Annotated in this window: 34 protein-coding genes; 21 read left to right on the top strand and 13 right to left on the bottom strand. The window is 70.3% G+C overall.

Annotation, left to right across the window (positions count from 1 at the left end):
* Positions 1-171: 171 nt before the first annotated feature.
* Both DDV73_RS17895 and DDV73_RS17890 read right to left on the bottom strand, forming a co-directional pair.
* Complete coding sequence (locus DDV73_RS17895; RefSeq protein ID WP_109508629.1) at positions 172-693, bottom strand: cupin domain-containing protein; 522 nt, start codon at positions 691-693, stop codon at positions 172-174.
* Positions 694-698: 5 nt separating this feature from the next.
* The gene (locus tag DDV73_RS17890) at positions 699-1220 is read right to left on the bottom strand and encodes a cupin domain-containing protein (RefSeq protein ID WP_109508622.1); all 522 of its coding nucleotides are present in this window, start codon (positions 1218-1220) and stop codon (positions 699-701) included.
* 181 nt (positions 1221-1401) lie between these two features.
* Here DDV73_RS17890 and DDV73_RS17885 point away from each other — a divergent pair, with 181 nt between their 5' ends.
* Positions 1402-1665 carry a hypothetical protein gene (locus DDV73_RS17885; RefSeq protein WP_240617345.1) on the top strand — a complete coding sequence of 88 codons (264 nt, stop codon included), beginning with the start codon at positions 1402-1404 and terminating at the stop codon, positions 1663-1665.
* 13 nt (positions 1666-1678) lie between these two features.
* Positions 1679-3499 (top strand): glutamine--fructose-6-phosphate transaminase (isomerizing), encoded by a 1821-nt coding sequence (gene glmS, locus DDV73_RS17880; RefSeq protein ID WP_109508620.1) that lies wholly within the window; start codon positions 1679-1681, stop codon positions 3497-3499.
* Positions 3500-3505: 6 nt separating this feature from the next.
* Here the strand turns inward: glmS and DDV73_RS17875 are convergent, their stop codons facing one another.
* Both DDV73_RS17875 and DDV73_RS17870 read right to left on the bottom strand, forming a co-directional pair.
* Positions 3506-3988 (bottom strand): type II toxin-antitoxin system VapC family toxin, encoded by a 483-nt coding sequence (locus DDV73_RS17875; RefSeq protein WP_109508619.1) that lies wholly within the window; start codon positions 3986-3988, stop codon positions 3506-3508.
* A complete protein-coding gene (locus tag DDV73_RS17870; protein WP_109508618.1) occupies positions 3985-4737 on the bottom strand; it encodes a hypothetical protein in 753 nt (250 codons plus the stop codon). The genes DDV73_RS17875 and DDV73_RS17870 overlap by 4 nt, the downstream gene beginning before the upstream one ends.
* Before the next feature lie 400 nt (positions 4738-5137).
* Here DDV73_RS17870 and DDV73_RS29505 point away from each other — a divergent pair, with 400 nt between their 5' ends.
* From DDV73_RS29505 to DDV73_RS29500, 5 genes are all read left to right on the top strand, one after another.
* Positions 5138-7705, top strand: coding sequence for a M4 family metallopeptidase (locus tag DDV73_RS29505; protein WP_161962447.1), 2568 nt, complete (start codon positions 5138-5140; stop codon positions 7703-7705).
* Positions 7706-8050: 345 nt separating this feature from the next.
* Positions 8051-11566, top strand: a complete 3516-nt coding sequence (locus tag DDV73_RS28835; protein ID WP_206050939.1) for a pre-peptidase C-terminal domain-containing protein — start codon at positions 8051-8053, stop codon at positions 11564-11566.
* A gap of 84 nt (positions 11567-11650) precedes the next feature.
* Positions 11651-13348 (top strand): M28 family metallopeptidase, encoded by a 1698-nt coding sequence (locus DDV73_RS29225; protein ID WP_109508616.1) that lies wholly within the window; start codon positions 11651-11653, stop codon positions 13346-13348.
* Between the two features lie 151 nt (positions 13349-13499).
* Positions 13500-14324, top strand: coding sequence for a S1 family peptidase (locus DDV73_RS17830; RefSeq protein ID WP_240617344.1), 825 nt, complete (start codon positions 13500-13502; stop codon positions 14322-14324).
* Between the two features lie 87 nt (positions 14325-14411).
* On the top strand, positions 14412-16103 hold the full coding sequence (locus DDV73_RS29500) for a TerD family protein (RefSeq protein WP_109508615.1): 1692 nt from the start codon (positions 14412-14414) through the stop codon (positions 16101-16103).
* Positions 16104-16190: 87 nt separating this feature from the next.
* On the opposite strand, the gene DDV73_RS17820 is transcribed toward DDV73_RS29500, so the two are convergent.
* The gene (locus tag DDV73_RS17820) at positions 16191-16493 is read right to left on the bottom strand and encodes a TFIIB-type zinc ribbon-containing protein (protein WP_240617343.1); all 303 of its coding nucleotides are present in this window, start codon (positions 16491-16493) and stop codon (positions 16191-16193) included.
* A gap of 41 nt (positions 16494-16534) precedes the next feature.
* Entirely contained in the window at positions 16535-17482 is a 948-nt protein-coding gene (locus DDV73_RS17815; RefSeq protein WP_109508614.1) for a phosphotransferase family protein, read from the bottom strand.
* Positions 17483-17547: 65 nt separating this feature from the next.
* Between DDV73_RS17815 and DDV73_RS17810 the strand changes: the two genes are divergently transcribed.
* From DDV73_RS17810 to DDV73_RS17795, 4 genes are all read left to right on the top strand, one after another.
* Positions 17548-18903, top strand: a complete 1356-nt coding sequence (locus DDV73_RS17810; RefSeq protein WP_240617342.1) for a DUF2252 domain-containing protein — start codon at positions 17548-17550, stop codon at positions 18901-18903.
* A 137-nt stretch (positions 18904-19040) separates the two neighbouring features.
* Complete coding sequence (locus tag DDV73_RS17805; RefSeq protein WP_109508612.1) at positions 19041-22199, top strand: choice-of-anchor U domain-containing protein; 3159 nt, start codon at positions 19041-19043, stop codon at positions 22197-22199.
* 68 nt (positions 22200-22267) lie between these two features.
* A complete protein-coding gene (locus tag DDV73_RS17800; protein ID WP_109508611.1) occupies positions 22268-24073 on the top strand; it encodes a DEAD/DEAH box helicase in 1806 nt (601 codons plus the stop codon).
* Between the two features lie 123 nt (positions 24074-24196).
* Positions 24197-24598, top strand: coding sequence for a DoxX family protein (locus tag DDV73_RS17795; RefSeq protein WP_109508625.1), 402 nt, complete (start codon positions 24197-24199; stop codon positions 24596-24598).
* 8 nt (positions 24599-24606) lie between these two features.
* On the opposite strand, the gene DDV73_RS17790 is transcribed toward DDV73_RS17795, so the two are convergent.
* From DDV73_RS17790 to DDV73_RS17780, 3 genes are read right to left on the bottom strand one after another with little or no spacing between them, the layout of a single operon-like run.
* Positions 24607-25614 carry a hypothetical protein gene (locus tag DDV73_RS17790; protein WP_109508610.1) on the bottom strand — a complete coding sequence of 336 codons (1008 nt, stop codon included), beginning with the start codon at positions 25612-25614 and terminating at the stop codon, positions 24607-24609.
* Between the two features lie 36 nt (positions 25615-25650).
* On the bottom strand, positions 25651-26460 hold the full coding sequence (locus DDV73_RS17785; protein WP_109508609.1) for an SDR family oxidoreductase: 810 nt from the start codon (positions 26458-26460) through the stop codon (positions 25651-25653).
* Positions 26457-28145: an FAD-binding dehydrogenase gene (locus DDV73_RS17780; RefSeq protein WP_109508608.1), complete on the bottom strand. Its 1689-nt coding sequence runs from the start codon at positions 28143-28145 to the stop codon at positions 26457-26459. Before DDV73_RS17780 ends, DDV73_RS17785 begins: the two co-directional genes overlap by 4 nt.
* A 202-nt stretch (positions 28146-28347) precedes the next feature.
* Here DDV73_RS17780 and DDV73_RS17775 point away from each other — a divergent pair, with 202 nt between their 5' ends.
* The gene (locus tag DDV73_RS17775) at positions 28348-29322 is read left to right on the top strand and encodes an SGNH/GDSL hydrolase family protein (RefSeq protein WP_109508607.1); all 975 of its coding nucleotides are present in this window, start codon (positions 28348-28350) and stop codon (positions 29320-29322) included.
* A 69-nt stretch (positions 29323-29391) separates the two neighbouring features.
* On the opposite strand, the gene DDV73_RS17770 is transcribed toward DDV73_RS17775, so the two are convergent.
* On the bottom strand, positions 29392-30141 hold the full coding sequence (locus DDV73_RS17770) for a putative protein N(5)-glutamine methyltransferase (RefSeq protein WP_109508624.1): 750 nt from the start codon (positions 30139-30141) through the stop codon (positions 29392-29394).
* Positions 30142-30326: 185 nt separating this feature from the next.
* Here DDV73_RS17770 and DDV73_RS17765 point away from each other — a divergent pair, with 185 nt between their 5' ends.
* The 6 genes from DDV73_RS17765 (at position 30327) to zwf (ending at position 41579) form a co-directional block, all read left to right on the top strand.
* On the top strand, positions 30327-31109 hold the full coding sequence (locus DDV73_RS17765) for an ion transporter (protein WP_206050938.1): 783 nt from the start codon (positions 30327-30329) through the stop codon (positions 31107-31109).
* A gap of 13 nt (positions 31110-31122) precedes the next feature.
* Complete coding sequence (locus DDV73_RS17760; RefSeq protein ID WP_109508606.1) at positions 31123-33006, top strand: glycoside hydrolase family 15 protein; 1884 nt, start codon at positions 31123-31125, stop codon at positions 33004-33006.
* Between the two features lie 14 nt (positions 33007-33020).
* The gene (locus DDV73_RS17755; protein ID WP_240617341.1) at positions 33021-36935 is read left to right on the top strand and encodes a Pls/PosA family non-ribosomal peptide synthetase; all 3915 of its coding nucleotides are present in this window, start codon (positions 33021-33023) and stop codon (positions 36933-36935) included.
* Positions 36932-38227, top strand: coding sequence for a M1 family metallopeptidase (locus DDV73_RS17750; protein ID WP_109508605.1), 1296 nt, complete (start codon positions 36932-36934; stop codon positions 38225-38227). The genes DDV73_RS17755 and DDV73_RS17750 overlap by 4 nt, the downstream gene beginning before the upstream one ends.
* 282 nt (positions 38228-38509) lie before the next feature.
* Positions 38510-39967, top strand: coding sequence for an NAD-dependent succinate-semialdehyde dehydrogenase (locus tag DDV73_RS17745; protein ID WP_109508604.1), 1458 nt, complete (start codon positions 38510-38512; stop codon positions 39965-39967).
* Positions 39968-40130: 163 nt separating this feature from the next.
* Positions 40131-41579 (top strand): glucose-6-phosphate dehydrogenase, encoded by a 1449-nt coding sequence (gene zwf / locus DDV73_RS17740; RefSeq protein WP_109508603.1) that lies wholly within the window; start codon positions 40131-40133, stop codon positions 41577-41579.
* 113 nt (positions 41580-41692) lie between these two features.
* Here zwf and DDV73_RS17735 read toward each other — a convergent pair whose 3' ends face one another.
* Both DDV73_RS17735 and DDV73_RS17730 read right to left on the bottom strand, forming a co-directional pair.
* Positions 41693-42673 carry a hypothetical protein gene (locus DDV73_RS17735; RefSeq protein WP_109508602.1) on the bottom strand — a complete coding sequence of 327 codons (981 nt, stop codon included), beginning with the start codon at positions 42671-42673 and terminating at the stop codon, positions 41693-41695.
* Between the two features lie 8 nt (positions 42674-42681).
* On the bottom strand, positions 42682-44298 hold the full coding sequence (locus tag DDV73_RS17730; RefSeq protein WP_109508601.1) for a S8 family peptidase: 1617 nt from the start codon (positions 44296-44298) through the stop codon (positions 42682-42684).
* A gap of 30 nt (positions 44299-44328) precedes the next feature.
* Here DDV73_RS17730 and DDV73_RS17725 point away from each other — a divergent pair, with 30 nt between their 5' ends.
* On the top strand, positions 44329-45297 hold the full coding sequence (locus tag DDV73_RS17725) for a DUF2332 domain-containing protein (RefSeq protein WP_109508600.1): 969 nt from the start codon (positions 44329-44331) through the stop codon (positions 45295-45297).
* A 134-nt stretch (positions 45298-45431) separates the two neighbouring features.
* Here the strand turns inward: DDV73_RS17725 and DDV73_RS17720 are convergent, their stop codons facing one another.
* The gene (locus DDV73_RS17720; RefSeq protein WP_109508599.1) at positions 45432-46496 is read right to left on the bottom strand and encodes an alkene reductase; all 1065 of its coding nucleotides are present in this window, start codon (positions 46494-46496) and stop codon (positions 45432-45434) included.
* Positions 46497-46595: 99 nt separating this feature from the next.
* Between DDV73_RS17720 and DDV73_RS17715 the strand changes: the two genes are divergently transcribed.
* Both DDV73_RS17715 and DDV73_RS28460 read left to right on the top strand, forming a co-directional pair.
* The gene (locus DDV73_RS17715) at positions 46596-47129 is read left to right on the top strand and encodes a MarR family winged helix-turn-helix transcriptional regulator (protein WP_109508598.1); all 534 of its coding nucleotides are present in this window, start codon (positions 46596-46598) and stop codon (positions 47127-47129) included.
* A 106-nt stretch (positions 47130-47235) separates the two neighbouring features.
* Positions 47236-47481, top strand: coding sequence for a hypothetical protein (locus tag DDV73_RS28460; RefSeq protein WP_109508597.1), 246 nt, complete (start codon positions 47236-47238; stop codon positions 47479-47481).
* The last annotated feature ends 17 nt before the right edge of the window (positions 47482-47498 follow it).

Below are 47498 nucleotides of genomic sequence, written 5' to 3'. Positions count from 1 at the left end.
CGAACTCAACGACAGGCCCCGCAAACGCCTCGACTACGCTCGCCCCTCAGAGGCCATCCAAGACCTCTTGTTGCGTTGACCGCCCGAACTCGCCCTAGGTACCTAGTGAAACCGTCCCTCCCCGTCGGAAACATCCAGCGGGCTGGGACAGGAACGGACGGGGAAACCCGCTCAGACGAAGACGTTGTCGTGGGCGATGAAGAACGACGCCTTCTCGTCGTCGGTCAGGGCCAGGGAGCCCTCGGCCATCGCTCGGAGCGACTCGAAGTAGGCCTCGCGGGGGGCGCCGGGGGTGAACAGCACCAGCATCGAGGCGGGGGCGCCGGAGACGTTCTGGTAGCCGTGGACGCCGCCGGGCGGGACGTGGACGAAGTCGCCGGGCGCGGCGTCGCTCCACGACGTGCCGTCGAAGAACTGGATCGACCCGGACAGCAGGAAGAAGGACTCCGAGAAGGTCCGGTGCAGGTGGGGCTCGGACTGGCCGGGAGCGCCGCCGAAGTTCCACTTCAGCAGCCCGAAGTGGCCGCCGGTGTCCTCGCCGCGCGCGAGGTACTCGCACGAGTTGCCGCTCGGGTAGACGACCTCGGGCGGCGTCGAAGCGCGGCGGATGGTGGCGGTCGCCTCGCCGGTCGAACCGGTGTAGATCGCCGCTGGGTACGGCCGCGGCGGGAGTACGTCGTCGAGTCCGGTCATCGGCATCACAGCCAGTAGTTGTCGTGTGCGAGGTAGAAGGCGTCCTTCTCCTCATCGGTCAGGTTGAGCCCGGCGAGCTTCGGCAGCCCCTCGAAGTAGGCCTCGCGCGGCGCGCCCGGCGTGAACATCAGCAGCATCGACGCCGGCGCCTCCTCCTCGTGCTTGAACCCGTGGATGCCGCCCGGCGGCACATGCGCGAAGTCGCCGGCGTGCGTGTCCACCCAGTCGTTGCCGTCGTAGATCTTGACCGTGCCGCTGAGGATGTAGAACGACTCCGAGATCGTCTTGTGGAAGTGCGGGCCCGGCCCGGAGACGCCTTCGCCGAACGTCCAGCGGTAGAGGCCGAAGCCGACCCCCGATGCACCTCCGGTCTGGTCCCCCGTGGCGAGGTAGTCGACTCGGCCGCCGTTGCTGTAGCTGAGGTCGGCCCGGCTGTCGGTACGGCGGATGGTCGCGGACTTCTCGCCGGGACCGTCGTACAGCGTGGGTGGGTAGGCCGGCTGTGCCGGCTTAACTGGGAACGACATGGGCCCAGCCTGCCGTACCTTGCCAACATGCGCCCGCCGACCCCGCCAAGCACGTCTTCGTCACCGAAGCCTCTGGCCGCATCCTCAAAGTGACTATCTCGGCTAGGTAGTTCGGGCGGTTCCTGCCCGATTCCGGGCAGGAAGTTGCGGTTCGGGTTGCAAGAGGCCCATCCTCGATCGCGTGGCTGTTGATCCTGCACTGGTCGAGCGCGTCGTCGCGAGCACCGGCCTGACCGCGCAGGAGGCAGTCCGGCTGATCGAGGACGTCGTCGCCTTCCATGCCGAGAGCGTGGAGGAGTTCGTACGGCGCCGGCACGCGCAGCTGAAGACGTACGGCGCGAAGAACGACGAGATCTTCGCCCGGATCGCCGAGGAGCTGGCCGACCGGGTGGTCGCTCCGCCGGTGCTGAGCGAGCGGCAGTTACGGCGCATCATCTACGGATAAAGGGGAGCGGGACATGTGCGGGATCGTGGGGTACGTCGGAGGGCAGCAGGCGGCACCGCTGGTGCTGGAGGGGCTGACCCGGCTGGAGCACAGGGGCTACGACTCGGCCGGCGTGGCCGTGCTCGGGACCAGCGGAATCAAGATCGCCAAGCAGAAGGGCCGGGTGCGTGACCTGGGCGGGACCCTGCCCAAGCGGTTCCAGGGCAGGACCGGCATCGGCCACACCCGCTGGGCCACCCACGGCCCGGCCAACGACGTCAACGCGCACCCGCACACCGACGCCAAGGGCCTGGTGGCCGTCGTCCACAACGGCATCATCGACAACGCCGCCGCGCTCCGGCAGCAGCTCACCGACGACGGCCTCGACCTGGCCAGCGACACCGACACCGAGGTGATCGCGCACCTGGTCGCCGGCAGCGAACAGGACACCCTCGAGGGCAAGCTGATCGACGCGCTCGGCCGGATCGAGGGCACGTACGGCGTCGCGGTGATGCACGCCGACTTCCCGGACCGGATCGTGGTCGCCCGCAACGGCAGCCCGCTGATCATCGGCGTCGGCGAGAAGGAGATGCACGTCGCCTCCGACCTGGCCGCGCTGGTCCGCTACACCACCACCGTCGCCCACCTCGACGACGGCGAGATGGCCACCATCACCGCCGCCGGCTTCACCACCTTCACCGCCGACCGCAGCAGCACCCACAAGGCGGCGACCACTGTCGACATCGACCCGGCGGCGTACGACGCGGGCGAGCACGACTCGTTCATGCACAAGGAGATGCTGGAGCAGCCCACCGTGGCGGCGCGCGTCCTCCGCGGAAGGCTCGACGAGCGCTTCGGTACGGCGCACCTGGGCGGCCTCAACATGGGCGCCCGCGAGACCCGGGCGATCAAGCGGGTCAAGATCCTCGGCTGCGGCTCGGCGTACTACGTCGGCCAGATGGGCGCCTCGCTGATCGAGGAGCTGGCCCGGATCCCCGCGGACGCGGAGGCGGCCAGCGAGTTCCGCTACCGCAACCCGATCATCGAGCCGGACACCCTGTACGTCGCGGTCAGCCAGTCCGGCGAGACCATCGACACCCTGCTCGCCGTCCAGGAGATCCAGCGCAAGGGCGGCCGCTGCGTGGGCCTGATCAACGTGGTCGGCAGCGCGATCGCGCGCGAGTGCGACGGCGGCATCTACCTGCACGCCGGCCCCGAGGTGGCGGTGGCCAGCACCAAGGCGCTGACCAACATGTTCCTCGGCTTCGCGCTGCTCGCCCTCCAGCTGGGCCGGGTGCGCGACCTGTCCATCGCCGACGGCAAGCGGCTGATCGCCGGCCTCAACGCGCTGCCCGGCCAGATCGAGGAGATCCTGGCCAAGGAGGATGAGCTGTCCGAGATCGCCATCGGGCTCGCCGGCGCCGAGAGCCTGTTCTTCATCGGCCGGGTGCGTGGCTTCCCGGTGGCCCGGGAGGGCGCGCAGAAGTTCAAGGAGATCAGCTACCGACACGCCGAGGCCTACCAGACCTCGGAGCTCAAGCATGGCCCGCTGGCGCTGATCAGCGACGAGGTCCCGACGATCGCGATCGTGCCGAACGACGAGCTCGCCGACCGCAACGTCGCCGCCATGCACGAGATCGCCGCCCGCCGCGGCCCGCTGCTCGCGGTCACCCATGAAGGCGTCGACTTCGGGGAGCTGGACGCGGTGCGGATCGACGTACCCGCCAACGAGCCGGAGCTCGACCCGATCCTGCTGACCATCCCCCTGCAGCTGCTCGCCTACCACGCGGCGCGGCACCTCGGCCACGACATCGACAAGCCGCGCAACCTCGCGAAGTCGGTGACGGTGGAGTGACCCACCCTATGCGAATGGCAGGGTGGGCTGATCCGACCCCTCCGGGCGCTGGATTTTGAGGCCGTCGATCTGGTCAGTGACCTTCAGTTGGTCGTTGTCCAGCGAGTAGAGGGCCTTGCATCCGGAGAGTTCGGCGATAGCGACATGAAGGGCATCGGCTCCCTTCATGTCGTGGTCTCTCGCGATCTCGGCCGCCCGGAGGCCCTCTCTGCGGCCAACCTCGATGTAGACAAACGACGACGCTGCAAAGAAGCTGACGGCCTTCGGCATACGATCTAACGCCACGGAGCGAGGTAGGCCCTGAGGTGCCCTGACTGGCGGCGCACCAACGACCTCCGCGATGACCAAGGCAGAGATCAGTACCTCAATCTCTCCGCGTTCCGCCTGTTCTAGCGTGGAAACGCAGACCTCGGAATGCACAGCCTCCGGGGCCAGCATGGCAGCCACGTAGACGGACGTGTCGAGGTAGACCCGAGGTGGCGAGGTCACTCACGCTCCCTCAGAAAGTCCTCGACAGTGACGCCCTGCGCGCCGAGGTCGGCGTAGAGGCCGACGATGGTCGAGACCGGAGTTGGGATGGTTGCAGGCACGACTGTGAAGTCGTCGATGCGGATGCGAAGACGCTGGCCCGCGCCGTTGCGCTCGATCTCGCCCCAGAGCTCAACCCGCTCGCCGACTGCCTCATGACGAACTCGCTCCGCGAGATGCGCTGGGTACAACGCAGCCATCGTCGACCCATCGTCGAGCGTGAGGCCGACTTCCCGCCCCTTGCGTTCCTTCCAGATGTCTACCTTGCCGGTGACCCGGCCCAGAGCGACCTCCTTCGCGGCAAGTGCTGCCTCTGCGTTGGTCGTCACCGCAGAGTCCACCGGTAGGAGGGTGGAGTCGGCCGGGCCGACTGAGATGCCACGCACGCCGTGGGAGCCGACCACCCGACCGATGGTACGAACTCGCTGGACCATGTCCTGGGTCCATCGTGTTGGAACAGCAGGGGAGTTCGCGAGGCTTTCGAGTCCGCTTGCAATAAGGGTGGTGACGCCCAGTGCCGCTGGGTTGGCGATGACGACTGTGGCCGAGCCGACCCGGAGTTCGGCGACTGTCCACTGGCCCGCCGAGGTCCCCAGCGCATCGCCGGCCGCCTTGACAAGCTCAAGCGTTCCTCCGAGCGTGCGATGGAACGCCTTGGCACTGATCTCGCCGTGCGCGCCGTCCAGTGTCACGCGGAGCTCGTCTGTCATCTCATCACCTCGCTGCCCTTCACTCTATGGTGGCCCACCGACGGATCTGGCCGCTAGCAGAGCGTGCCCGCCTGTGGATGAGGCCGCAGCACGCCACCTCCGACACGACATCGCGGAACCTCGCGAAGTCGGTCACGGTCGAGTAGCCCGCTCGGCAAGAGCGCAACCCCAGGTCTCTTCACAGTGTGAACGGCGTCACACGCTCAGCGCGTTGACGCTATCCGGCAATGCCGGATTCTGACAGCAACTTCTCGTTGACCTGCGCCCGAACGCGGATAAAAGTACGCGCCAGGTCGCTCCGGCGAAGTATCGCCGGAGCGGCCATTCCACCAGGCCTCCCAGGGGGACGGATGCCGCCGCTGAGCACGGCATGACGTGCTCACACCTTGAGGGAGTGTGCGTGAACAGAAAACTACTCGGAGGCTTGGCTGCTGCCGGGCTCACCATGGCCACACTGGGCGCGCTGCCGCTCAGTGCTGAGGCTGGCACCACCGCCAAGACCAGTCCGGTCACCGCCGTCGCGGCCGCACAGGACTCGGGCCGCAACCTGATCAAGAGCCAGGCGCCGCAGCTGAAGATCAGCAAGGGCGAGTCCTTCAAGCTCGCCCAGCCGGTGATGTCCGGCGCCCGCGGCCTGAAGTACGCGTCGTACGAGCGCACCTTCAAGGGCCTGCCCGTGTTCGGCGGCGACTTCGTGGTCGCGAGCAACAAGAAGGGCCAGATCGTCGGGCTCTCGGTCGCCCAGACCCGGAAGATCGGTGCCCTTTCGACCACGCCGGCGCTCAAGCCGGCGGCCGCCACCCGTGCCGCGCGGTCCACCGTCGACAAGGTCACCCGCACCGGGCAGCCGTCGAAGGTCGTCTACGCACTCGGCAAGCCGGCGCTGGCCTGGGAGGTCCGGGTCAACGGCCTGCACGAGGACGGCGACCGTGAGATCAAGGACGTCTACATCGACGCCAAGACCGGCAAGGTTCTCGGCGAGCGGATCAGGGTCCACTTCGGCACCGGCGACAGCTTCTTCAACGGCCCGGGCCCGCTGAGCATCGACACCACCCAGGTCTCGAGCTCGTCGTACAGCATGAAGGACCCGAACATCTCGGGCCTGGACTGCCGCAACTCGGCGAACAGCGCCGGCCTCGGCACCCTGATCACCGGCCCCGACGACTCGTGGGGCAACGGCGCCTACAACAACGAGACCGGCTGCGTCGACCTGCTGTTCGCGGTCCAGACCCAGCAGGACATGCTCGTCAACTGGCTCGGCGGCACCTCGATGAAGGGCGGCTCGACGCCGGCCGCCTGGCCGGCCCACCTGGGTCGCAACGAGGTCAACGCCTTCTACTGCCCGCCCGGCCTCAGCGAGCCCGGCTACTGCAACGGCACCGAGAAGGTCGAGATCGGCCACAACCAGGCCAACAACAAGAGCCTGAGCAACCTGGATGTGGTGGCGCACGAGTACGGCCACGGCATCGACCAGAACACCCCGGGCGGCCACTCCGGCGGCCAGAGCAGCGAGTTCGTCGCCGACGTCTTCGGCGCGCTGACCGAGCACTACGCCAACCAGTCGACGGCGTACGACGAGCCCGACTACACCGTCGGCGAAGAGGTCGACCTGGTCGGAGATGGCCCGATCCGCAACATGTACAACCCGTCGCTGAAGGGCGACCCGAACTGCTACTCGTCGTCGATCCCGACCACCGGGGTGCACGCGGCGGCCGGTCCGGGCAACCACTGGTTCTACCTGCTCGCCGAGGGCAACGCCCCCGCCGGCAAGCCGGCCAGCCCCACCTGTGACGGCTCGACCGGCCACGCGGGCATCGGCATCCAGAAGGCCGGAAAGATCTTCTACAACGCCATGCTGCTGAAGACCACCAGCAGCAACTACCTGAAGTACCGCACCTGGACGCTGCAGGCGGCCAAGAACCTCTACCCGGGCTCCTGCACCGAGTTCAACGCGGTCAAGGCCGCCTGGACCGCGGTGTCTGTCCCGGCGCAGACCGGCGACCCGACCTGCTCCACCTCGGGCAACACCGTCACCGTCACCAACCCGGGCAACAAGACCGGCACGGTCGGCACCGCTGCGAGCCTGCAGCTGACCGGCTCGTCCTCGGGTGGCGGCGCGCTGACCTGGTCGGCGACCGGCCTACCGACCGGCCTGTCGATCAACGCCACCACCGGTCTGATCTCCGGTACGCCGAGCGCGGCCGGCACGTTCAACGTGACGGCGACGGCCAAGGACTCCACCAACGTCACCGGCTCGACCACGTTCACGTGGACGATCGGAACCGGCGGCGGTGGCGGCGGCGGCGAGCTGCAGAACGGCGTCGCCAAGACCGGGCTGTCGGGTGCGGCAGGCTCCGGCACGGCGTACACGCTGCAGGTGCCGGCGGGCGCGACGAACCTGAAGTTCGTCACAACCGGCGGGACCGGTGACGCCGACCTGTACGTGAAGTTCGGCTCGGCGCCGACCACGTCGTCGTACGACTGCCGCAGCTGGACCTCGTCGAACGCCGAGACCTGCAACATCGCCACGGCACAGGCCGGGACCTACCACGTCCTGGTGCAGGGCTACTCGGCGTACAGCGGGCTCTCGCTGACCGGCAGCTACACCGGCGGCGGTGGCGGGACCTGCGCCGCGCAGACCAACGGCACCGACGTCGCCATCGCCGACAACGCCACGGTCGAGTCGTCGGTCACGATCGCCGGCTGCACCGGCAACGCCTCGGCCACGGCCAAGGTCGCGGTCAACATTCAGCACACCTACATCGGTGACCTGAAGGTCGACCTGGTCGCACCCGACGGCACCGTCTACGTGCTGCACAACCGCTCCGGCGGCAGCGCCGACAACATCAACACCACCTACACGGTGAACCTCTCCTCCGAGGCCGCCAACGGAACCTGGAAGCTCCGCGTCAACGACAACGCCTCCCAGGACACCGGCAAGATCGACACCTGGACGCTCACTCCGTAGCGCCCGCCAGCACAGCAGAGCGGGGCGGTCGTCACCTTCTGGTGGCGGCCGCCCCGTCGTCGTTCCCGGGCATCGCCATACAAGAGACCATCCAGAGACTGACCCAGGGGGACCCCAGCCATCCAGGACGATGTGACCCCGGTCACCCGCTGAGCGGGTGACCATTTCCGGCCATGCCGGATTTGGACAGCAACTTCTCGTTGACCCGCACTTCGCGGCTTGTCAATGTACGCGCCAGGTCGCTCCGGCGAATTATCGCCGGAGCGGCCATCCACCGGGCCTCCGCACAGGGGAATGGATGCCACCGCTGGACTCGCCGGAGTCCACATCTCGAGGGAGTGTGCGTTGAAGAAGAAGTTACTCGGTGGCGTGGTTGCCGCCGGACTTACCGTGGCCACACTGGGCGCGTTGCCGCTCGGTGCCGAGGCCGGGAACTCTGTGAAAGCAAGCACGGCGCTGACCGCGTCCGAGCGGGCCAAGGAGTCCGGCCGCAACCTGATCAAGAGCAAGGCGCCCCAGCTGAAGGTGAGCTCTCACGAGATCTTCACCGCCGGCGAGGTCACCTCCGCCAACAACGGCGCCCTCCAGTACGCGCCGTTCCAGCGCAGCTACAAGGGCCTCGAGGTCGTCGGCGGTGACTTCGTGGTCACCACCAACAGCAAGGGCCAGATCCTCTCCACCTCGGTCGCCCAGAAGACCAAGATCGGCAGCCTCTCGGTCCGCCCGGCCGTGTCCGCCGACAAGGCCGCCTCGGTCACCAAGGCCCAGGTCTCCAAGGTCGTCAAGACCACCAAGCCGAAGCTGGTCGTCTGGGCGCTCGCCGGCAGCCCGCGGCTCGCGTGGGACGTCTCGGTCAGCGGCGAGAAGGCCGGCAAGGACGCGATCAAGCAGGTGTACGTCGACGCCGCCAGCGGCAAGGTGATCCGCTCGGTCGACGTCCTCGCGCACGGCGAGGGCACCGGCTACTACAACGGCCCGAACCCGCTGCCGATCACCGTCAGCCAGTCCGGCACGACGTACTCGATGGCGCACCCGAACATCAACGGCTTCGTCTGCCAGAACGCTGCCGGCAACACCACCTTCTCCGGCCCGGACGACAAGTTCGGCGACGGCCAGCAGACCAGCCGTGAGACCGGCTGCGCGGACGCGTACTACGCGGTCGAGCAGGAGAACGCGATGCTGAGCGAGTGGCTCGGCCGCGACTCCTTCGACGGCAGCGGCGGCGCCTGGCCGCTGCGGGTCGGCCTCGACGACGTCAACGCCTACTACTGCCCGCAGAACCCGCTCTGTGGCGGCGAGCAGGTCCAGATCGGCCACAACCAGGCCGGCGCCAACAACTGGATCAGCTCGATGGACGTGGTCGGCCACGAGATGGGTCACGGCATCGACCACCACACCGGCTCCGGCGGTGTCTCCGGCGGCAAGACCCAGGAGTTCGTCGCCGACGTGATGGGCACCCTGACCGAGTTCTACGACAACCAGGGCAGCACCTTCGACCCGCCGGACTACACCATCGGCGAAGAGGTCAACCTGGTCGGCGCGGGCCCGATCCGCGTGATGTACAAGCCGGACACGGTCTCGGGTCACCCGAACTGCTACTCGGCGTCGCTGCCGTCCAGCGTGCACGCGGCGGCAGGTCCCGGTAACCACTGGTTCTACCTGGCGGCCGAGGGCTCGGCCCCGGGCGGCGGCAAGCCGAACAGCCCGACCTGCGACGGCTCCACCGTCACCGGCATCGGCATCCAGAAGGCCGGCAAGATCTTCTACAACGCGATGCTGTCGAAGGCCTCGAACGCGTCGTACCCGAACTACCGGGTGTGGACGCTGACCGCGGCCAAGAACCTGTACCCGGGTTCCTGCACCGAGTTCAACGCGATCAAGGCCGCCTGGACCGCTGTCAGCGTTCCGGCGCAGACCGGTGAGCCCACCTGCACCACCTCGGGCAACACCGTGACCGTGACCAACCCGGGCAACAAGACCGGTGTCGTCGGCACCGCGGCCACCCTGCAGATGACCGGCTCGTCCTCGGGCGGCGGCGCGCTGACCTGGTCGGCCACCGGCCTCCCGGGCGGCCTGTCGATCAACGCCACCACGGGTCTGATCTCGGGTACGCCGACCACGGCGGGCACCTACAACGTGACCGTCACCGGCAAGGACTCCACCAACGCCCAGGGCACCGCGAGCTTCACCTGGACGATCACCGGTGGCGGCAACCCGAGCCCGGTCACGCTGGCCAATGCCATCGCGCTGAACAACTGCTCGGCGGCGCTGGTCCGCTACCCGTCCTCGCAGGCTGGGGACAAGGCCCTGATGCTGACCAACGGTCACTGCTACGAGGGCGGCTTCATCGACCCGGGCGTGCACTACGTCGACCGCGCGAGCACCCGCTCGGGCACGCTGCTCAAGGCCGACGGCACCTCCGCCGGCACGGTCACCTCCGAGCGGCTGATCTACGCCACCATGACCGGCACCGACGTCGCGCTCTACCGTCTCAACGAGACGTTCTCCGCGCTGCAGACCCGGACCGGTGGCACGCCGTACACGATCGCCGACGCCAAGGCCGCGAACGGCATCGAGATCACCATCCCGTCCGGCTACCACAAGCGGATCTGGGACTGCTCGCTCAACGGGTTCACCGACCTGCGGGAGAACGGCTGGAACTGGAAGGAGTCGCTGCGGTACAACGCGGAATGCGACACCATCCCCGGCACGTCCGGCTCGCCGATCGTGGGCGACGTCAGCGGTGAGGTCGTCGGCATCAATAACACGGGCAACGAGAGTGGCGAGATGTGCACCCTCAACAACCCGTGCGAGGTGGCACCCGACGGCACCACCACGGCCCACCAGGGCCAGAGCTACGGTCAGCAGACCTACGTGATCAACACCTGCATCAACAGCAGCCGGGCGCTGGACCTGACCCTGGCCGGCTGCAAGCTGCAGGGCGCAACGCCGCCGACGAACACCGTCACCGTCACAAACCCGGGCAACCAGACCGGCACGGTGGGCACGGCCGCGAGCCTGCAGATCCAGGGCTCGTCGTCCGGTGGTGGCGCGCTGACCTACACGGCCACGGGTCTTCCGACCGGTCTGTCGATCAGCACCTCCGGCCTGATCTCCGGTACGCCGACCACCGCGGGCACGTTCAACGTGACCGTGACCGGCAAGGACTCCACCAACGCGTCCGGCTCGACCACGTTCACGTGGACGATCTCGAGCGGGCCTGGCGGTGGGACCGAGCTGCAGAACGGCGTCCCGAAGACCGGGATCTCCGGTGCGGCCGGGTCGAACCAGACCTTCACGCTGCAGGTGCCGGCCGGTGCGACGAACCTGAAGTTCGTCACCTCGGGTGGCACGGGCGACGCCGACCTGTACGTGAAGTTCGGCTCGGCGCCGACCACCTCGTCGTACGACTGCCGCAGCTGGGGCTCGTCGAACGCCGAGACCTGCAACATCGCCTCGGCGCAGGCCGGCACGTACCACGTGCTCGTCCGCGGCTACTCGGCCTTCAGCGGCCTGTCGCTGACCGGTAGCTTCACGCCGCCGGGCACTGGCAACGTCCTGCAGAACGGCGTCCCGAAGACCGGGATCTCCGGTGCGGCTGGCTCGAGCCAGACCTTCACGCTGCAGGTGCCGGCCGGTGCGACGAACCTGAAGTTCGTCACCTCGGGTGGCACGGGCGACGCCGACCTGTACGTGAAGTTCGGCTCGGCGCCGACCACCTCGTCGTACGACTGCCGCAGCTGGGGCTCGTCGAACGCCGAGACCTGCATCATCGCCTCGGCACAGGCCGGCACGTACTACGTGGTGGTCCGTGGCTACACCGCCTTCAGCGGACTCTCGCTGACAGGCAGCTTCAGCTAACAGGGAGCAACACACCGACGGGGCGGTCGTTCTGCACAGCAGGGCGGCCGCCCCGTCCCATACCCACTTCGCCAGGAGGGAAATATGCGTATCCGTTCTCGTGCCGCGGTGGCCGGTGCGGCGCTGGCCGTGGCCGGCACCGTGCTCACCGCCGGGGCTGGTCAACCGGCCGCCGGGGAGCCACAGCTCGCCGACTCGCCCGACATCTCGGTCACCAACACCAAGGCGCACCTCGATGCGCTCCAGGGCATCGCCAACGCCAACGGCGGCAACCGCGCCACCGGCCGGACGGGCTACCGCGCGTCTGTCGACTGGGTGAAGGCCAAGCTCGATGCTGCCGGGTTCACCACGACGGTCCAGGAGTTCACGACCGGCACCCTCGGCACCACCAAGTCCTGGAACGTGATCGCCGAGTGGCCGCACGGCGACGCCAACCACGTGGTCATGACCGGTGCCCACCTCGACAGCGTCAGCTCGGGGCCGGGCATCAACGACAACGGCACCGGCAGCGCCGGCGTACTCGAGACCGCGCTCGCCTTCGCGGCCAGTGGGAAGACCACGAAGAACCGGCTCAAGTTCGCGTTCTGGGGCGCGGAGGAGCAGGGCCTGGTGGGCTCGAAGTACTACTCGGCGCAGCTGCCGCAGTCGGAGAAGGACAAGATCGAGCTGTACCTCAACTTCGACATGATCGGCTCGCCCAACCCCGGCTACTTCGTGTACGACGACAACCCGGCCGGCGACGCCGCGCGTGACCAGCTCACGGCGTACTTCGACGGCAAGTCGATCCCGTGGGAGTACATCGACGTCCAGGGCCGCTCCGACCACGCGTCGTTCCGCGCCGCCGGGATCGCGACGTCCGGCACCTTCACCGGCGCCGAGGGCCGCAAGACGTCGGCGCAGGTCGCGAAGTGGGGCGGCACGGCCACGGCCTTCGACCCCTGCTACCACGCCGCGTGCGACGACATCGACAACCTGGACCTGACCGCGCTCGACCGCAACATCGACGCGATCGGGCACATGGTCTGGCTGTATGCCGACAAGGACTACGGCACCACCCCGCCGCCGACTCCGGGCTGCACGCAGACCAACGGGACCGACGTCGGGATCGGCGACAACACCACGGTCGAGTCGGCGGTGATTGTTTCCGGCTGCTCGGGCAACGCGTCCGCCACGGCCAAGGTGGCGGTGAACATCGCGCACACCTACATCGGTGACCTGAAGGTAGACCTGGTCGCTCCTGACGGGTCGGTGTACGTGCTGCACAACCGGACCGGTGGCAGTGCCGACAACATCAACACGACGTACACGGTGAACCTGTCGTCGGAGGTCGCCAACGGCACCTGGAAGCTGCGGGTCAACGACAACGCGGGTGGCGACACCGGCAAGATCGACACCTGGACGCTCACCACCGGTGGCGGTGGCACCACTCCGCCGCCGACGTGCGCGGCGCAGACCAACGGCACCGACTTCGCGATCGCGGACAACGCCACCGTGGAGTCGCCGGTGACCATCGCCGGCTGCACCGGCAACGCCACGGCAACCGCCAAGGTCGCGGTCAACATCCAGCACACCTACATCGGTGACCTCAAGGTCGACCTGGTCGCGCCGGACGGCACCGTGTACGTACTGCACAACCGTGCGGGTGGCAGCGCCGACAACATCAACACGACGTATACCGTCAACCTGTCGTCGGAGGTCGCCAACGGCACCTGGAAGCTGCGGGTCAACGACAACGCGAACCAGGACACCGGGAAGATCGACACCTGGACCCTCACTCCGTAACAAAGGACGCCGTCATTACCTGGCGGTAACCGCGTCTCTTCTGTAGGTCGGTCCGGCTCTGCGCCATGCACGGGGTGCATGCAGAGCCGGGCCGGCTTCAGTTGTCCGCGGCGGTCATTCACCACAACACGAGATCACCGAGGAGAGAACTGTGAAACCGACCCGACTCGCCGCCAGCCTGCTGGGCGTGGTCGCCGCGGCCGCGTTCGCCGTACCGACCGCCGTACCTGCCGCGGCTCAGCCTGCTTCCGACCAGGGCGCGGCCGCCGTGACCCTCGCGTCGACGATCAAGCTCAGCAACTGCTCGGCGTCGCTGGTGCGCTACCCGTCCTGGGCGATGATGCTGACCAACGGCCACTGCTACGAGAAGGGCTTCCTGGCCGCCGGCCAGGTGCTGGTCAACAAGCACAGCAGCCGGACCGGCATACTGCTCGATGCCAACGGCGGTGAGCTCGGCACGCTGCGCGCCGACAAGGTGCTGTACGCGACGATGACCGGCACCGACGCCACGCTGTACCGGCTCCGCGACACCTTCGCCTCGATCCAGACCAAGTACGGCGCCACCCCGCTCACGCTCTCGGCTTCGCGGCCCGCCGACGGCATCGCGATCACGATCCCGTCCGGCTACTGGAAGCGGATCTGGAACTGCCAGGTCGACGGCTTCACCAACCTGCGCGAGCACGTGTGGAACTGGACCGACTCGATCCGGTACGCACCCGGCTGCGACACCATCGGCGGCACGTCCGGCTCACCGGTCGTCGACAACGCCACCGGCCTGGTGGTCGGTGTCAACAACACCGGCAACGAGAACGGCGAGATGTGCACGCTGAACAACCCGTGTGAGGTCGCGCCCGACGGGACCACCACGGTCCGGCCCGGCATCTCCTACGGCCAGCAGACTTACTGGTTCATGACCTGCCTGGACGCCAGCCGCAACCTCAACCTCGACAAGCCCGGCTGCCTGCTGCCGAGCTGACAGACCTGGTCCGGCCCGGCCCTCGACCACCCCAGTGGTGGCGGGGCCGGGCCGTTCTGCTTGCGAAGGTGGAATAGGGTCCGGCGCATGGTGTTCAAGGGGCTATTGGGTGGCGGCGCGGACGTCGAGACCACCCTTCACAGTGCACAGGTCCAGCCGGGCGGCACGGTCGACGGCGTGGTCAACGTCAGGGGCGGCAAGACCGACCTCAACATCAACTTCATCGAGCTCGCGCTGATCGCGCGGGTCGAGGTTGAGACCGAGGACTCGGAGTACGACGCCAACGTCGTCACCTACAAGAACCGGATCAGCGGAGGGTTCCGGCTCGACGACGGCGCCTCGCACCAGGTGCCGTTCTCGCTGGCGCTGCCGTGGGAGACGCCGTTCAACCTGATCGGCGGCCAGCAGCTGCACGGCGTCCGGGTCGGGCTGCGCACCGAGCTCGACATCGCCCGGTCCGTCGACAAGAAGGACGTCGACCCGCTGACCGTGGTCGCGCTCCCGGCGCACGAGGCGATCCTCGGCGGCCTGCTGCAGCTCGGCTTCCGGCTGAAGGGCTCCGACCTCGAGCGCGGCCGGCTGTCCGGCTCGCCGCTGCCGTTCTACCAGGAGGTGGAGTTCGCTGCGGCGTCGCAGTACCGGTCGAAGCTGAACGAGCTCGAGGTGAAGTTCGTCGCCGGCCCGTCGTCGATGGACGTGGTCCTGGAGATCGACCGGAAGACGTTCTTCGGTGGCTCGACCGATCGCTCGAACCGGTTCCGCGTGGACTACGCGTCGGTCGGGCAGGACTGGGCCGGCATCCTCGGCCAGCACCTCAACCAGATCCTGGGCGGCGGCGTCTTCGCGGCCGTCACCGGGCACGTCGCCAGCCACGCCCAGCCCGTGATGCAGGCGCCGCCTCCGCCTCCGCCTTCGCCGCCGGCTCCCGCCGGCTATCCGCCGGCGCCACCTGCTCCGCCAGCTGCTCCTGGTGGGTACCCGCCGGCTCCGCCCGCGGCCCCGCCGGCGGCACCGCCTGCCGCACCGCCAGCTGCTCCGGGCGGCTACCCGCCCGCGCCGCCGCCGTACGACCCGACGGCTGCGCCTGCCGCTCCTCCGCCGCCCCCGCCGCCCCCGCCGCCCCCGCCGGCACCTGCCGCTCCGCCGGCGTCGCCCGCTGCCCCTGCTGCCCCAGCTGCTCCGCCGGCTGCTCCACCGGCTCCCGCGGCGCCGGCCGGTGGCGGGATCAACCTGTCGAAGGGCGGCAACGTCAACCTCAGCAAGGACGCACCCGGGCTGCAGTCGGTCTCGGTCGCACTCGGCTGGGACGTCGGCGCGCTGGGCGCCGACATGGACGCTTCCGCCGTACTCCTCGACACGAACGGCCGGGCGCTGTCCGACGCGCACTTCGTGTTCTTCAACAACCTGGCCAGCCCGGACGGCTCGGTGCGGCACATGGGCGACAGCTCCGGCGCCGGCGTGGGCATCGACGAGCAGATCCTGGTGAACCTCAGCGCCTGCCCGCCCGAGGTCGACCGGGTCGCGTTCCTGGTGTCGATCCACGACGGCCAGGCGAAGGGGATCAGCTTCGGCCACGTCGCCGCCGCGAACATCCGGGTGGTCAACCAGGCCGACGGCCGCGAGCTCGCGCGCTACGACCTGACCGAGAAGGGCGGCGAGACCGCGATGATCTTCGGCGAGCTCTACCGCAACGGCGCCGACTGGAAGTTCCGCGCCGTCGGCCAGGGGTACGCCGAAGGCCTCACCGGCGTCCTCCGCAGCTACGGCCTCGGCGTCTAACTTCGCCGACCGGGCACTAATGGTCGGCAGGAATGCAGCGACCGGGCACTTCTCGCGGATGCGAGGAGTGCCCGGTCCGCGTTCGTCTCAGGAGGAGAAGAGCATCTGGGCGAAGCTCTTGTGCTTGCGCGGGTGGCCGTAGTGCGGCTGCTGGTGGCCCCAGCCCGGCTGGGCGTAGCCCTGTGCGGGCGGCGGGGGCGCGGGGGCGGCCGGCGGAGGCGGCGGCGGGGCCGCGGCGTACTGGGTCTCCGCGCGCGAGATCGACTCGAGCTCGCCGTAGTCGAGGAAGATGCCGCGGCACGAGTCGCACTGCTCGATGTGCACGCCGGCGCGGTTGTACGTGCGCATCATGCCGGGGCACTTCGGGCACTTGATGGTCTGCTGGTTCACGGGATCAGATCCCCCTTCATTGGTGCCCTCCAACTGGTGGTTCAGGGCGTTCCCGGCAGCATAGCCACGGCGGCCATGCGCCGACACGACTCCACGAGGAGCAGCTCCACCTCGTCCGGTTCTCGCTCCTCACGCGCGGCCTTCACCAGACCCTGCGCGGCGGCCTGGACCGTGAGCGTGCGCGCCGGCAGGTCGAGCGCCGGCCACGGATCACCGGTCGGCGGTACGGCGGGACCGCCCGCCGCGCGATAGGTGTCGAGGAACTCCGCCCAGGTGTCGGGCGCCAGCAGCCCGAGTGCGAACCAGGACGCCGGCCGCGCCAGATCCCAGACCGGGTCGCCGACCCCGAGGTCGTCGACATCGATCAGCCGCCACGCCCTGTCGACCCGCAGCAGCTGCCCGAGGTGCCAGTCGCCGTGGGTGAGGTGGAGGGAAAGGCCGACAAGGTCAGGTTTCCCCGGCTGACCGGGGAAACCTGTCAACCAGTGAGGCAGGAGTGACCAGGCGTGCGTGACCGCGTCGGCATCTGCCCGGCCTATGCCCGGCGTGGTGGACAGGCGGTCGAGGGCGCGGCGGGCGCGGGCGTGGCCGCCGTGCGGCGGGAGGCCAGGCGCGGGCGAGGCGACGTGCAGGCGCGCGAGGAGCTCGGCGGCGGCAGTCCACGGGACGTCGTCGGGACGGGCCGGGTCGACCGGCGTACCGGCCGGCCAGAGTGTCGCCACCCGGTCGCCGAGCGCCGCCACCCCCGGCGCCGCCACCGCCCAGCCGGCCGGCACACCGAGCGACGCGACCATCACGTCCGGCAAGGCCGACGCCGCGGCCAGCCGCCGCGACAAGTCCGCAGGGTCGGTCCGGGTGGCGTGCTGCTTGACCACGACTTCTCCCAGCCGCAGCACCGTCCCCTCCGGACGGTCGGCCAGCACCTCGGCAGAGCCGGTGCCGCCAGCAGCGGCAGCCAGTGCCCGCAGCTGGTTTTGGTCCGGCCTCATTCGGCAAGTATCCAGCGACGCCCTCTCGGGTCCTGAGAGGATGCCGAACAGAAATACGGGGAGAGATGACGGAGGGGCTCATGGGGGAGACCGAGCGGCCGCTGGCGGCGTACTGGATAAGCGCGGACGACGCCTGGCGGCAGGGACGCGACCTGCGGAAGGTCGTCGAGCACGCCGACCAGGCCCAGTTCACCCTTGCCGACGACGACCGGCCGAGCGTCGAGGCGTTCCTGGAGCAGAGCAACCAGGGCCGGGTGCCGGAGCTGCTGCCGATGCGCCACGAGCGGATGGCGGTCGACCCGTTCGCGTTCTTCCGCGGCTCCGCCGGGCTAATGGCCTTCGACCTTGCCCAGGACCCGGCGACCGGCCTGCACGGCCAGATCTGTGGCGACGCGCACGCCGCCAACTTCGGCCTCTACGGCACTCACGACGGCCGGATCGTGATGGACATCAACGACTTCGACGAGACCGTGGTCGGTCCCTGGGAGTGGGACGTGAAGCGGCTCGCCGCCAGCCTGGTCCTCGCCGGCCGGGTGAGCGGCGCCGACGCCGACTCGCAGGAGAAGGCCGCGCGGCACGCGGTGCGCGCCTACCGCAAGGCCGCCAAGCACCTCGCCGAGATCCCGTTCCTCGACTCCTGGACCGCACTCGGCGACGAGTCCGCGATCAGCCGCGCGGCGGCCGAGGAGCTCTTCGACGACTTCGACAGGGCCGCGGCCAAGGCCCGCCGCAACACCAGCGAGAAGGTCGCCACCAAGCTGGTCAGCCGCAACGGTGACGGCCAGTGGCGCTTCGTGCCCGACCCGCCGATCCTGACCGCGGTCGACGACGCCACCAAGCAGGCGGTCATCGACGCAGCCCAGGAGTACGTCGCCACCCTGCGCGGGCCGCGCCGCCGGCTGCTGGCCCGGTTCCAGCCGTGCGACGTCGCGATGCGGATCGTCGGCACCGGCAGCGTCGGGCTCCGCGCGTACGTCGTACTCCTCCAGGGCAACGACCAGGAGGCACTGATCCTGCAGGTCAAGCAGATGACCGATTCCGCGCTCGCGCCGTACCTCTCGCTGGAGCCCGCGTACCACGAGGGCCACCGGGTGGTGCAGGGCGCGCGGCTGGTGCAGGTGGAGACCGATCTGCTGTTCGGCTGGACCACCATCCACGGGGCGCCGTACATCGTCCGCCAGTTCCGCAACCGCAAGGGCGAGATCGACCCGACCGTGCTGACCGACGACCACCTCGACGACTACGGCCGGCTGGCCGGCTCGCTGCTCGCGCGCGCCCACACCCGCTCGATCGACCCACGCGTGCTCGCCGGGTACTGCGAGGACGGCAAGGAGCTGGACCACGCGATCGCGGCGTACGCCGTCGCCTACGCCGACCAGGTCGAGCGCGACCACGCCGCCCTGCTCGACCTCCTCGCCTGACCCGACTCGCCTGACCCGACGACCCCGGGCAAGTTTTCGGCAAAGTCGCCACGGCCGGTCTCGGGGGTCGCTACATTCGAGGGGCTCGGCCCTCGGGAAACGGATGGCCGAGCTTTCTGCGTCATGGGGAGATTGCGATGTGGGGACTGGCTCTCGCAAGACGGTTCGTGGTCGGAGTGGGAGTGACGGTGCTGGCGGTCGCCGTGGTCGTCGTACCCACCCAGCAGGCAGTGGCCGCCGGGTTCGCGGTGAACAGCACCGAGGACCTGCCGGATGCCAATCCCGGCAACGGCGTCTGCGCGGCGGCCGGCGGGGCGTGCACGCTCCGCGCCGCCATCGAGGAGACCAACGCGCTCGCCGGTAGCGACACGATCACCGTCCCGGCGGGCACCTACCCGCTGGCCGAGCAGCTGGTCATCGAGGACTCCGTCCAGGTCACCGGTGCGGGCATGACCGCCACCGTCCTCGACGGGCAGGACGCCGCCGAGGTGCTGCGGATCCGCACGACCGAGGCACTGGTGTGCGACTCGGTCAACGACCGGGTGCGCAGCTTCGACCGCCACGGCGTACTCAACAGCACCCTCATCCCGTCCGGGAGCGGCGGCATCGACAACCCGATCGACCTCACCACGCGCAACGACGGCGAGCTCTACCTGACCGGGTTCACCTCGGGCGTCCACCGGTACCCCGCGGACGGCCCGCCCGGCGCGCTGTTCACCAACCCGGCGCCGCTCGGCCCGACCTCGGCGGCATTCGGCGGCGAGCCGGTGGGCTTCGACCTCTTCGCCACCGAGTTCCAGCCGGGTGGCGGCATCAAGCGGTACGACCGCGCGACCGGCAACCTGGTCGGCACCTTCGTGACCGCCGGCTCGGGCGGCCTCGCCTTCCCGAACTCGATCGCGTTCCAGGGCGACCATCTCTACGTCACCTCGACCGGGACCCACGAGGTACTGAGGTACGACGCCGAGACCGGCGCGTTCGACACGGACTTCGTGCCGGCCGGCTCCGGCAGCCTCGCGACGCCCCGCAACCTGCTCTTCCACGACGGCTCGCTCTTCGTCAGCAGCGAGGCCAACGACAGGGTCCTGGAGTACGACGCCACCACCGGCGCCTTCGAGGGGGCCTTCGTCGAGGCGGGCGCGGGCGGTCTGGACGAGCCGAATGACCTGTCCTTCGGACCCGACGGCGACCTTTACGTCATCTCGGGCGGCACGAAGCAGATCCTGCGGTACGACGGCCAGACCGGGGCCTTCAAGGACGTCTTCCTCGACGGCGGCACCAGCACGATGGACACGCCGTCGTGCATCGTGTGGCGGGACGGCCTCGGCGAAGGCCCGATCGCCAGCATCCACGGCATGTCCCTCGCCAACGGCCAGGCCAGCCTCGGGAGCACCGCCGGCCTGATGGTCGACGACGGATCAACGCTTACCGCCACCGAGGTGTCGATCCGCGACAACGACTCCTCCAGCTTCGGCGGCGGCGTGCAGAACTGGGGCAACCTCACGCTGCGCCGCTCCGAGGTCGTGGGCAACGTCTTGCCGGAGGGCGGCGGCGGCCAGACCTCGCAGGGCGGCGGGATCTTCAACGCCGGCATCCTGGACCTGGAGAAGTCGCTGGTCGCGAACAACTACGCGACCCGCGGTGGCGGCATCTCCAACGTCAACGAAGGCCGGATCGACATCCTCGACAGCACGATCTCCGGCAACACCGCGAACGGTGCCGGCGGTGGCATCCGCAACGTCGTCGACGGCCGGATCAACATCAGCTTCTCCACCATCACCGGCAACGAGGCCAACGCGCCCGGCGGCGACGGCGAGGCGGACCGGCTCGGCGGCGGCATCTTCAACAGCGCGACCGCGCGGATCTCGATGGCCAACACGATCCTCGCGGAGAACACCGACAACCGGTCGTCGTTCCAGGACGGCTACGCGCCGGACTGCTACAGCACCGCCGCCCACCACTTCGTCTCCGAGCGCGACAACCTGGTCGGCATCCTGACCGACAACTGCGACTTCAAGGACGTCATCTTCGGCGACGACCGGTTCATCGACTCCGGCACGGCCGAGGACCCGCTCGACCCCCTACTCGGGTCGCTGGCCTTCAACGGCGGGCCGACCCGGAACCACGCGCTGCTCGCCGGCTCGCCGGCCATCGAGGGCGACGTCGCGGTCACCAGTGCGACCTTCTTCGACTGCGGCGACCAGGACCAGCGCACCCAGCCGCGGCCGATCGACGGAGACACCGACGGGTTCGCGCGCTGCGACCTGGGCGCCTTCGAGTTCCAGCCGCCCACCGACGGTGACGGCGTCCCGCCGGCCGTGGAGGACGGCGCGCCGAACGGCGGTGACGGCAACGCCGACGGGATCCCGGACCGGCTCCAGCCCGGCGTCACCTCGCTGCCCGTCGGCGCGGGCGAGGGCTACGTGACCGCCGAGGCGAGCGAGGGATCGGTGCTCACCAACGTCACCACCGGGCCCGGCGCGGCGCCGCCGCCCGGCGTGCTCCTGCCGTACGGCGTCATCGGGTTCACCGTGACCGCGGACCCGACGGCGACCGTCACGCTCACCTTCCCCGAGGGCGACGAGCCGCTGACGGCGTACCGCAAGTTCGGATCGACCGAGGCGGACCCGGCGGACCATTGGTACGACTTCGCCTGGGACGGTACGACCGGCGCGACGCCCGCTGGCAACGTCGTGACCCTGCACCTGCGCGACGACCAGCGCGGCGACGACGACCTGACCGCCAACGGCGTGGTCGTCGACCCGGGCGCGCCCGCCGTCGCCGACACCGACAGCGATGGCCTCTCCGACGCCACCGAGGCCGACCTCGGCACCGACCCGACCGACCCCGACTCCGACAACGACGGACTCGACGACGGCGAGGAGGTCCTGGAGGTGGGCACCGACCCGCTGGACGCCGACTCCGACGACGACGGGCTCGGTGACGGCCTCGAGGTCGACGTCACCGGGACCGACCCGCTCGACTCGGACTCCGACGACGACGGTCTCCCCGACGGCGAGGACCCGTCGGTCGCGGCGGACTACGTGGCGGCACTGCCGGTGGGCGCGTTCAAGGCTCCCGGTCACCAGGCTGCGATGCTCGCCCAGCTGGACAGCGCGGAGGGGTTCGCCGCGGGCGGCGAGCCGGCGAAGGCCGCCGCCGTGCTGACCAAGCTGCGGGTACACGTCGACGGATGCGGCACCACCGCGGACAACAACGACTGGATCGGCTCCTGCTCGGCACAGGCCGACCTGCGGGCGATCATCGACGCCCAGGTCGCAGCGCTAACGACATAAGACGACGTAACCGGACTCACCGCGCCGGAGAATCTTCGGCGAAGGCCGCGAGCCACTACCGTTAGGTCGTGAGTGAGGACGCAGTGACCCTGGAAGATGACGCAGTGAGCACGACCGACGAGCCCGACGCCGGCCCAACTTTCGCCGAACTCGGACTCGACGACACGGTGCTCAAGGCGCTGCGCGACGTCGGCTACGAGTCGCCGTCCCCGATCCAGGCAGCGACCATTCCGCCGCTGATGACCGGCCAGGACGTGGTCGGCCTGGCACAGACCGGCACCGGCAAGACCGCGGCGTTCGCGCTGCCGATCCTGAGCCGGCTGGACCTCAAGCAGAAGACCCCCCAGGCGCTGGTGCTCGCGCCGACGCGTGAGCTGGCGCTGCAGGTCTGCGAGGCGTTCGAGAAGTACGCCGCCCACCAGCGCGGCGTCCACGTCCTCCCCGTGTACGGCGGCCAGGGGTACGGCGTGCAACTCTCGGCGCTCAGACGCGGCGTACACATCGTCGTCGGCACGCCCGGCCGGATCATGGACCACCTCGACAAGGGCACCCTCGACCTGACCGAGCTCCGGTTCCTGGTCCTGGACGAGGCCGACGAGATGCTCAACATGGGCTTCGCCGAGGACGTCGAGACGATCCTGGCCGACACCCCGGAGACCAAGCAGGTCGCGCTGTTCTCTGCCACGATGCCGGCGCAGATCCGGCGGATGTCGAAGCGCTACCTGCACGACCCGGTCGAGATCACGGTCAAGAACAAGACCGCGACGGCGCCCAACATCACCCAGCGCTACCTGTTCGTGTCGTGGCCGCAGAAGGTCGACGCGCTGACCCGGATCCTCGAGGTCGAGAACTTCGAGGGCATGATCGTGTTCGTCCGCACCAAGCAGGCCACCGAGGAGGTCGCCGAGCGGCTGCGTGCCCGCGGCTTCTCCGCGACCGCGATCAACGGCGATGTCGCCCAGGTGCAGCGCGAGCGGACCGTCAACCAGCTCAAGGCCGGCAAGCTCGACATCCTGGTCGCCACCGATGTCGCCGCCCGCGGACTGGACGTCGAGCGGATCAGCCACGTGGTCAACTTCGATATCCCGACCGACACCGAGTCCTACGTGCACCGGATCGGCCGCACCGGTCGTGCCGGCCGGTCGGGCGACGCGATCTCGTTCGTCACCCCGCGCGAGCGGCACCTGCTCAAGCACATCGAGAAGGCCACCCGGCAGCCGCTCACCCAGATGCAGCTCCCGACCGTCGAGGACGTCAACGTCAAGCGGCTGATGGGCTTCGACGACGCGATCACCAAGGCCCTGGAGACCGAGCAGGTCGAGCAGTACCGCGACATCGTCGCCCACTACGTGCGCAACCACGACGTGCCCGAAGTCGACGTGGCGGCCGCGCTGGCCGTCGTACTCCAGGGCGACACCCCGCTGCTGCTGGAGCCCGAGCCGGAGCGCCCGGCTCGCCGGGAGCGCGAGTACGCCGACCGCGGGGGCCGCGACGACCGAGGCGAGCGTCCCGCCCGGCGCGACCGGGCGCCGCGCTCGGACAAGCCGATGGCGACGTACCGGATCGCGGTCGGCAAGCGACACAAGGTCGAGCCGCGGCAGATCGTCGGCGCCATCGCCAACGAGGGCGGGCTGAGCCGGCACGACTTCGGCCACATCCAGATCCGTCCCGACTTCTCGCTGGTCGAGCTGCCGGAGAAGCTGCCGCCCGGCGCCTGGGACAAGCTGCAGTCGACCCGGATCAGCGGCAAGCTGATCGAGCTGCAGGTCGACAAGGGCGGCCGGCCGGCCGGCGGCTTCAGGAGCGGCCCCAAGGGGCCGGACGAGCGCTCGGCCAAGGACAAGAAGCCGCGGCACAAGAAGCCCCGCGACTGACGCTGGCCGAAACTCGTCCAAATTCGGCCAAACCAGGCCGCGCACGGCGAGGTAGTTGAGCGCTAACCTTGATTTCCGCGGCCCTGTCGGCGGGGCCCCGATCGACGCCACTTGGAGGCCTCGATGGAAATCGTCTTCCTGATCGCCCGCATCCTTTTCGCCGCTCTCTTCCTCGGCTCCGCATTCGCTCACCTCACCCAGACCGAGGCGATGGCCGGGTACGCCGGGTCCAAGGGTGTGCCCCAGCCCAAGCTCGCCACCCAAGCTGCGGGAGTCCTCATGCTCGTCGGTGCGCTGTCGGTGCTGCTCGGCGTCTGGGGCGACCTCGGCTCGCTGTTCCTGGTGGCCTTCCTGGCCCCGACTGCGGTGATCATGCACAACTTCTGGAAGGAGACCGACGCGACCAACAAGGAGATGGAGATGGTCCAGTTCCTCAAGGACGTCGCCCTCGCCGGCGCCGCCCTCGCCTTCTTCGTCGTCTTCCGCGCCGACCCGGACCTGACCATCACCAGCTCGCTGTTCTGAGGCCAGAGTTAGGCGAGGTCGGCGAGCCGGCGGCGGAGTCGGTCGGTGGCCGGGCGCTCGCCGAGCTCCTCGTGCAGCGCGATCGCCCGCTCGAGGTGCGTGCGGGCGGCCTGGTGGTCCGTCCTGGCCGCCGCCACCTCGGCCGCGGTCGCCTCCAGGTCGGCGCGCAGCGGTGGGCTGTGCATCACGGCTACTGCAGCGCGGACTCGTTCCAGGTGCGCCAGCGCGCCGTCGGCGTCGCCCCGCCGGGCCAGGACCCGCGCCGCCGTGCCGTGGACCACGGCGGTCCCCGGACGGTGCTGCGGCCAGCCGTCGATGGTGTCCACGGCAACGCCGAGGTAGGCGTCGGCCGCATCCGGGTGGCCGAGCTCGACGGCCACCTCCGCGCGCCGTGCCAGGGCAGAGGCGATATCGAGGTGGCTGCTGGGCGAATCCGAGCGGAGCAGCCGCACCGCCTCGGCGAGCAGCCCGTCACTCTCCGCGTAGGCGCCCTGCCGTGCCCGGAGGGCGCCGAGCGCGTCCAGCCGCAGGGCTTCGTGGAGGTCCGCCAGCTCTCGTTGCTCCAGAAGCTCCTCGGCGAGGTCGTCCTCACCGCACTCGACGGCGATCCGGGCGCGGAGAATCCGTGGGAGTCCCTCGTCCGGGACGTCCGCCAGGATCGCGATCGCATCCGGGTAGCGGCCCACCTGAGCGCGGCAGCTGGCCAGCAGCCACCGCGCGAGAGTCAAGGTCTCCGGCGTGGCGTCGGGCGTTCGCCCGGCCTCGTCGAGGAGCCGCTCGGTGGTCGCGAAGTCTCCGCAGGCCAGGCTCGCCATCGCCTGCCCGCAGAGGAAGGGGGCTCGGTCGCGGCCGCTGGGGACCTTGGCGGACCGAGCCTCCTCGTAGCGGCCGTCGTCCAGCAGCCTGTTCAGCTCGCGTAGCGGTCGCGGCAGCCTCGACCGGTAGCCGGCGTACGCCACGGCCGCCACGAAGGCGACCACAGCGCCGACCGTGGTTGCCACCTCGACCCAGTACACGGGCGAAGTCTCGCACCCGGCACGGCCGGGCTGACGCTAGAGGCCGTGCTTGCGGTGGATGACGCGCTCGACGGTGCCGCGGGGGAGCAGGCGCTTGAGGGCGAAGACGACGGGTGCGTTCGAACCGACGCCGTACAGCGGCGCGGGCCTGGCCGCCACGACCGCCTTCACCACCACCGCCGCGACCGCTTCGGGGCTGACCCCGGTGGTCTCGTTGGCGTCGAGCTTCGCCGAGACGGTCGCGTAGTCGGCGGCGTACGGCGAGCCGTCGCCACCGAAGCGGGTGCGGCGCTCGCTGATGCCGGTGTTGATCGAGCCCGGCTCGACCGTCGACACCCCGATCCCGAACGGCGCCACCTCGCGCCGCAGCCCCATCGCGAAGCCCTTGATCGCCGCCTTCGATGCGGTGTAGCCGGACCGGTATGCCATCGGGAAGCTTGCCTGCATCGAGCCGATCATCACGATCCGCCCGAAGCCGCGCGACCGCATCCCGGGCAGCACCGCCTGCGTCAGTCGGACCGCGCCGAAGACGTTGAGCTGGAAGTGCCGCTCGAACTCCTCGGCCGGCACCTCCTCGAACGCCCCGACCTGGCTCTCGCCCGCGTTGTTGACGAGTACGTCGACGGGACCGGCCGCTGCCGCGCAGGCCGTGATCGACGTCGGGTCGGTGAGGTCGAGCGCCAGCCACTCCACGCCGTCGACGGCCGGCGCGGACGCGGGCTTCCGAGTGGTGCCGAGCACCCGGTACCCGCGCGCCACGAGCGCCGATGCGATCGCCTGGCCGATGCCGGAGGACGCGCCGGTGACTAGCGCGACCTTCCGGTGGTCGAGCTTGTCGAGACTCACTTCAGAGCCTCGGCCAGCGCCAGCCCGGCCGCGCGGCCGGAGAAGATGCAGCCGCCGAGGAAGGTGCCCTCGAGAGCGTTGTAGCCGTGCACACCGCCACCGCCGAAGCCGGCGACCTCGCCCGCGGCGTACAGACCGGGGAATGCGGTCCCGTCGGGCCGCATCACCTGCGAGTCCAGGTTGGTCTCCAGGCCGCCGAGGGTCTTGCGGGACAGGATGTTGAGCCGTACGGCGATCAGCGGGCCCTTGGCGGGGTCGAGGATCTTGTGCGGCTTGGCCACGCGCATGATCTTGCCGGTGCGGTCGCGGCGGCCGTTGTGGATCGCCATCACCTGCGCGTCCTTGGTGAAGCCGTTGTCGATCTGCCGGTCGCGGTCCTCGATCACGGTGCGGATCTTCGCGGCATCGAGCACCCGACCGCCGCGGGCGATCTTGTTCATGCCGTCGACCAGCTCCTCGAGCGAGTCCGCGACGATGAAGTCCTCGCCGTGCTCCTTGAACGCCTCGACCGGGCTGGTGGCGCCCTTGGCCAGCCGCTCCTTGAGCATCAGCTTGATGTCCTTGTCGGTCCAGTCGGGGTTCTGCTCCGAGCCGGACAGCGCGAACTCCTTCTCGATGATCGACTGGGTGAGGATGAACCACGAGTAGTCGGCGCCGGTCGCCAGGATCTGCTTCATGCTCCCGATCGAGTCGGCGCCCGGCACGCCGGACATGCCCTCCAGCCGCTTGCCGTCTGCGTCGAACCACATCGACGACGGGCCGGGCAGGATCCGGATCGCGTGGTTCGGCCAGATCGGGTTCCAGTTGTGGATGCCCTCGACATAGGCCCACATCCGGTCCCGGTTGACGATCCGGCCGCCGGCGCTCTCCGTGATCCCGAGCATGCGGCCGTCGACGTGTGCGGGTACGCCGGCGATCATGTGCTCGGGCACCGGGCCGACGCGGTCCACGGGCCAGTTCTTGCGCATCAGGTCGAAGTTGTGGCCGATGCCGCCCGAGGTCACGATCACGGCGGCCGCGCGATGCTCGAACTCGCCGACCTTCTCCCGCGACGTCGCGACGCCCCGCTCGGCGTCGGTCTCCTCCAGCAGGCTGCCGCGGACGCCGACCGCCGTACCGTCTTCCACGATCAGCTCGTCGACCTGGTGCCGGAACGCGAACTTCACCAGCCCGCGCGCCTCGGCCGCCTCGACCGGCTCCTTGAAGACCCGGACCACCTCGGGGCCGGTGCCCCAGGTCAGGTGGAAGCGGGGCACCGAGTTGCCGTGGCCGCTGGCCCGGCCGTCGCCCCGCTCGGCCCAGCCGACGAAGGTCAGCGACTTGAGCCCGAGCTCGCGCAGGTAGTCGCGCTTGGTGGTGGTCGCGAAGTCGACGTACGCCTCCGCCCAGCGCCGCGGCCACACGTCCTCGTCGTCGAGCCGGTCGAACTGCGCCGAGCCCAGCCAGTCCTGCCAGGCCAGGTCGCGGGAGTCCTTGATCCCCATCCGGCGCTGCTCCGGCGAGTCGACGAAGAACAGCCCACCGAGCGACCAGAACGCCTGGCCGCCGAGGTTGTTGCGGTTCTCCTGGTCGAGGACCAGCACCTTGCGGCCGGCCTTGGCGAGCTCGTGGGTCGCGACCAGGCCGGCGAGGCCGTGGCCGACGACGATGACGTCTGGGGCAAATTCGGACAACTCGGAAGTCATAGGCAGCAGCCTAACGCAACTTAGAGAGCAAGTACTCTCTAAGTTCGGAGGCTGGTTCATCTGGCCAACTCCGGGCTTGCAACACCAAGCCGACACCGTGGCCGCAACGTGTCACAAATTGGGCCTTACGGAGCGCCTCGCTCGGACTTACCGTTGGGTAACCGTAAGCCACTCGGGGGACTACCGAAGGAGCTGTTCGCTGATGTTGCACCGTTCCTTGCCCGCGGCCATCACAGCCGCCGTACTTGCCCTGTTTGCCGGGGTCACCGCCATCACCACGCCCGCCCAGGCCGCCGACCAGTCCGCCCAGCTGGCCGCGCCGTCGTACGTCGCCCTCGGCGACTCCTACGCCTCTGGAACCGGAACCCGCACCTACATCAACGACGGTACGTCGTGCCAGCGGTCGGTCTACGCCTACCCGTCGCTGCTGGCGGCCGCCAAGGGCTACACGCTGAACTTCCGGGCCTGCTCCGGCGCTCGGATCCCCGACGTCAACGGCCAGACCTCCGCGCTCACCTCGACCACGAACTACGTCACGGTCTCGGTCGGCGGCAACGACGCCGGCTTCGCCGACGTGATCACCGAGTGCGCCATGCCCGGCTGGTTCAGCGACTGCAACGGCGCGGTCAACGGTGCCCAGGCCTACATCAACAACACGCTCCCCGGCGCGCTCTCGACGCTCTACGGGACGATCAGGAGCAAGGCGCCGAACGCCAAGGTGGTCGTCGTCGGCTACCCGCGGCTGTTCATGGGCGTGGACTGCAACGCCGGCACCTTCTTCTCGGGGTCGGAGATGACCCGGCTCAACCAGACCGCTGACCTGCTCAACGGCAAGATCTCGGCGGCGGCGTCGGCGAGGGGCTTCACCTTCGCCAACCCGACCTCGGCGTTCATCGGGCACGCGGTCTGCTCCAGCTCCGAGTGGCTCAACGGGCTGTCCAACCCGATCGGGGAGAGCTTCCACCCCAACCGGGCCGGGCACTCCGCGGGCTTCACGCCACTGATCAGCCCGCTGCTGACCGGCGCCGCGGTCGCGGTCAACGGCAAGACGCTGGCTGTCGCCCGCGCATCGGCCGATGACCTCGCCGCCCAGCAGGCCCGGTACGCGGCGGCCGACGCCAAGATCCAGCCGGTGAGCTTCGCGCGGCTGGAGGCCTGGCTGGCTCGCAACCGCTGACCTGCGCCGCTGCGGACGTCGTACGAGCCGGTGGCAGTAGCTGCCGGCACGTATGACGTCCGGGCGCGCTCATCGCGAACCGATGACGACGGTGGCGCCGAGGTTGTCGTCGGTGACGATGCGTGCGTCGAGGCCGGATGCCTCGACGATGTCGAGCGCGGCGGGCGCCTGCCGCTCGCTGGTCTCGGTGAGCAGGGTGCCGCCGGGGGCCAGCCAGTACGGCGCGTCACGCGCGACCCTGCGGAGCAGGTCGAGCCCGTCGGCGCCGCCGTCGAGCGTGGCGCTGGGCTCGTGGTCGCGCGCCTCCGGCGGCATCAGCGCGATCTCGTCGGTCGGGACGTAGGGCACGTTGGCGGCCAGTACGTCCACCCGCCCGGCCAGCGACTCGGGGAGTGCGTCATACAGGTCGGCGGTAGTAACGACCGCTCCGTATGACGCAAGGTTGGTGCGCGCGCAGGCCGTCGCCACCGGGTCGACGTCGGCGGCGTACACCTCGCGTGCGCCGGCTTCCGCCAGCACCGCCGCGATCGCGCCCGACCCGCAGCACAGGTCGACCACCACCGACGACGGGCCCACCAGTGCGGCTGCCTCGCGGGCGAGCACCTCGGTACGGCGGCGCGGCACGAACACGCCCGGCGCCACCGCGATCCGCAGCCCGGCGAACGACGCCCAGCCGACGACGTACTCCAGCGGTTCGCCGGCCACCCGCCGCGCGACCAGCGCATCGAGCTCGGCAGGCGACCCGGCCGCCTCGCTCAGCAGCGCCGCCTCCTCCTCGGCGTACACGCACCCCGCCGCCCGCAACGCCGCCACGATCATCGCGCCCACTTTAGTGTCGTGAGGCCGGAGATCTTGGCGGCTGCCGCGGCCCAGGCACGCACATCGCTGCGTTCTCCTCGCTCGACGTGCCGCTGGCACGCCTTCGCTCGTCGGCCTTGCGCTGCACGCACCTGGACCACGGCAACCATCCAAGAACTCCGGCCTCACGACACTAGGCTGCCCGCATGGCGCGGCGTACGCATGTGGTGACCAAGACCGACTGGTTCATGCTCGCGCTGGCGGTGGTGTCGGTCGGGCTGCTGCTCTACGTGATGTTCTTCGAGCACAGCGACCAGACCGCCCACCGGATCTTCGTCGCCGACGCGGTGATCTGCGGTGTCTTCGCCGTGGAGTTCCTGGCGCGGTGGCGCAAGGACGGCTGGCACGGCCGGTTCATCGCGCGCAACTGGTACGAGATCCTCGGCATGATCCCGATCGCACACCCGGCGCTGCGCGGCTTCCGGCTGATCCGGATCGTGGTGCTCGTGGTCCGGGTTGTTCGCGCGACCGACCGGGTGTTCGGCGAGCGGTTCACCTACCGGCTGGTCGACCGGCTGGCCGAGCCGATCGTGCTGGCCATCAAGAAGCCGATCACGATCGCGGTGATGGACGAGGTCGTGAAGGTTCTGGAGACCGGCAACTACCCGCAGAACCTGGCCCGCTCGCTGGCCGCCAACCAGTCCGAGCTGCGGGCGATCGTGACCGAGAAGATCCGGGAGGACCAGCTCGCCGGCCGGCTGAGGCGGCTGCCGTTCCACGACGAGGTGGTGCAGTCGGTGACCGACACCGCGTTCCGGGTGGTGCTGGCGGTGCTCGCCGACGCCCGGATCGACGCCTTCTTCGCCCACGTCGTCGCCGAGAACCGCGAGCAGATCCGCGAGGCCGTGCAGCTCGGCGTACACGAGGGCAAGGTGCCGGCGACCGGCCAGCTGCCAACCACACCGCAGGGCGTGTCGGCGCACATCTGAGTACGCTCGATCCATGGCCGGCACCCCTCAGGCGTTCCCGCCGATCGGCGACTACGGGTTCCTCTCCGACTGCGAGACCACCGCGCTGGTGGCCCACGACGGCGGCGTCGAGTGGCTCTGCCTGCCGCGGATGGACTCGCCGAGCGTGTTCGGCTCGATCCTCGACCGCGACGCCGGGACCTTCCGGATCGCGCCGGCCGGGGTCGAGGTCCCGTCGGCGCGCCGCTACATCCCCGGCACACTGGTGCTCGAGACCAGCTGGTGGACGCCGGGCGGCTGGCTGGTGGTCACCGACGCGCTGCTGATGGGCCCGTGGCACCACGACGACGAGCGCTCCCGGACCCACAAGCGGGCGCCCACCGACTACGACGCCGACCACGTCCTGCTGCGGCGGGTGCGCTGCGTCAACGGTCAGGTCCAGGTCCGGATGGAGTGCGGGCCGATGTTCGAGTACGGCGCGCGGCCGGCGCAGTGGGAGTACGTCGGCGAGGGCTACCGCGAGGCGGTGGCGACGGCCGAGGGCAGCGCCAAGGGAGGTGACCTGCGACTCCAGCTGACCACCGACCTCAACGTCGGGTTCGAGGGCTCGGTCGCGACCGCGCGGACGCTGCTGAAGCAGGGCGAGGAGCGGTTCGTGGCGCTGAGCTGGAGCGAGCACGCCCCGCCGCGCACGGTCGAGGACGCCGACGACCGGCTGCGCTGGACCGCCCACCACTGGCAGCACTGGCTGGACCGCGGCCGCTTCCCCGACCACCCGTGGCGCACCTTCCTGCAGCGCAGCGCGCTCACCCTCAAGGGCCTGACCTTCGCGCCGACCGGTGCCGTCGTGGCCGCGGCGACCACCTCACTGCCGGAGACGCCGGGCGGGGTCCGCAACTGGGACTACCGCTACACCTGGATCCGCGACACCACCGCGACCCTCTGGGCGCTACACGTGCTGGGCTTCGACTGGGAGGCCAACGACTTCTTCCACTTCGTGTGCGACGTGGCCGAGGCCGAGGGCGGCGATCTGCAGATCATGTACGGCGTCGGCGGCGAGAGGGTGCTCACCGAGCACACCCTCGACCACCTCAGCGGGTACGGCGACGCGAAGCCGGTCCGGGTCGGCAACGGCGCCTACGACCAGCAGCAGCACGACGTCTGGGGTGCGGTGGTCGGCGCGATCGACCTCTACAGCGCCAAGACTGGCCGGATCGGCGACCGCCTCTGGGAGATCGTGCAGACCCAGGTCAGCCGGGCTCTCGAGCGCTGGAAGCTGCCCGACCAGGGCATCTGGGAGGTCCGGTCCGGGCCGCAGCACTTCACCTCGTCGAAGGTGGCCTGCTTCATGGCCGCCGAGGCCGGCTCCCGGCTGGCCGAGAGCCGCGGCGAGGAGAAGCTGGCGGCCGAGTGGCGGGCCGCGGCCGAGGAGATCCGGGCCGACGTACTCGCCAAGGCTGTCGACGACCGCGGCGTGTTCACCCAGCACTACGACACCAAGGCGCTGGACGCGTCGGTGCTGATCATCCCGCTGTTCGGCTTCCTGCCGCCGGACGACCCCCGGGTGAAGGCAACGGTGCTGGCGATCGCCGACGAGCTGACCGAGGACGACCTGGTGCTGCGCTACCGGGTCGAGGACACCGAGGACGGCTTGCACGGCGAGGAGGGCAGCTTCACGATCTGCTCGTTCTGGCTGGTGCACGCACTGGTGCTGATCGGAGAGCTGGAGCGCGCCCACTCGCTGTGCACCAAGCTGCTGTCCTACGCCGGCTCCCTGCAGCTGTACGCCGAGGAGATCGACCCCCACACCGGCCGCCACCTCGGCAACTTCCCGCAGGCCTTCACCCATCTCGCGCTGATAAACGCCGTCTCCGCCCTGATCAAGGCCGAACGCGCCTCCGCGACCGCTGCTGGATAGGTGAAGATGGCAGGGTGACCGCCGAGCTGCTGCCCTCTCTTCTCGGCGGCGAGCGGGCACCGGCGCCACGGACCCTGGTCGACATCTTCGCGGCCACGGTCGCCGCTCACCCGGATGCGCTGGCGGTCGACAGCGGCGTGGAGACGCTGACCTACGCCGAGCTCGACGACGCCGCCACCGAGATCGCCGACCAGCTCGCCGACATCGGCGTACGGCGGGGCGACAAGGTCGGCGTACGCATCAAGTCCGGCACCACCGAGCTGTATGCCGCGATCATCGGCATCCTGCACGCCGGTGCGGCGTACGTCCCCGTCGACGCCGACGACCCCGACGAGCGCGCCCGGGTGGTCTTCGAGGAGTCCGCCTGCGCCGCGGTGATCGGGAACGACCTGGTCATCGCGTCGCGCCGCCCGCCGCCCTCGCCGCTGGTTGAGGAGGTTGCGCAGCAACCGTCGCGAAACCAAGGCGAGGACAACCCCGAGGTCGACGACGATGCCTGGGTGATCTTCACGTCGGGCTCGACGGGGACGCCGAAGGGCGTGACGGTGACGCACCGCGGCGCGGCGGCGTTCGTGGACGCGGAGCGCCGGATGTTCCTGCAGGGTGCCCCGGTCGGGCCGGAGGACCGGGTGATGGCGGGGCTGTCGGTGGCCTTCGACGCGAGCTGTGAGGAGATGTGGCTGGCCTGGGCGTACGGCGCCTGCCTGGTCCCCGCCCCGCGCTCGCTGGTCAGGTCCGGCGTCGACGTCGGGCCCTGGCTGGTCGCCAACGACATCACGGTGGTGTCGACCGTGCCGACCCTGGTGGCCCTCTGGCCGGCCGAGAGCCTGGCCAAGGTGCGGCTGCTGATCATGGGCGGCGAGGCCTGCCCGCCCGAGCTGGCCGCCCGCCTCCAGCAGCCCGGTCGCGAGGTCTGGAACACCTACGGTCCGACCGAGGCCACCGTCGTCGCCTGCGGTGCGCTGCTGGACGGCACCGACCCAGTCCGCATCGGGCTGCCGCTGGACGGCTGGGACCTCGCGGTGGTCGACGCCCATGGCAACCCGGTCGCCGAAGGCGAGCAGGGCGAGCTGATCATCGGCGGCGTCGGGCTGGCCCGCTACCTGGATCCGGAGAAGGACGCCGAGAAGTACGCCGCGATGCCCGGCCTCGGCTGGGACCGTGCCTACCGCTCCGGCGACGTGGTCCGCAACGACCCCGAGGGCCTGGTCTTCGCCGGTCGCGCCGACGACCAGATCAAGCTCGGCGGCCGCCGGATCGAGCTCGGCGAGATCGACGACCAGCTGCTCCGGCTGCCCGGCGTGGCCAGCGCGGCCGCCGCCGTACGCGCCACCAACTCCGGCAACCGGCTGCTGGTCGGCTACCTCACCGTCGACGACCAGTACGACGCAGCCAGCGCCCTCGAGCTCCTGCGGGAGCGGATGCCTGCCGCCCTCGTGCCGCGGCTGGCCGTGGTCGACGAGCTGCCCACCCGCACCTCGGGCAAGGTCGACCGCGACGCGCTGCCCTGGCCGCTCCCGCTGAGTCAAACGGGGAGGGCGGCAGCGGCCACGTCCGGCCTCGCCGGCAACCAGGCCTTGATCGCCGAGATCTGGAACGACGTGCTTGGCGCCGAGGTGACCTCGGCCAAGGACGACTTCTTCGACTTCGGCGGTGGCTCGCTGACCGCCGCACAGGTGGTGAGCCGGCTCCGCGAGCGCTACCCGGAGGTCGCGGTCGGCGACCTCTACGCCAACCCCAAGGTCGGCGCCCTGGCCACCGCACTCGACGAGCTCGCCGGCACCACGGTCAAGCAGGACCGCAAGGTGGCCCCGATCCCGCGCCGGACCCAGGCGAGCCAGGTCCTAGCGCTCGTGCCGCTCCGGGCGCTGGCCGCGATGCGCTGGCTCGCCTGGCTGACGCTCGCCTCGACCATCGGCGAGCGGTGGTTGGACTGGCTGCCGTCGTACCCGTGGTGGCTGGTGGCCGCGCTTGCCGCGGTCTTCATCCTGCCGCCGGGCCGGATGACGCTGGCGGCGCTGCTGGCCCGCGGCGTGCTGGCAGGCGTCCGGCCGGGCGAGCACCCGCGCGGCGGCCGCACCCATCTGCGGATCTGGATCGCCGAGCGGATCCAGGACGAGCTGGCCGCGGCGGCGCTGTCGGGTGCGCCGTGGTTCCCGTACTACTCGCGGCTGCTCGGCGCGAACATCGGCAAGGGCGTCGACCTGCACACGCTGCCGCCGGTCACCGGCTTCCTGACCGTCGGCGACGGCGCCGCGATCGAGCCGGAGGTCGACCTCAGCGGCACCTGGATCGACGGCGACGTCTTCCACGTCGGCGAGATCGGCATCGGCCCGGGAGCCCGGATCGGCGCCCGCAGCACCCTCGGGCCGGGCGCGATCGTCGGCGAGGAGGCGGAGATCGCGCCGGGCTCGCTGGTGATCGGCGAGGTGCCCGACGAGCAGTTCTGGTCCGGCGCGCCCGCCGAGCTGCACACCACCCAGGCCCGCGGCCCGTGGTCCACCCAGCCGCCGCCGCGCGCGTCGATGTGGCTCGGCATGTACGGCGTGCTGGCGTTCGTGATCGCGGCGCTGCCGGGACTCGCCGTACTCACCGGCGCCGCTGTCCTCTGGCCGGCGATCCGTGACACCGACAGCCTGGGCGAGGCGATCGGGGCGGCTTTGCCGCTACTCCCGGTCGCGGTGCTCGCCGGGTACGCCGTACTCACCGTCGCGATCGCGCTGCTGGTCCGGCTGTTCGGGCTCGGCCTGAAGGCCGGCCACCACCCGGTCCGCTCGGCGAGCGGGGTCCGGATCTGGGGCACGCTCCGAGTGCTCGATGAGGCAAGGACCTGGCTGTTCCCGCTCTACTCAAGCGCGCTGACGCCGGCGTGGCTCCGGGTGCTGGGCGCCAGGATCGGCGGCGGTGTGGAGGCGTCGACGGTGCTGCTGATCCCGAGGTTCGCCAACGTCAACGACCACGCCTTCCTCGCCGACGACACCCTGATCGGCTGCTACGAGCTCGGCGGCGGCTGGATCCGGGTCGAGAACGTCAAGATCGGCAAGCGCGCCTTCGTCGGCAACTCCGGAATGGTCTCGGCGGGCCGCAAGGTGCCCAAGGCCTCGCTGGTCGCCGTACTCTCCGCGGCGCCCGCCCGCCGGGAGGTCAAGGCCGGCCAGTCCTGGATGGGCAGCCCGCCCACCAAGCTCCGCCGCACCGGCGGCGACGCCGACTCCAGCCGCACCTACGCGCCGCCGACCCGGCTGAAGGTGGCGCGGATGCTGGTCGAGGTGTGCCGTGTGGTCCCGGTGCTGCTCGGTGCCCTCCTGTACGCCGCCACCGCCGCCGCCCTGCTCGCCCTCGCCGACCGCAGCCTCTGGCTCGCAGTGCTCCTCGGCGGTCCGGTCCTGATCACGGCCGGCCTGGTCGCCGCGGTCGTCGCCGCCCTGGCCAAGGAGCTGCTGGTCGGCCGGCACCGTGCGGGCGAGCACCCGCTCTGGTCGTCGTTCGTGTGGCGCAACGAGCTCGCGGACACCTTCATCGAGGTGCTCGCGGCGCCGTGGTTCGCGGCGGTCACCCAGGGCACGGTCGCGCTCAACGTCTGGCTCCGGATCCTCGGGGCGAAGATCGGCACCGGCGTGTGGTGCGACACCTACTGGCTGCCCGAGACCGACCTGGTCGAGCTGCGCGACGGCGCCACGGTCAACAAGGGCTGCGTGGTGCAGACCCACCTGTTCCACGACCGCGTGCTCAGCATGGACACCGTCAAGCTCGGCGCCGGCGCCACCCTCGGTCCCAACAGCGTGATCCTGCCCGCGGCCCAGATCGGTCGGCATGCGACGGTTGGACCCGTGTCGTTGGTGATGAGAGGCGAGGCGGTCCCGAGCCGGACCCGCTGGATCGGCAACCCGATCGGGCCATGGGACGCTGATGAGGACGCACGGGCATGACCGGCACCGACCCCTATGTCCCGGGCCACGGGGACGCGTCGTACTCGGTCGCGCACTACGACCTCGACCTCGGCTACAACGTCGCCAGCAACCGCCTCGACGGCGAGGCCACGCTGACCTGTCACGCGCCGGAGCCGGTCGCGTCGTTCGCGCTCGACCTGTACTCCCTGCGGGTGGCGAAGGTGTGGGTCGACGAGAAGCCGGCCCGGTTCACCCACCGCGCGTCCCGGGTCGTGGTGCGGCCGGGGTCGCGGGTCTCGGGTGGGTTCACGGTCAGGGTCCGGTACGCCGGCCCGCCGCGCCCGGTGCGGTCGAAGGTGCTCGGTGACGCCGGCTGGGAGGAGCTCGACGACGGCGTGATCGTGGCCTCGCAGCCGCACGGCGCGCCGTCCTGGTTCCCCTGCAACGACCGCCCCGACGACAAGGCGAGCTATGCGGTCTCGATCGCCGTGGCGCCGCCGTACCACGTCGCGTTCAGCGGCGAGCTGGCCTCGACCTCGCGCCGCGGCTCCGCGGTCGCCTGGAGCTTCACCCAGGACGCACCGATGGCGACGTATCTCGCGACCGTGCAGATCGGCCGGTACGCCGTTCGTGAGCAGGAGGGCACCGACGTCCCGATGCGGGTGGTCGCGCCCACCGACCTCGACGGCCCGGCGTACGACGCGAGCTTCGGTCGGCAGCCGGAGATGATGGCGTTCTTCGTCGACCGGTTCGGGCCGTACCCGTTCGCGTCGTACACCGCCGTGGTCACCGACGACGACCTCGAGATCCCGCTGGAGTCGCAGTCGCTGTCGACCTTCGGCCGCAACTTCGCGTCGGCCGAGTGGGACTCGGTGCGGCTGGTCGCCCACGAGCTCGCGCACCAGTGGTTCGGCAACGCCGTGACCCTCGCCGCGTGGAAGGACATCTGGCTGCACGAAGGCTTCGCCTGCTACGCCGAGTGGCTGTGGTCGGAGGAGTCCGGCCTGCGCTCGACCGACGAGTGGGCACGGCACCACCACGCCCGGCTGGCCAAGCTGCCGCAGGACCTGCTGCTCGGCGATCCCGGCCCGGAGCTGATGTTCGACGACCGGGTCTACAAGCGAGGCGCCCTCACCCTGCACGCGCTCCGGCTCGAGGTCGGCGACGAGGTCTTCTTCGACATCCTGCGGTCGTGGGTAGCCGACCACACCGGCGGCTCGATCAGCTCCGGCACCTTCATCGCCCACTGCGCCGCCGCCACCGGCCGCCCGCTCGACGCACTCTTCGACGCCTGGCTCTACGCCCGCTCCCTCCCGCCGCTTACTGCGTGAAATGGCAGACAGCCGCGGGCACTGGGAGGGTGTGCCGGCGGCTGTCGCCTTCAACTCCCGGTGAACAGAGGGAGGGAGCGCTCACCGGAAGGTTTGGATCTGTTCCAGTCTGCCACGCTGACGCCTCAGATCCACATCTGGGAGGTGTGGTTCCACTCACCCGGATTCGTCACATCTCCGGCCGAATCCCGAGCAAGGGCCGCCGCTGGTTGAGGAGGCTGTGCAGCAACCGTCTCGAAACCAAGACCGCTCGACCAGCCGGGGGTGTGTCAGGCTGTGAGCATGTCCGATCTCCTGGAGTTCGCGCAGTCAGATCCGGGTCTGCTGATCGGAGGTGAGTGGCGCGAGGCGCATGCCGGTGGGCGGTTCGCGGTACTCGATCCGGCCGACGGCACCGAGCTGGCCAAGGCGGCCGACGGCAGCGTCCACGACGCGGTCGACGCCCTCGATGCGGCGGTCGCCGCACAGGCCGCGTGGGCGGAGACCGCCCCGAGGGAGCGCGGCGAGATCCTGCGGGCGGGGTACGCCGGGGTCACCGCGCACGCCGATGAGTTCGCCCGGCTGATCAGCCTCGAGATGGGCAAGACGCTGGCGGAGGCCAAGGGCGAGGTGGGGTACGGCGCGGAGTTCCTGCGCTGGTTCAGCGAGGAGGCGGTCCGGGTCCACGGCCGCTGGATGCACGCTCCGGCCGGCGGCTCCCGTCTGCTCACGATGAAGAAGCCGGTCGGCCCGTGCCTGCTGATCACGCCCTGGAACTTCCCGCTCGCGATGGCGACCCGCAAGATCGGGCCGGCGATCGCCGCCGGCTGCACGATGGTGGTCAAGCCGGCCGAGCTGACCCCGCTCACCACGCTGGCCCTGGCCCGGGTCCTCACCGAGGCCGGGCTGCCACCCGGCGTACTCAACGTGGTCACCACGAGCGACTCCGCCGCGCTCTCGAAGGAGCTGATGGCTGACGACCGGCTCCGCAAGGTGAGCTTCACCGGCTCCACCGAGGTCGGCAAGATCCTGGTCAGGCAGAGTGCCGGCGAGCTGCAGCGGCTGTCGATGGAGCTCGGCGGCAACGCGCCGTTCCTGGTCTTCGAGGACGCCGACGTTGCTGCTGCCGTCGACGGCGCGATGCTCGCCAAGATGCGCAACATGGGCGAGGCCTGCACCTCGGCCAACCGGTTCCTGGTCCACGAGTCGGTGGCCGAGGAGTTCGGCGCGCGGCTGGCCGAGCGGATGGCCGCGCTGCGGACCGGCCGCGGCCAGGACGACGGCGTCGACGTCGGCCCGCTGATCAACCCCGACGCCGTGGAGTCGATCGACCAGCTGGTCACCGACGCGGTCCACGACGGCGCGACGCTGCTGACCGGCGGCAAGGTGCCTGACGGCCCGGGCTACTTCTACCCACCGACCGTGCTCTCCGGCGTACCCGAGGACTCGCAGATCAACGGCGTCGAGATCTTCGGCCCGGTCGCGCCGATCTCGACCTTCGCCGACGAGGACGAGGCGGTACGGCGCGCCAACGGCACCGAGTACGGCCTGGTCGCCTACGCCTACACCCGCGACCTGGCCCGCACGATCCGGCTGGCGGAGCGGCTGGAGTTCGGCATGCTCGGCCTGAACACCGGGCTGGTGTCCAACCCCGCCGCGCCGTTCGGCGGCGTGAAGTCGAGCGGCTTCGGGCGCGAGGGCGGGTTCGAAGGGATCGAGGAGTACCTCTCGACGACCTACGTGGGGATCGGAGTCAGTTAGGTCATGTCTCCTTGTCTGTGCCCTGCTGCGCGCCGCCCGGCACGCACGCTGGCTGCGTTGTCGTCAGTCGACAGGCCACCGGCCTGCCTCCCTCCTCCGCCTTGCCATCGCACGCACCGGACGACGCGCCGCGACGGCCCCAGACAAGGAGACATGACCTGATATGACCAGGACCACGGCCGGCAACCCCGGCCCACCGACCACCGTCATCCTGTTCGGGGCGACCGGCGACCTGGCCCGCCGCAAGCTGCTGCCCGGGATGCTGCACCTGATGCGCACCGAGCTGCTGCCGGAGCTGCGGATCGTCGGCACCTCGCTGGAGGACCACGACCGGGAGTCGTTCATCGACTTCGCGCGGAAGGCCATCGAGGAGTTCGCGCCGGACGTCACCGACGGGCAGTGGGACGACTTCGCCAAGAAGCTGTGGTTCGCGCCCGGCGGCAGCGTCGACGCGCTGAAGCGGACCGTCGCTGAGGCCGAGGCGGAGTGCACCGAGTCGCAGACCCGGCTGCACTACCTGTCGGTCCCGCCGAAGGCCGCGCTCTCGGTGATCGAGATGCTCCGCGACGCCGACCTCGCCAAGGGCAGCCGGATCATCATGGAGAAGCCCTTCGGGACCGATCTGGTGTCCGCGAAGGCCCTGAATGCCGCCGTACACAAGGTGTTCCGGGAGGAGCAGATCTTCCGGATCGACCACTTCCTCGGCAAGGAGGCGGCGCTCAACATCCTGGCGCTGCGGTTCGCCAACGGCCTGTTCGAGCCGATCTGGAACCGGCACATGATCAGCAACGTGCAGATCGACATCCCGGAGACCCTCGGGCTCGAGGGCCGGGCCGCGTTCTACGAAGGCACCGGCGCCTACCGCGACATGGTGGTCACCCACCTGTTCCAGGTGCTCGCGTTCATCGCGATGGAGCCGCCGACGGCGCTGGACCCGCACGCGATCACCGAGGAGAAGAACAAGGTCTTCCGGTCGATGCTGGCGATCCGCCCGGAGAACGTCGTCCGCGGCCAGTACGTCGGCTACCGCGACGGCGAGGGCGTCGACCCGGAGTCGGAGACCGAGACGTTCATCGCGCTGAAGTGCTTCGTCGACAACTGGCGGTGGGCGGGCGTGCCGTTCTACCTGCGCACCGGCAAGAAGCTCGCCGAGGGCCAGCGGATCATCTCGGTCGGCTTCCGCGAGCCGCCGAAGTCGATGTTCCCCGAGGGGTCCGGCATCGGCCAGCACGGCCCCGACCACCTCACCTTCGACCTCGCCGACAAGGCCAAGATGTCGCTGTCGTTCTACGGCAAGCGGCCCGGCCCCGGCTTCCGGCTCGACAAGCAGTCGATGCAGTTCTCGGTCGACGAGACCTCGTGGGCGGGCTCTGTGCTGGAGGCCTACGAGCGGCTGATCCTCGATGCGGTCAAGGGCAACCACACGCTGTTCACCACCGCCGACGGAGTCGAGCGGCTCTGGGAGATCTCCCAGCCGCTGCTCGACGACCAGCCCCCGGTGCGCCCGTACGCCGCCGGCTCCTGGGGCCCCAACCAGATCCACCAGCTGATCGCCCCCCGCGCCTGGCGGCTGCCGTTCGAGCGGCGCTGGCGGGACAAGAACGCCACCTGAGCCGTCGCGGGGACGTCATACGGCCCGGTCGCCATTGCTCTCGTTTCGTATGACGTCGTGCGCAACGTCATCCGGCCCGCGTGCAGCAACTCACGGTTCGTATGACGTCCCGCCTATGCCGTCGCGCGGTCGACCCAGGCGGTCACCGCGTCGCGCATCTTCGGGTTGGCGAACTCGTCCGCGCCGGCCACGACTGCTGCCAGCCGCGCGCGCACGGCGTCCCGCGGCTCGGTGTCGTAGAGGGTGTTGACGTCACCGGTGAGCGCGCCGAGCAGCTGCAGCCCGTGCCGGGCGGCCTCCTGACGGAGACCGATCTCGACGGTCTCATCGCTGGCGGCCCGGTCCAGACTGGCGATCACCCACGACCAGGTCAGCCCGCGCGAGGTCCACCAGCCCGCGTCGCGCGAGACGAGCAGGCCGAGCAGTGTGTGCATGAGCCGCCAGCCGGGCTGCTGGCCGAGGTCCGGCGGCCAGGCGCCGACCGCGCACAGCGGCCACGCGACGTTGCCGGGGTGGTCGTCGTCGGGAAGCCGGGGCAGCTGGGTCGCCAGCAGCTCGACCGCGTCCTGCTTGCTGACCACGAGGTCGTCGCGGGCACCGCGCACCGGGGTTGCGGTCAGCACCTGGTCGATCAGCCAGACGGCGGTCGAGAGGTCGACGGCGTCGTCGTCGAGGGCGGCCTGGAGGGTGCGCATCGCGATGACGGGATGGCCGAGGTGCACCAGCGTCGCGAGGGCGCCAGCGGTGACCGCCTTGGCGGCGTACCCGTCGTCCTGCTTGATCAGGCTCAGTGCCTGTACGGCGGAGTCCAGTTGCTGCTGGGCGAGAGAGCGCTCGCTGCTGGCCTTGGTGAGCAGGAAGCCGACGACCGTGGCGACGGTGCCGAGCGCGGCTCCGAGGAACAGCAACAGCGCCTTGAACTGCTCGTCGTTGAACGGCCCGCCGCCCAGTTGCCACAGGTCCGACCGGACCACGACGACCAGCACCAGCGCGTAGAGCGGTACGACGACCAGGCAGACGAACGCCAGCGTGAGCCAGCTGCGGCCGAGCCGGTGCAGCCGATCGCCGAGGCTCCGGCGTCCGCCGGGTCGCATCGCGGGACTCATCCGGCCAGGCCGAGGCACTGGTCGAGCACCCGGCGTGCCCGCTCGACCGCCGCCGGTACGTCGTCCGCCTGCAGGCCACCGTCGTCCCCGCGCAGCAGCTCGTCGGCGAGCCGGCCGGCGACGGTCGGCGCCGCGAACGACGTACCGCTCCAGACGGCGAAGCCGCAGCGGTAGTCGTCGGGGTCGATGGTGCTGCGGCGCCGGCCGAAGTTATCGGACGTCGACACCGGGGTCAGGCCGCCGTGGAACGTGTCCGGCATGGTGCTGACGACCGAGGCGCCCGCGGCCCAGGCGGAGACCCACGGACCGCCGTTGGAGAACCACGCGTCGGTGGCGTCGGGGTTGAGCGCGCCGACCGAGACCAGCGGGACCCGGTCCGGGTAGGCGGTGCGGTCGCCGGTGGCCCACGGCGCGAAGGCCGCGGGGTACATCGGCCGCGTGGTGGCGTCGTTGCCGGCGGCCGCCACCACGATCACGCCGAGCCGGCCGAGCTCGTCCAGCACCCAGGCCAGTGCCGGGTCGGCGGCGGCGTCGGGTGTCTCGTGGTAGTAGCCCATGGACAGCACGAGTACGTCGATCGGCCGGCCGCCGGGCTCGCCCTCGCTGTTGCGGCGTACCAGCTCGGCCAGGTCGCCGAGGGCCGCGATCAGGTCGGACTCGACCACCACGCCGTCCGGATTGACTACGCGGATGGCCAGGATGTCGGCGTCGGGACAGGCAATCCGTACCAGACCGGCCATGAACGTCCCGTGACCGGCGACCGCATCACTGTAGTCGTCGAGCGGCCCGATCAGGTCGCCGGAGATTTCGGGGTCGAAGCCCGCCAGCGTCAGGCCGATCGGCCGGCCGTCGAGGCTCAGGTTGGCCCGGACGGTGTAGTCCAGCCACGGGTGCCGGCCGCAGCCGTTGTCGAGGATGGCCACCACCGGCCGGCGACCGGGCAGCGAGTCGTCGGAACGGCGGTGTGGCGCAGGGCCGCTCCAGATCACCGGCTGCCGGCCACCGCTGCCCTGCCGGACGTAGCTCGCGAACGCGGCGTCGTCACGGGCCGGCGGCGTTGGTGCGGGCGCGGGCGGTGGGCTGGCCGCGTCGCCGGGTGCCGCGGGCGGCTGGGCCTCGGGCTGCGGGGTCGCAGCGGCCTGTTGCGGTTGCCGGGACGAGTGGTAGGGCACCCCGATCACCCCGACGCTCGCGAAGAGCAGGTGGTCGAGCCCGACGCCGGTGAGCTCGTCGGGCGCGGCCAGCGACCGGGCCCACTGCAGGATGGTCCACGCGTCGGGCGGGACGGTGGGGCGGTCGCCAGCCGGGACGATGCGGGTCCGGCGTACCCCCAAGGGACGGTCGGCATCCGCCTCGTCCAGCTCGAGCCGGTAGCCCTGCTCCGCGGCCGCTCGCTGGAGCAGCCCCCACGTCGCGTCCGGCACGCTGGCGGGAATCAGCAGCCGGTCGGCGACGTACGCCGTATTGCGGACCGCCTGCCCGGGCAGCGTCACCGCTTGGAGTGGGTCGAGGATCTTGGCGCCGTAGCCGCTCAGGATGTCCATCGACGGCAGCGGCGGGTCGATGTCTCGGAGCAGGCCCAGGGGCTGCTCGGCCGGCACCTGGCTGCTCATCGGGCCGCCGGCTCCGGCAGCATGTGAGGCATGCGGATATACGACGACATAGTCAGTCAGTATGCCGACTTCGCGACCTACTCGGCGGGGTATTCGGACTGCTTCGCGCAGTGGTGCGCGGGCGTGGCCGGAGACGCTGAGGTGCAGGCGTGGATCGCGACCCTGCCGCCGCTCAAGCAGCAGCCCAACATCGTGTTTGCCGCCGCCCGCTGGCACGGCGTACCCGCTCCCGCGCCGTACGACGCGCTGCGCGACGCACTGCTCGCCGACGACGGGACGATTCGCGCGACCATCCTCGAGCGCCGTACCCAGACCAACGAGGTCGGCCGGCTGGCGAACCTGGCGCCGGTGTTCGCGATGATCGACGGGCCGGTGGCGCTGCTGGAGGTCGGAGCCAGCGCGGGGCTGTGTCTCTACCCCGACCGCTACTCCTACGACTGGACGCCGCTCGGCGGCCTGGCCGGCCCGCCGGACAGCCCCACCCTGCCGTGTCAGGTCGACGGCCCGATGCCGGTGCCGGCCGGACTTCCCAAGGTGGCCTGGCGCGGCGGGATCGACCTCAACCCACTCGACGTCCACGACGAGGACGCGATGGCCTGGCTGACGACCCTGGTCTTCCCGGAGCAGGAGTGGCGCCGCGAGCGGCTGCGGGTGGCGGTCGAGGTGGCGCGTGCCGAGCCGCCGGCCATCAGGAAGGGCAACCTCCTCGACGAGCTGCCCCGCCTGCTCGAGGAGATCCGCGGCTACGGCACCCCGCTGGTCTTCCACACCGCGGTGATCGCCTACCTCGAGCCCGAGGATCGCCGCCGGTTCCACGCGATGATGACGGCCCACGTCGCCGACGGCAGCTGTCACTGGGTCAGCAACGAGTCGCCGCTCGTGCTCCCGGAGCTCCGCCCGCCCGGCGAGTCGATGCACCCCCGCTTCGTCCTCGCCCTCGACGGCCGCCCGCTCGCCTGGACCGAGGGCCACGGCGGCGCCATGACCTGGCTGCCGTGACCGCCGACCCGGCCCGTCTTCACCTTCAGGAGCGCTGACCCGGCCGGTTTTCACGGACGACCCGTCAATACGGGCCGGGTCAGCGTGCTCCGGCGTGAACACGGGGCGTCAACCCGGAGCTCCGCTGGCAGCGGTTAGAGGGCGGGGTAGTCGGTGTAGCCGCGGTGGTCGCCGCCGTAGAAGGTCTCCGGGTCGGCTTCGTTGAAGGGGCCGCCGGCGCGGACCCGCTCGTGCAGGTCCGGGTTGGCGAGGAAGGCCTGGCCGAGGCTGGTCGCGTCGGCGACGCCGTCGGCGACCGCCTGCTCGGCCGCGTCCGTGGTCGCGGGGAAGGAGTCGGGCGTCGGGTGCGGGTTGAGGATCAGCGCGCCGCTCCACTCCTCGCGCAGCCGGGCGGTGACGTCGCGGTTCGCGGACTCCATGATGTGCACGTAGGCGATGTTGGGGAGCTCGCGCACCAGCGCCACGTAGGTCTCGAGAGTCTCGGTCTCCGAGATGCTGTTGTAGGTGTTTCCGGGAGAGATTCGCAGGCCGGTCCGCTCGGGGCCGATCGCGTCCGCGATCGCGCGGGTGACCTCGACCGCGAACCGGATCCGGTTGGCCACGGAGCCGCCGTACTCGTCGGTGCGCAGGTTGGTGTTGGTCGACAGGAACTGCTGGACCAGGTAGCCGTTGGCGCCGTGGATCTCGATGCCGTCGAACCCGGCGGCGATGGCGTTGCGCGCGGCGTTCGCGAAGTCGGCGACGGTCTCGGCGATCTCGGCGACCGTCAGCTCGCGCGGCTCGACCAGGTCGAGCATCTCGGTGCCGGTGAAGGTCTGCTGGTCGGCGCGCACCGCTGACGGCGCGACCGGGTGCATGCCATCCGGGTAGAACGCCGGGTGGCCGATCCGCCCGGTGTGCATGAGCTGGGCGACGATCCGGCCGCCCGCGCTGTGTACGGCGTCGGTGACCTGGCGCCAGGAGTCGACCTGGTCGTCGTCGTGCAGGCCCGGCGTGTCCACGTAGCCCTGGCCGATCACGCTCGGCTGGATCCCCTCGGTGATGATCAGCCCGGCGCCGGCGCGCTGGCTGTAGTAGTCGGCCATCAGGGCCGTGGCGTGGCCCTCCGCCGTCGCCCGGTTGCGGGTCATCGGGGACATCACCAGGCGGTTCGGCAGCGTCAGCTTGCCGACGGACACAGGCTCGAACAAACGGGACATCAGAGGTCTCCTTGTAGAATGTTGGTCAGCCAACTATTGGTCAACCAAGAAACTACATGGCCAACCAAGTAACTACAAGGGGAGTAGCGTCTGACCAGGATGAGCAGCAACACGAACGACACCGAGTGCGACAAGTGGGGATCCGCGACGGCGGCCGCCCACGGTCCGCTCAGCCATGCCATCGTGCGGCTCGCCCGGGTCCACCGGGTGCAGGCCGCGCACCTGCTCCGCGAGCTGGGTCTCTACCCCGGCCAGGAGCTGATGCTGATGCGGCTCTGGGAGCAGGACGATCAGTCCCAGGGTGAGCTGGCCAAGGTTCTCGGCGTCGACGCCTCGACCGCGACCAAGACCCTGCAGCGGCTGGAGCAGGCCGGCGTGGTCACCCGGCGCCCGGCCCCCACCGACCGGCGATCGATGATCGTCTCGCTGACCGCCGCAGGGCGCGAGCTGGCCGGCCGGATCGCGGACGTCTGGGGAGAGCTGGAGACGCGCACCACCGCGGGGCTCTCCGATGACGACAAGCGCGTCGCGCTCCGGCTGCTCGAACGCCTCGAGGACAACCTCTGCGACAGCGACGAATGCCCGACCGAGCTGTCGCCGCTCACCCCGGTCGCCGTCACGCCCACGCGCTGACGGCTTGACCTCAAGCGTCCTTCAACTTCCAGACTCGTGAGTACGCCGATGAGTTTCGGCGGAACTGTCGGTCCCAACTGACAGAGTTCACGACGAAGGAGGGGACATGGCCGTGACCACGACCGCACCCGACCCGAGCCCGACCCCGGAGCCCGGCCAGTCGGGCAAGCCGGCGCGGTCCCTGCCGCGGGCGCTGACGCCGTTCCGGACGGCGGCGTACCGCAGGCTGGCGCTGGCGCTGGTGCTGTCGACCTTCGCCTCCGGTGTCTGGGTGGTCACCCACACGCCCGCGCCTCGTGCAAACGTTCGTGGGGCCGATACGCCGCAGTCGGAGGGTCGTTCGCGGCGCTGACGTCGGCCGGCCTGTTC

Origin of the sequence: Nocardioides speluncae (assembly GCF_003121585.1) — a bacterium.
GTDB classification, from domain to species: domain Bacteria; phylum Actinomycetota; class Actinomycetes; order Propionibacteriales; family Nocardioidaceae; genus Nocardioides; species Nocardioides speluncae.
The sequence above is the reverse complement of the archived record's forward strand: the minus strand, read 5'-3'. Positions and strand labels throughout refer to the sequence as shown.

What these genes read in the sequence shown, in the direction of transcription:
- DDV73_RS17870 (WP_109508618.1), bottom strand. Translation starts at nt 4,737, where the DNA reads ATGACAGACGAGCTCCGCGTGACACTGGACGGCGCGCACGGCGAGATC.
- DDV73_RS17750 (WP_109508605.1), top strand. Translation starts at nt 36,932, where the DNA reads ATGACCGGCACCGACCCCTATGTCCCGGGCCACGGGGACGCGTCGTAC.
- DDV73_RS17765 (WP_206050938.1), top strand. Translation starts at nt 30,327, where the DNA reads ATGGCGCGGCGTACGCATGTGGTGACCAAGACCGACTGGTTCATGCTC.
- zwf (WP_109508603.1), top strand. Translation starts at nt 40,131, where the DNA reads ATGACCAGGACCACGGCCGGCAACCCCGGCCCACCGACCACCGTCATC.
- DDV73_RS17815 (WP_109508614.1), bottom strand. Translation starts at nt 17,482, where the DNA reads ATGAGGCCGGACCAAAACCAGCTGCGGGCACTGGCTGCCGCTGCTGGC.
- glmS (WP_109508620.1), top strand. Translation starts at nt 1,679, where the DNA reads ATGTGCGGGATCGTGGGGTACGTCGGAGGGCAGCAGGCGGCACCGCTG.
- DDV73_RS17805 (WP_109508612.1), top strand. Translation starts at nt 19,041, where the DNA reads ATGTGGGGACTGGCTCTCGCAAGACGGTTCGTGGTCGGAGTGGGAGTG.
- DDV73_RS17725 (WP_109508600.1), top strand. Translation starts at nt 44,329, where the DNA reads ATGCGGATATACGACGACATAGTCAGTCAGTATGCCGACTTCGCGACC.
- DDV73_RS17735 (WP_109508602.1), bottom strand. Translation starts at nt 42,673, where the DNA reads ATGCGACCCGGCGGACGCCGGAGCCTCGGCGATCGGCTGCACCGGCTC.
- DDV73_RS17780 (WP_109508608.1), bottom strand. Translation starts at nt 28,145, where the DNA reads ATGACTTCCGAGTTGTCCGAATTTGCCCCAGACGTCATCGTCGTCGGC.
- DDV73_RS17760 (WP_109508606.1), top strand. Translation starts at nt 31,123, where the DNA reads ATGGCCGGCACCCCTCAGGCGTTCCCGCCGATCGGCGACTACGGGTTC.
- DDV73_RS17745 (WP_109508604.1), top strand. Translation starts at nt 38,510, where the DNA reads ATGTCCGATCTCCTGGAGTTCGCGCAGTCAGATCCGGGTCTGCTGATC.
- DDV73_RS29225 (WP_109508616.1), top strand. Translation starts at nt 11,651, where the DNA reads ATGCGTATCCGTTCTCGTGCCGCGGTGGCCGGTGCGGCGCTGGCCGTG.
- DDV73_RS17715 (WP_109508598.1), top strand. Translation starts at nt 46,596, where the DNA reads ATGAGCAGCAACACGAACGACACCGAGTGCGACAAGTGGGGATCCGCG.
- DDV73_RS17775 (WP_109508607.1), top strand. Translation starts at nt 28,348, where the DNA reads ATGTTGCACCGTTCCTTGCCCGCGGCCATCACAGCCGCCGTACTTGCC.
- DDV73_RS17795 (WP_109508625.1), top strand. Translation starts at nt 24,197, where the DNA reads ATGGAAATCGTCTTCCTGATCGCCCGCATCCTTTTCGCCGCTCTCTTC.
- DDV73_RS17810 (WP_240617342.1), top strand. Translation starts at nt 17,548, where the DNA reads ATGACGGAGGGGCTCATGGGGGAGACCGAGCGGCCGCTGGCGGCGTAC.
- DDV73_RS17770 (WP_109508624.1), bottom strand. Translation starts at nt 30,141, where the DNA reads ATGATCGTGGCGGCGTTGCGGGCGGCGGGGTGCGTGTACGCCGAGGAG.
- DDV73_RS17730 (WP_109508601.1), bottom strand. Translation starts at nt 44,298, where the DNA reads ATGAGCAGCCAGGTGCCGGCCGAGCAGCCCCTGGGCCTGCTCCGAGAC.
- DDV73_RS28460 (WP_109508597.1), top strand. Translation starts at nt 47,236, where the DNA reads ATGGCCGTGACCACGACCGCACCCGACCCGAGCCCGACCCCGGAGCCC.
- DDV73_RS17895 (WP_109508629.1), bottom strand. Translation starts at nt 693, where the DNA reads ATGACCGGACTCGACGACGTACTCCCGCCGCGGCCGTACCCAGCGGCG.
- DDV73_RS17720 (WP_109508599.1), bottom strand. Translation starts at nt 46,496, where the DNA reads ATGTCCCGTTTGTTCGAGCCTGTGTCCGTCGGCAAGCTGACGCTGCCG.
- DDV73_RS29500 (WP_109508615.1), top strand. Translation starts at nt 14,412, where the DNA reads ATGGTGTTCAAGGGGCTATTGGGTGGCGGCGCGGACGTCGAGACCACC.
- DDV73_RS17890 (WP_109508622.1), bottom strand. Translation starts at nt 1,220, where the DNA reads ATGTCGTTCCCAGTTAAGCCGGCACAGCCGGCCTACCCACCCACGCTG.